This window comes from Bacillus sp. CFBP9009, from assembly GCF_036541465.1.
Taxonomy (GTDB): domain Bacteria; phylum Bacillota; class Bacilli; order Bacillales; family DSM-1321; genus Peribacillus.
Window position 1 is genome coordinate 1 of the sequence record NZ_JAZHFU010000006.1, and the last position, 57,671, is coordinate 57,671.

At 41.5% G+C, this 57,671-nt stretch carries 52 protein-coding genes, 1 other RNA gene, 3 pseudogenes and 2 riboswitches (1 of these 58 running past the window's edge); of the genes and pseudogenes, 44 read left to right on the forward strand and 12 right to left on the reverse strand.

Going from position 1 to position 57,671, the window contains the following annotated elements:
* The 5 genes and pseudogenes from V3595_RS16100 to V3595_RS16120 all read left to right on the forward strand — a co-directional run.
* Positions 1-98: hypothetical protein (locus V3595_RS16100; RefSeq protein ID WP_485908529.1), on the forward strand; the 98-nt coding region annotated here is incomplete at its 5' end.
* A gap of 158 nt (positions 99-256) precedes the next feature.
* Positions 257-472, forward strand: coding sequence for a phage integrase N-terminal SAM-like domain-containing protein (locus V3595_RS16105; RefSeq protein ID WP_485908298.1), 216 nt, complete (start codon positions 257-259; stop codon positions 470-472).
* A gap of 304 nt (positions 473-776) precedes the next feature.
* A pseudogene (locus V3595_RS16110) lies at positions 777-1,688 on the forward strand (ferritin family protein); the annotation flags it as partial.
* 27 nt (positions 1,689-1,715) lie between these two features.
* Positions 1,716-2,159: pseudogene (locus V3595_RS16115) on the forward strand (cupin domain-containing protein); the annotation flags it as partial.
* Positions 2,160-2,383: 224 nt separating this feature from the next.
* Positions 2,384-2,500: pseudogene (locus V3595_RS16120) on the forward strand (hypothetical protein); the annotation flags it as partial.
* 176 nt (positions 2,501-2,676) lie between these two features.
* Here the strand turns inward: V3595_RS16120 and V3595_RS16125 are convergent.
* Positions 2,677-3,507, reverse strand: coding sequence for a M15 family metallopeptidase (locus V3595_RS16125; protein WP_485908300.1), 831 nt, complete (start codon positions 3,505-3,507; stop codon positions 2,677-2,679).
* A gap of 55 nt (positions 3,508-3,562) precedes the next feature.
* Positions 3,563-4,105, reverse strand: a complete 543-nt coding sequence (locus V3595_RS16130) for a hypothetical protein (protein WP_485908302.1) — start codon at positions 4,103-4,105, stop codon at positions 3,563-3,565.
* A 177-nt stretch (positions 4,106-4,282) separates the two neighbouring features.
* Between V3595_RS16130 and secG the strand changes: the two genes are divergently transcribed.
* The 6 genes from secG (at position 4,283) to V3595_RS16160 (ending at position 9,988) form a co-directional block, all read left to right on the forward strand.
* Positions 4,283-4,516, forward strand: a complete 234-nt coding sequence (gene secG, locus V3595_RS16135) for a preprotein translocase subunit SecG (RefSeq protein WP_034309999.1) — start codon at positions 4,283-4,285, stop codon at positions 4,514-4,516.
* 141 nt (positions 4,517-4,657) lie between these two features.
* Entirely contained in the window at positions 4,658-5,404 is a 747-nt protein-coding gene (locus tag V3595_RS16140; RefSeq protein WP_101223705.1) for an alpha/beta hydrolase, read from the forward strand.
* A gap of 30 nt (positions 5,405-5,434) precedes the next feature.
* Entirely contained in the window at positions 5,435-7,792 is a 2,358-nt protein-coding gene (gene rnr / locus V3595_RS16145; protein WP_485908304.1) for a ribonuclease R, read from the forward strand.
* A 67-nt stretch (positions 7,793-7,859) separates the two neighbouring features.
* A complete protein-coding gene (gene smpB, locus V3595_RS16150) occupies positions 7,860-8,327 on the forward strand; it encodes an SsrA-binding protein SmpB (protein WP_485908306.1) in 468 nt (155 codons plus the stop codon).
* A gap of 123 nt (positions 8,328-8,450) precedes the next feature.
* Positions 8,451-8,812, forward strand: a transfer-messenger RNA (tmRNA) gene (ssrA, locus tag V3595_RS16155).
* Between the two features lie 207 nt (positions 8,813-9,019).
* The gene (locus V3595_RS16160) at positions 9,020-9,988 is read left to right on the forward strand and encodes a nuclease-related domain-containing protein (RefSeq protein WP_485908308.1); all 969 of its coding nucleotides are present in this window, start codon (positions 9,020-9,022) and stop codon (positions 9,986-9,988) included.
* A gap of 280 nt (positions 9,989-10,268) precedes the next feature.
* Here V3595_RS16160 and V3595_RS16165 read toward each other — a convergent pair whose 3' ends face one another.
* From V3595_RS16165 to fdhF, 3 genes are all read right to left on the reverse strand, one after another.
* Positions 10,269-10,397: a hypothetical protein gene (locus V3595_RS16165; protein ID WP_485908309.1), complete on the reverse strand. Its 129-nt coding sequence runs from the start codon at positions 10,395-10,397 to the stop codon at positions 10,269-10,271.
* A gap of 89 nt (positions 10,398-10,486) precedes the next feature.
* Positions 10,487-10,963 (reverse strand): helical membrane plugin domain-containing protein, encoded by a 477-nt coding sequence (locus V3595_RS16170; RefSeq protein WP_485908311.1) that lies wholly within the window; start codon positions 10,961-10,963, stop codon positions 10,487-10,489.
* Positions 10,964-10,981: 18 nt separating this feature from the next.
* Entirely contained in the window at positions 10,982-13,921 is a 2,940-nt protein-coding gene (fdhF, locus tag V3595_RS16175; protein WP_485908313.1) for a formate dehydrogenase subunit alpha, read from the reverse strand.
* Between the two features lie 333 nt (positions 13,922-14,254).
* Here fdhF and V3595_RS16180 point away from each other — a divergent pair, with 333 nt between their 5' ends.
* The 17 genes from V3595_RS16180 to V3595_RS16260 all read left to right on the forward strand — a co-directional run bounded on the left by V3595_RS16180 (position 14,255) and on the right by V3595_RS16260 (position 31,166).
* A complete protein-coding gene (locus tag V3595_RS16180) occupies positions 14,255-14,617 on the forward strand; it encodes a Na-translocating system protein MpsC family protein (protein ID WP_095390832.1) in 363 nt (120 codons plus the stop codon).
* Positions 14,618-14,671: 54 nt separating this feature from the next.
* Positions 14,672-15,469, forward strand: a complete 798-nt coding sequence (gene fdhD / locus V3595_RS16185) for a formate dehydrogenase accessory sulfurtransferase FdhD (RefSeq protein ID WP_485908315.1) — start codon at positions 14,672-14,674, stop codon at positions 15,467-15,469.
* Positions 15,470-15,617: 148 nt separating this feature from the next.
* Positions 15,618-16,490: a LysR family transcriptional regulator gene (locus V3595_RS16190; protein ID WP_485908317.1), complete on the forward strand. Its 873-nt coding sequence runs from the start codon at positions 15,618-15,620 to the stop codon at positions 16,488-16,490.
* A 152-nt stretch (positions 16,491-16,642) separates the two neighbouring features.
* Positions 16,643-17,569: an AEC family transporter gene (locus V3595_RS16195; RefSeq protein WP_485908530.1), complete on the forward strand. Its 927-nt coding sequence runs from the start codon at positions 16,643-16,645 to the stop codon at positions 17,567-17,569.
* 400 nt (positions 17,570-17,969) lie between these two features.
* On the forward strand, positions 17,970-18,992 hold the full coding sequence (locus V3595_RS16200) for a Bug family tripartite tricarboxylate transporter substrate binding protein (RefSeq protein WP_402904254.1): 1,023 nt from the start codon (positions 17,970-17,972) through the stop codon (positions 18,990-18,992).
* A 57-nt stretch (positions 18,993-19,049) separates the two neighbouring features.
* The gene (locus V3595_RS16205; RefSeq protein ID WP_101223697.1) at positions 19,050-19,505 is read left to right on the forward strand and encodes a tripartite tricarboxylate transporter TctB family protein; all 456 of its coding nucleotides are present in this window, start codon (positions 19,050-19,052) and stop codon (positions 19,503-19,505) included.
* An 18-nt stretch (positions 19,506-19,523) separates the two neighbouring features.
* Entirely contained in the window at positions 19,524-21,050 is a 1,527-nt protein-coding gene (locus V3595_RS16210; RefSeq protein WP_485908319.1) for a tripartite tricarboxylate transporter permease, read from the forward strand.
* Between the two features lie 79 nt (positions 21,051-21,129).
* Positions 21,130-22,722 carry an ATP-binding protein gene (locus V3595_RS16215; RefSeq protein ID WP_485908321.1) on the forward strand — a complete coding sequence of 531 codons (1,593 nt, stop codon included), beginning with the start codon at positions 21,130-21,132 and terminating at the stop codon, positions 22,720-22,722.
* Complete coding sequence (locus V3595_RS16220) at positions 22,719-23,426, forward strand: response regulator (RefSeq protein ID WP_485908322.1); 708 nt, start codon at positions 22,719-22,721, stop codon at positions 23,424-23,426. Before V3595_RS16215 ends, V3595_RS16220 begins: the two co-directional genes overlap by 4 nt.
* A gap of 290 nt (positions 23,427-23,716) precedes the next feature.
* The gene (gene desA, locus V3595_RS16225; protein ID WP_485908323.1) at positions 23,717-24,769 is read left to right on the forward strand and encodes a Delta(5) desaturase DesA; all 1,053 of its coding nucleotides are present in this window, start codon (positions 23,717-23,719) and stop codon (positions 24,767-24,769) included.
* Between the two features lie 94 nt (positions 24,770-24,863).
* Positions 24,864-25,985: a sensor histidine kinase gene (locus V3595_RS16230; protein WP_350300515.1), complete on the forward strand. Its 1,122-nt coding sequence runs from the start codon at positions 24,864-24,866 to the stop codon at positions 25,983-25,985.
* A gap of 12 nt (positions 25,986-25,997) precedes the next feature.
* Positions 25,998-26,606, forward strand: a complete 609-nt coding sequence (locus tag V3595_RS16235; RefSeq protein WP_034310044.1) for a response regulator transcription factor — start codon at positions 25,998-26,000, stop codon at positions 26,604-26,606.
* 102 nt (positions 26,607-26,708) lie between these two features.
* Positions 26,709-27,230, forward strand: a complete 522-nt coding sequence (msrA, locus tag V3595_RS16240; RefSeq protein WP_485908325.1) for a peptide-methionine (S)-S-oxide reductase MsrA — start codon at positions 26,709-26,711, stop codon at positions 27,228-27,230.
* A 523-nt stretch (positions 27,231-27,753) separates the two neighbouring features.
* Positions 27,754-28,449, forward strand: a complete 696-nt coding sequence (locus tag V3595_RS16245) for a response regulator transcription factor (protein ID WP_485908327.1) — start codon at positions 27,754-27,756, stop codon at positions 28,447-28,449.
* Entirely contained in the window at positions 28,446-29,801 is a 1,356-nt protein-coding gene (locus V3595_RS16250; protein ID WP_485908329.1) for a sensor histidine kinase, read from the forward strand. Before V3595_RS16245 ends, V3595_RS16250 begins: the two co-directional genes overlap by 4 nt.
* Positions 29,802-29,866: 65 nt before the next feature.
* Positions 29,867-30,415, forward strand: a complete 549-nt coding sequence (locus V3595_RS16255; protein WP_485908331.1) for a PepSY domain-containing protein — start codon at positions 29,867-29,869, stop codon at positions 30,413-30,415.
* Between the two features lie 268 nt (positions 30,416-30,683).
* Positions 30,684-31,166 (forward strand): tetratricopeptide repeat protein, encoded by a 483-nt coding sequence (locus tag V3595_RS16260; RefSeq protein WP_485908333.1) that lies wholly within the window; start codon positions 30,684-30,686, stop codon positions 31,164-31,166.
* 226 nt (positions 31,167-31,392) lie between these two features.
* On the opposite strand, the gene shc is transcribed toward V3595_RS16260, so the two are convergent.
* The 3 genes from shc to V3595_RS16275 all read right to left on the reverse strand — a co-directional run bounded on the left by shc (position 31,393) and on the right by V3595_RS16275 (position 35,687).
* The gene (shc, locus tag V3595_RS16265; RefSeq protein ID WP_485908335.1) at positions 31,393-33,288 is read right to left on the reverse strand and encodes a squalene--hopene cyclase; all 1,896 of its coding nucleotides are present in this window, start codon (positions 33,286-33,288) and stop codon (positions 31,393-31,395) included.
* 168 nt (positions 33,289-33,456) lie between these two features.
* Positions 33,457-35,106 carry a M14 family metallopeptidase gene (locus V3595_RS16270; RefSeq protein WP_485908336.1) on the reverse strand — a complete coding sequence of 550 codons (1,650 nt, stop codon included), beginning with the start codon at positions 35,104-35,106 and terminating at the stop codon, positions 33,457-33,459.
* Positions 35,107-35,324: 218 nt separating this feature from the next.
* Positions 35,325-35,687, reverse strand: a complete 363-nt coding sequence (locus V3595_RS16275) for a DUF1450 domain-containing protein (protein WP_485908338.1) — start codon at positions 35,685-35,687, stop codon at positions 35,325-35,327.
* 251 nt (positions 35,688-35,938) lie between these two features.
* Here V3595_RS16275 and V3595_RS16280 point away from each other — a divergent pair, with 251 nt between their 5' ends.
* The 5 genes from V3595_RS16280 (at position 35,939) to ltaS (ending at position 42,804) form a co-directional block, all read left to right on the forward strand.
* Positions 35,939-36,889 carry an ABC transporter permease gene (locus V3595_RS16280; protein WP_485908340.1) on the forward strand — a complete coding sequence of 317 codons (951 nt, stop codon included), beginning with the start codon at positions 35,939-35,941 and terminating at the stop codon, positions 36,887-36,889.
* Complete coding sequence (locus tag V3595_RS16285; RefSeq protein WP_485908341.1) at positions 36,882-37,829, forward strand: iron chelate uptake ABC transporter family permease subunit; 948 nt, start codon at positions 36,882-36,884, stop codon at positions 37,827-37,829. Before V3595_RS16280 ends, V3595_RS16285 begins: the two co-directional genes overlap by 8 nt.
* Positions 37,823-38,581 carry an iron ABC transporter ATP-binding protein gene (locus V3595_RS16290; protein WP_137016601.1) on the forward strand — a complete coding sequence of 253 codons (759 nt, stop codon included), beginning with the start codon at positions 37,823-37,825 and terminating at the stop codon, positions 38,579-38,581. Before V3595_RS16285 ends, V3595_RS16290 begins: the two co-directional genes overlap by 7 nt.
* A gap of 209 nt (positions 38,582-38,790) precedes the next feature.
* Positions 38,791-39,735 carry a siderophore ABC transporter substrate-binding protein gene (locus V3595_RS16295; protein WP_483878407.1) on the forward strand — a complete coding sequence of 315 codons (945 nt, stop codon included), beginning with the start codon at positions 38,791-38,793 and terminating at the stop codon, positions 39,733-39,735.
* Positions 39,736-40,836: 1,101 nt separating this feature from the next.
* Complete coding sequence (gene ltaS / locus V3595_RS16300) at positions 40,837-42,804, forward strand: lipoteichoic acid synthase (RefSeq protein WP_485908344.1); 1,968 nt, start codon at positions 40,837-40,839, stop codon at positions 42,802-42,804.
* A 55-nt stretch (positions 42,805-42,859) separates the two neighbouring features.
* Here the strand turns inward: ltaS and V3595_RS16305 are convergent, their stop codons facing one another.
* On the reverse strand, positions 42,860-43,480 hold the full coding sequence (locus V3595_RS16305) for an RraA family protein (protein ID WP_485908346.1): 621 nt from the start codon (positions 43,478-43,480) through the stop codon (positions 42,860-42,862).
* Between the two features lie 356 nt (positions 43,481-43,836).
* A complete protein-coding gene (locus tag V3595_RS16310; protein WP_034310080.1) occupies positions 43,837-44,016 on the reverse strand; it encodes a hypothetical protein in 180 nt (59 codons plus the stop codon).
* A gap of 118 nt (positions 44,017-44,134) precedes the next feature.
* Here V3595_RS16310 and V3595_RS16315 point away from each other — a divergent pair, with 118 nt between their 5' ends.
* From V3595_RS16315 to V3595_RS16345, 7 genes are all read left to right on the forward strand, one after another.
* The gene (locus tag V3595_RS16315; RefSeq protein ID WP_485908349.1) at positions 44,135-44,464 is read left to right on the forward strand and encodes a DUF948 domain-containing protein; all 330 of its coding nucleotides are present in this window, start codon (positions 44,135-44,137) and stop codon (positions 44,462-44,464) included.
* A 40-nt stretch (positions 44,465-44,504) separates the two neighbouring features.
* Positions 44,505-44,602: riboswitch (guanidine-I (ykkC/yxkD leader) on the forward strand.
* A gap of 48 nt (positions 44,603-44,650) precedes the next feature.
* Positions 44,651-44,971 (forward strand): quaternary ammonium compound efflux SMR transporter SugE, encoded by a 321-nt coding sequence (sugE, locus tag V3595_RS16320; protein ID WP_098371657.1) that lies wholly within the window; start codon positions 44,651-44,653, stop codon positions 44,969-44,971.
* Between the two features lie 53 nt (positions 44,972-45,024).
* Positions 45,025-45,567: a YhcN/YlaJ family sporulation lipoprotein gene (locus V3595_RS16325; RefSeq protein ID WP_485908351.1), complete on the forward strand. Its 543-nt coding sequence runs from the start codon at positions 45,025-45,027 to the stop codon at positions 45,565-45,567.
* A gap of 146 nt (positions 45,568-45,713) precedes the next feature.
* Positions 45,714-47,222, forward strand: coding sequence for a spore germination protein (locus V3595_RS16330; protein ID WP_485908353.1), 1,509 nt, complete (start codon positions 45,714-45,716; stop codon positions 47,220-47,222).
* 24 nt (positions 47,223-47,246) lie between these two features.
* Positions 47,247-48,347, forward strand: a complete 1,101-nt coding sequence (locus V3595_RS16335) for a GerAB/ArcD/ProY family transporter (RefSeq protein WP_485908355.1) — start codon at positions 47,247-47,249, stop codon at positions 48,345-48,347.
* A complete protein-coding gene (locus V3595_RS16340; protein WP_485908357.1) occupies positions 48,344-49,426 on the forward strand; it encodes a Ger(x)C family spore germination protein in 1,083 nt (360 codons plus the stop codon). Before V3595_RS16335 ends, V3595_RS16340 begins: the two co-directional genes overlap by 4 nt.
* A gap of 84 nt (positions 49,427-49,510) precedes the next feature.
* A complete protein-coding gene (locus tag V3595_RS16345; RefSeq protein WP_485908359.1) occupies positions 49,511-51,190 on the forward strand; it encodes a glycoside hydrolase family 13 protein in 1,680 nt (559 codons plus the stop codon).
* Between the two features lie 49 nt (positions 51,191-51,239).
* Here V3595_RS16345 and V3595_RS16350 read toward each other — a convergent pair whose 3' ends face one another.
* A complete protein-coding gene (locus tag V3595_RS16350) occupies positions 51,240-52,691 on the reverse strand; it encodes an amino acid permease (protein WP_485908360.1) in 1,452 nt (483 codons plus the stop codon).
* A 96-nt stretch (positions 52,692-52,787) separates the two neighbouring features.
* A riboswitch (Lysine riboswitch) is annotated at positions 52,788-52,972 on the reverse strand.
* 255 nt (positions 52,973-53,227) lie between these two features.
* The gene (locus tag V3595_RS16355) at positions 53,228-54,190 is read right to left on the reverse strand and encodes a LacI family DNA-binding transcriptional regulator (RefSeq protein ID WP_485908361.1); all 963 of its coding nucleotides are present in this window, start codon (positions 54,188-54,190) and stop codon (positions 53,228-53,230) included.
* Between the two features lie 645 nt (positions 54,191-54,835).
* Here V3595_RS16355 and V3595_RS16360 point away from each other — a divergent pair.
* The 4 genes in view from V3595_RS16360 to V3595_RS16375 are tightly spaced (at most 12 nt apart) and all read left to right on the forward strand, a layout consistent with a single transcriptional unit that may run on beyond the window.
* Positions 54,836-55,759 carry a metal ABC transporter solute-binding protein, Zn/Mn family gene (locus V3595_RS16360; protein ID WP_485908363.1) on the forward strand — a complete coding sequence of 308 codons (924 nt, stop codon included), beginning with the start codon at positions 54,836-54,838 and terminating at the stop codon, positions 55,757-55,759.
* Between the two features lie 12 nt (positions 55,760-55,771).
* On the forward strand, positions 55,772-56,527 hold the full coding sequence (locus V3595_RS16365) for a metal ABC transporter ATP-binding protein (RefSeq protein ID WP_485908364.1): 756 nt from the start codon (positions 55,772-55,774) through the stop codon (positions 56,525-56,527).
* Between the two features lie 10 nt (positions 56,528-56,537).
* Positions 56,538-57,461 carry a metal ABC transporter permease gene (locus tag V3595_RS16370; protein ID WP_485908366.1) on the forward strand — a complete coding sequence of 308 codons (924 nt, stop codon included), beginning with the start codon at positions 56,538-56,540 and terminating at the stop codon, positions 57,459-57,461.
* Positions 57,458-57,671, forward strand: the 5' end (the start) of a protein-coding gene (locus tag V3595_RS16375; protein WP_485908368.1) for a metal ABC transporter permease. 668 nt of this gene lie beyond the right edge of the window; only the first 214 of its 882 coding nucleotides appear in the window; its start codon is at positions 57,458-57,460; the stop codon falls past the right edge of the window. Before V3595_RS16370 ends, V3595_RS16375 begins: the two co-directional genes overlap by 4 nt.

Sequence of the window (57,671 nt, forward strand, 5' to 3'; positions counted from 1 at the left end):
GTATCGCTAAATACAACCAACTTCTTCGCATCGAAGACCAGCTTGGTGACTTGGCTGTATATGGCGGCTTGAAATCTTTCTATAACTTGAAGAAGTAATCTTTTGCTTCATGTTATAAGTGGTTGAATTTAGTCGTACAAGGCAAATTCAAGGGACTTGAATTAAGTCATACAAAAACATGAACTTTGTCGTACAGTTTATTTCTTTTAACCTCCTATTTATATGTGGAAATCCGCATTAAATAGGAGGTTTTTTTATGTTTATTAAAGCTTTGCTGAAGGAGTTTACATTTGACTTGCAGATTAAGAACTACTCTAAGAGGACGATTGAAACGTACAATTATAATGTCGGTCAATTGATTAATTTCTTGGAAACACATCATGATATTTCAGATGTTGAGGATGTTTCCTCCTTGCACATTAAGAAGTTTATTCAATATCAAAAAGAAATAGGGAACAAGTCCAATGATTGAACATTGGGTAGTAATTCATCGATAGATACACATGTTAATAAAACTCGTCTTTTATATTGTCTGCTACAGATTGAAACATAACGTGTCTAATGCTTCGAGTTTGTAGAGCTAACTCTTCACGAGTGTTATTAGACTAAGACAGTATAAAACAATGTAGCGGAAGTCGTGGGTGCAAACTAAATATAATACCTTTTATGACCTCCTATATAACTAACTAATCCCTCCATGTCCTTGTCCTTGCACACCCACCTATTTACAAAGCATATGATAAGTTGACTATTTAACATCTGGAGGACAATCAATAATGTATTCAAATGAAGATTTCTATAATTATCATCCATATTATAATGGATATTTTCGTCAAACGAATGACACCCAATTAGCAAGCGATATTCAGAAAGCAATTAATGCGGAGTTTAGTGCTATTGCTTGTTATGAAAAGTTAGCCAATATTGCACCTACACAGGATGAAAGGAACAAAATACTTGAGATTCAAAAAGATGAAAGACGTCATCTTGAAGAGTTCAGCGGAATTTATACAAATTTAACAGGTAGGCAGCCCACTTATAAAATCACTGAAGAATGTCCTGAAAAGTATAGAGCAGGAATCGAATTTGCCTTTAAAGATGAACAAGAAGCCGTTGATTTTTATTTAGATATAGCAGATAAGGCACAGGATACTTTTATTAAAGAAAGATTTCGACGTGCAGCAGCAGACGAACAAAATCACGCTGTATGGTTTTTGTTATTTTTTTCAATAAATCCAAAGGTAACGCACACCGATCGGCAAGTTGAAAATTACGGTGCTAAAGGGGCATTAAGTGCTTCCACATTGTCCTTACCTCAAATGCTGACTTATGCCCTTCAGGACGAATATTTGGCACAAGCAAGATATGATAATATTTTAGAAACCTTTGGATATATTCGTACATTTGCACAAATAAAAGAAGCGGAAATGAGACATATAAATGCATTATTGTCCCTTTTTGAACGTTATCAAGTGCCTTTACCTGAAAATATATCGCAGTCATTCGTTTCAACTCCAGAAAACATTAAGGCAGCATATGCTGCTGGCGTTCAAGGGGAAATAGACAATATCTCTATGTATGAAAGGTTCTTAACATTTGATATTCCTACCGATGTGAGAAATATCTTTACACAATTACGTAACGCATCACTTAATCATCTCGCAGCCTTTGAAAGAGGTCTTGAAAGAACTTTTCATGGCAGAAATAAAATTGAGGTAAAAGATTATGGACCGAAACCATTTGTAGTGAATATCAATGAGGCTACGAAGCAAAACACTACCTATCGTACCGCTTTATGGACAGGAAAACATTTGCAAGTTACATTGATGAGTCTTAATGTTGGTGAAGATATTGGTTTAGAAATTCACCCTAACGTTGACCAATTTTTACGTATTGAAGAAGGTCAAGGGATTGTTCAAATGGGCAAGAAAAAGGATAATTTAGACTTTGTAAGAAACGTTTATGATGATTCTGCCATTATGATACCTGCAGGAACATGGCACAATGTAACCAATACAGGTAATACCCCTTTAAAACTTTACTCGATATATGCTCCTCCACAACATCCATTGGGTACGGTTCATGTAACTAAAGAAGATGCAATAGCTGCGGAAGAAGGCTACGGTCATGGCAATGGAGATACAACAGTGATTGGTTAACGAGTTCTGATTTCTCCGCTTTGATATCTAAGTTATTTATTAATTCAAATGCCATTTTACCTCTTTTTGGTTATTGTAATATCAAAGTTATGATATATTTTGATTTAAGTTGTACTTAGCTTGAGTTGATAAAGATAGCTTTGTCCGAGTTAAGTAATACAACTACATATATAATAGGAAGAAAAAAATAATGAACGTTGATATAATCATGTTTTTATTGGATTTCCATGTCCCGTACAGACCGTATCGCTAAATACAACCAACTTCTTCGCATCGAAGACCAGCTTGGTGACTTGGCTGTATATGGCGGCTTGAAATCTTTCTATAACTTGAAGAAGTAATTTCTGACTAGAATCGATTACAGTAATTTCTCCTCCTATTCCATGTGGCCATCCACATGGAATAGGAGTTTTTTATGCCTATAAACTAGTCACCGATTCCGGCTTGGTTGGAGATGAAAGGATTTAATCAAACGTTTGATTAATAAAAAAAGGTGCCGCATCCGGGCACCTTTTTTTTATTTATTCGATACAGCTTCCACTGGTACGGCATTATAGTATTCTTCTAATGTAATCTTCGCTTCAAAGATTTCAGTTGCGGTATCGACACCAACATAGCGGATGTGCCATGGTTCGTATTTATAACCTGTGATGTTTTCCTTGCCTTCAGGGTAGCGGATGATAAATCCGTATTCATGTGCATGTTCAGCAAGCCAGGCCGCTTCATTCGTATCACCGAAGCAGTCTTGGGCAGCGCACGCACCATCGTGGGTCGTGACATCAATCGCCAGGCCCGTTTCATGCTCGCTTGTCCCAGGCATTGCACTGTAGGTTTTCGCTTTTTCTTCCCCGTCCTTAGCCACATAGTTATTAAAGACCGTGATTTGTGTTTGGTGTGAGCGGTAAGCGGAAACGCCGGCAAAGTGCATATTGTCTTTTTCGGCAGCTTGGAACATCAATTCAAGAGCCTTTCCCGCTTCTTCCCGCATCATTCTTTTTTCGATTTTATCTTCAAAGATGAAATCCACTTTTGGATAGATAAGGTCATCAGGTTTGTAATCTTCAGGCAGGCTGTATTGCTTATTGACAAGTACAGGTATGCTTTCCGGATTGGCTAACGTCTGAAGGCCAGCCTGTGCGGGTTTAGCCGTTTCATCAACTTCCACCTGGCGTTGGGCCGATTCTTTTGAATCATTATTCTTGTCGGTTTCAGTTTCCGTCTCCGTATCCTGGGAGCTCGGTTGTTCTTCTTTTTGCTCTTTTTCATGCTCGCTTGTCAGGTCGGATGAACAGCCAGCCATCAGAATGAAAGATGATAGAGCAGTTGCTGCAAATATAGGTTTTAACATATGAAAGGCCCCTTGCTTTTAATATAAGATTTCCAATAAAAGTAGTTTTGAAAAATTATCGTGATAAGTAATCCCTTGTTAATTCACTTTGATATTTATCAAGAAATAAGCCAATCCAGACAACCATCAATAAAAATGGATAATCGTTACGGATTGCGGTTTCCACGACGGGATCAGACCAAAAGCTCGATAGGAAACCAGATGACATCCTGATTGTCTCGAATGTGACAAGGGCGTGAAGCGATAACCAAAGAATCGTAAGAGTATTGGTCCCAAACCCAATGACCGCCGCTATGACGCTCAGCAAGGCGGCTGCTGCCCCGATCAGGAGGACATTGAAGCTTGATTGGAAAAAGTCAGTACCGCTATTGGAAAGTCCATTATAAATAATAGCAGTAAAATAAACGGTTGTCGTGATATATGCAGCAAATAATAAGTATCGATTTCCGTGATACTTTGCCAGCAGCAATAAAAGCGGTGATAGGATGATTAATAGGACACTGATAAAATTGCTTCCGCCTGTCCATAAAGAATAGCCGGCAACCGCCGAGAATAGGATGGTCAGGAGATCAAGAATCCGGAGTATGGACTTAAACATGTTGACACCTCTTTCTCTATTTATGCAAATTATCTCAAACTTTGATTCAAAAAGAAAATAAATGACTATGGGTTTTTAGGAATTCTTACCATCATAGTATAACAAAGATTGTGGATATTTATTGGGTGTGGTAAAGTTAAAGTAATTGTTTATTGGTTCTTCAGGAGGTGTAATTGCATGCATGCATTTCTCATAACGCTTTTAGTGATTGTCAGTATCGCCCTCATTGTGACGGTATTGCTTCAATCAGGTAAGAGTGCAGGTTTATCAGGTGCGATTGCCGGCGGTGCTGAGCAGCTATTCGGAAAGCAAAAGGCTCGCGGTTTGGACCTGGTTTTACATCGTGCGACAATAGTATTGGCGATTTTATTCTTTGCTTTAACTTTACTTGTTGCATATTTTGATGTGTAATGGATCAAAAATGAGTCTAGCTAAATAGCTAGACTTTTTTCTTTGCACAATAGTTACATGAATAGATATAGTGATTTTAGTACTTAATTATAGGATAGGGATGTTTTTAAATTCTATTTACTGATAAAGGAGCTTAAGATCATGAAAATAAAGCTGCAGCAGCCCTTTACTTTTGAAGGCGGAAAAAGAGCTGTCTTACTATTGCATGGATTTACGGGGAATTCAGCGGATGTACGGATGCTAGGGCGTTACTTGGAGAAACAGGGATACACCTGCCATGCCCCGCACTATAAAGGGCATGGCGTTCCCCCAGAGGAGCTGGTGAAAACGGGTCCGGAAGATTGGTGGAAAGATGTCATGATGGCCTACGATTTCCTGAAAAGCAAAGGCCATGAAGAAATTGCTGTTGCCGGACTATCATTAGGAGGCGTATTTTCTCTTAAATTAGGTTACACTGTACCTATAAAGGGTATCGTATCAATGTGTGCGCCTATGTATATCAAAAGTGAAGAAATGATGTTTAAAGGAGTATTGGAGTACGCCAGAGAATTTAAGAAGTATGAAGGAAAAACTCAAGAGCAAATAGAGCTTGAAATGGACCTCCTTGCCGATAAACCGATGAATACATTGAAAGCCCTTCAGGAATTGATAACGGATGTACGAGAGCACGTCGACCTTATATACGCACCAACATTTGTGGTGCAGGGTCGGCATGATGATGTTATCAATCCAAAAAGTGCCGATATTATTATTGATGCCATTGAATCACCGGTCAAAAAAATCAAGTGGTATGAAGAATCCGGTCATGTCATAACTCTTGATAAAGAAAAGGACCAGCTGCATGAAGATGTATTGGAATTTTTAGAAAGTCTGGATTGGGCCGAATAACAAAAATATACCCTGAATAGGAGGGTTTTCATGGAAGATAACATTCAAGAACATATTAATAAGCTTCTGACATACATGACGGATGAAGCGTATAAGCCGTTAACGGTACAAGAACTGGAAGAGGCTTTGAAAATCGAAGACTCGGCAGATTTTAAGAATTTCGTTAAGGCTTTAGTAAAGATGGAAGAAAAGGGATTGGTGGTCAGAACGAGGAGCAATCGTTATGGGCTGCCGCAAAAAATGAATTTGTTCCGCGGTAAATTAACGGGACACGCTAAGGGATTTGCCTTTGTCACACCTGAAGATAACCCAGGAATGGATGATATTTTCATTCCGCCGAATGAAACGGGCACAGCGATGCATGGAGATGTCGTCATGGTACGAGTATCTTCGGAAACATCGGGCTCAAGGCAAGAAGGCACGGTCATCAGAATTCTTGAACGCGGTATTACACAAGTGGTCGGTACATACTCCGAAAGTAAAAGTTTTGGTTTCGTCATCCCTGATGATAAAAAGATCGCAAACGATATTTTCATTCCGCAGCATGCTTCACATGGAGCGGTAGAGGGCCATAAGGTTGTCGTCAAGCTTACTTCTTATCCTGAAGGACGCATTAGTGCCGAAGGTGAAGTCATTGAGATTCTTGGACATAAAAATGATCCTGGTGTAGATATTCTTTCCGTGATCCATAAATATGGTTTGCCAATGGAGTTCCCGGATGACGTCATGGAACAAGCCAATGCCGTTTCGGATACCATTCAAGAAAGTGAAATTGGAAGCCGCAGGGATTTGCGCAATGATGTTTTGGTCACGATTGATGGAGCGGATGCAAAGGACCTGGATGATGCCGTCACTGTTTCCAAACTTGAAAATGGCAATTATAAGCTGGGTGTTCATATTGCTGATGTCAGCCATTATGTGAAGGAAGGATCACCAATCGATAAGGAAGCCTTGGAAAGAGGGACGAGCGTTTATTTGGTGGACAGGGTCATCCCGATGATCCCGCATCGTTTATCGAATGGCATTTGTTCCTTGAACCCACAAGTCGATCGCTTTACACTCTCTTGTGAAATGGAAATCACGCCAGATGGCAAAGTCGTCAACCATGAGATTTTTGAAAGTGTCATTAAGACGACGGAACGTATGACATATGGAAATGTGAACAAAATCCTTGTCGATAAAGATGAAGAACAGCTCGAACGCTATGAAGCGTTGGTGCCGATGTTCCAGGACATGGAGAAGTTAGCTGCCATCCTTCGCAAGAACCGGATGAACCGTGGTGCGATTGACTTTGATTTCAATGAAGCGAGAGTCATCGTTGATGAAGAAGGCCATCCGACTGATGTGGTTTTACGTGAAAGGTCGGTTGCCGAAAAGCTGATTGAAGAGTTCATGCTTGCGGCTAATGAAACCGTTGCTGAGCATTTCCACCGTCTTGACGTACCGTTTATTTACCGTATTCATGAAGATCCCAAGCCGGAAAAACTGCAGCGTTTCTTTGAATTCATTACGAACTTCGGATATATTGTCCGGGGATCTGCCAATGACGTTCATCCTAAGGCGTTACAGGAAATCATTGAGGCGGTTGCCGGTAAACCGGAAGAAACGGTCATATCCACCGTCATGCTTCGTTCCATGCAACAGGCGAAATATGATCCGGAGAGCTTAGGTCACTTTGGTTTATCTGCTGAGTTTTATACACATTTCACATCGCCGATTCGCCGTTACCCGGATTTGATCGTGCACAGGTTGATCAGGACCTACTTGGTGGAAGGTAAAATGGATGAAGCTACAAAGGAGAAATGGAATGCCAATTTACCTGAGATTGCCGATCATACATCGAAACGTGAACGTCGCTCAGTCGATGCTGAACGGGAAACGGATGATCTGAAGAAAGCGGAATATATGCTGGATAAAATCGGCGAAGAGTATACCGGGATCATTGGTTCGGTCACGAATTTCGGGATGTTCGTCGAGCTGCCGAACACCATTGAAGGACTTGTCCATGTCAGCTTCATGACGGATGATTATTACCGCTTCGATGAGCGTCAGCTTGCAATGATCGGGGAACGTACCGGTAATGTGTTCCGGATTGGCGATGAGATCGACGTACGTGTTTCCAACGTCAATAAAGAGGAACGCGCCATCGATTTTGAAATTATCGGCATGAAGGTAAGCCGTCCGCGTCCATCTGGCGAGAAGAAAATATTCAAAGCCAATTCAGGTGAACGTAAACGCGGCCGTGGCGGCAATGGAGGACGTAATGAAGGAAAAGGCGGCGGCCGTAATGGAGATTCGCCTTCTACTGGGAGAAAACCGAAAAAGAAGAAAAAATTCTTTGAAAATGCGCCAGCTGCCAAGCGCAAGAGAAAACCAAAAAAGAGATAAAGATTGAGGCGGGGGGATGATTCTTTCATCCTCTTGCCGCGATTGGATGTAAAAAGGGGAGAGTTAGATGCCAAAAGGCTCAGGTAAACAACTAGCACAAAATAAAAAAGCTTATCATGATTTCTTTATTGAACAAACGTTTGAAGCCGGAATCGTTTTGAAGGGGACCGAAATCAAGGCAATCCGTGCGGCCCGAGTGAATTTGAAGGATGCCTTCGCTAAAATAGAAAATGGCGAAATTTATCTTCATAATATGCACGTCAGCCCTTATGAGCAGGGAAACCAGTTTAACCATGACCCGTTGCGGACACGGAAACTTCTTTTGCATAAAAAAGAAATCAGTAAACTGATCGGTGTGACAAAGGAAACAGGTTACACCATCGTACCGTTGAAAATGTATTTGAAAAATGGCTTTGCCAAGGTTTTGATCGGACTCGGTAAAGGGAAGAAGCAATATGACAAGCGTGAAGACCTGAAGAAGAAGGAAGCGAAGCGTGATATTGAACGTGCTTTCCGTGATCGGCAGAAGATGTAGAATTGCCAAGACCTTACAATTGATTTTTTGAACCAATCTGTTATAATTAATCCTGTACCGATGACAATTGAATATCAGCCAACTTGCTGACTATTCTTCTCTCGTACGCTCCATTTCTATCATGGGGACGTTACGGATTCGACAGGGATAGTTCGAGCTTAAGTTGCGAGTCGAGGGGATCGGCCTCGTTAAAACGTCAACGCCTATAACTGGCAAACAAAACAACAACCTAGCTTTCGCTGCTTAATAACAGTCGATAGCTGTTCCTCCCTCCATGGCCCACGTGGTAGGGTAAGGGACTCACTCTAAGTGGGATACGCCGGAATCCACCGTCTGAGGATGAAGGAAGAGACCAATCAGACTAGCTGCTCTGCCGCCTGTCGATAGGCTAATGAGTTCGCGAAATGCGAATATATCGACTACACTCGTAGAAGCTTAAGTGCCGTTATGTCTGGACGTGGGTTCGACTCCCACCGTCTCCACCAATACATATATTGGTGGTTTTTTATTTGGTTTTTTTTCGTCGTTTTTGTCGAAAAATCGATAAATCGTATAATTCGCAGATAAATGAGGATTTTTCGTTGATATATCTTCATTTTCGAAGATATATTCCCAATTTCGCAGATAAATTGTACAATTTCCATCATTTGCTGTAGAATCCTTTGGGAGAAACCAAGATTGGAGCGATGAAATTGATTGTAAAAAAGCGAAAAGTTCCTCTTGCCATCCGTAAATTACGTGCATTAGCGTGCAGGCTTCCTCCGAATCACCCTAAAATCCCCTTAATCATGAACGATCTCAAAAAAAGGGAAGCGGGCTATAAAGGGGAATGTTCCATTGATTTTCCATTAGGCTTTCTTGAACCGAAAAGCTATTTCATCTTTCACGATTTAAGGCTGCAGGATCGAACACGATTTTTTCAGCTGGATACCTTATTAATCTCCAAGAAATATGCGCTTATCATTGAAGTGAAGAACATTGCAGGGGCGATCTATTTTGATCCGCATTTCAATCAGCTCATTCGAACGATAGAAGGAAAAGAAACGGCATTTCCTGATCCCATCATACAAGTCAGCCGCCAGGAATCACAATTGACCAATTGGTTCTTGAAAAACGGTTTTCCCTCACTGCCCATCCTTTCATTGATTGTCATCAGTAATCCCCAAACAATCATCCGTACAGCTCCTGAAAACCATGAACTCCACTATAAAGTAATCCATCGCGATGTACTTCCCGCTAAAATTAGTCAAATGGAGCATTCCATAACTGAATCCAGTTTTAGTGAGAAAGATTTGAAGAAAGCAATTCGCGTAATGAATAAACACCACATCGATGCGGACTTTTCCATTCTGGAACGATACAACCTTACCGAAAAGGACCTAATTAAAGGAGTGATTTGTGAGAATTGTAAGGGCAATAAGTTATTTAGAAGGCATGGCACATGGCTTTGCAATCAATGCCAACTCTCCAGTAAAACTGCACATATCCAGGCTTTACGAGATTATTTTTATCTAATAGGCACAACTATAACGAATCGGCAGTTGCGGGATTTTTTAAACATTTCCTCTTCATCCAGTGCAACGAGAATCTTGCAATCATTGAATCTGACAAGCCGTGGTGTGAATAAGGGGAGGGTGTACAGCCTGTATTTTGATGAGTGATCTTAAATCATTTCTCTATATTCACATCAACATTTTGGAAATCCTGCAGAATAATATCTATTACTGGAAAAACCCCATCAGCTTGATACGCTAATAAGATTTTTTTCCTGAGGCAATATGTAATTCTTCAATTTCCATATTTTTTATATCCGCCATTTTTTTCTTATTTCTTCCTTTGTGGGATAATTTTTTGTGCCGTAAACCGACATGAAAAATCTATCTAACTTACTGACCTCTTACTCTGTAAAGCCATGTGATAATAACTCATAATACCCAGACTTTAAATTCGGGCCATACTATCATGTAATTTAAAAAATGCATGCTTCAATAAAAACAATTCGTATTCTAATTCCTTAATTTTTTCTTCTTGATTCATTAAATCATCCACTCCAATGCTAATCTTATCCAATACGCTGCACTTTCAGCAGTTTTGCAGCTATAAGCCATATGATAGAAAAAAGACTCAAAAGAAGCTTCTCTTGAGTCTTTGATCCGATTCTATTCTTTTAATTCCTTGCCCATTCCCTTTAGGAAGTGGACGCCAAAGCCGATCGCCCGGTTTATGTCTGGGTCATTCAATGTTTTCATTAAATCCAAAACGCCGATCTTTTTATCGGCCTGAAGGAATTTGTTTCCTTCATCGATTCCTGCAAGTGCACTGTTAAGCAGTTTCGTGGATTGTGAGGCATCGGCGTTCATCAAGGCTCCTGTTGCTCCCATAAGGGTATTGATCAGGTTTGTTACAGGTTGTCTTGTGACTTGTTGAAGTGCGATTTTGGCAATTTGTTCTTTTCCTTGGAGCATGGAGGTCGCGGCTTCGAATACTCCCGAGTCATTCAGTTCATTGACGATTTTAAACATATTATTTAAGGCATCTTCATTATTGGTGATCAGCGTTTTAAGTTCTTCCAGCTTTTGTAGCTTTACTTCTTCCTCAGTAATGGGATTATGGATTTCCGTAATAGGAGCTGCCATGATCTTCACCCTCCTTTTTTATTTATCCGTTAAGTGAACATACCCTGGACGGGCCCACTTACGTTCAACCTCGACACCATTTTTAGGATGGCGTTTTTTGTTCCGTGGATTGGTACCCGGTAATGGGATATCCCCGCTTGCGCTTAATACTTCCATGCGGACCATCGTCTGTTTGTAAGCAGGCGTGCTTGTGCGTTGATCATAGATAGGACCAGTCAGGAAGTTAATGGCAGAGTCTTTATCAACGGAGTTCATCGGTAAAAATAGCTCATTATTTTTAACGCGGTCTGTGATCAGGGCTTTTAACTTAACGGCCCCGAATGGAGACACTAAGCGAACGAGTCCGCCATCACTGACTTTACGTTCTTTGGCAAGTTCTGGTGAAACCTCAACGAAAATATCAGGTACTTTCGATTGGATTCCATTGGATTTATTCGTCATATTGCCTTCATGGAAATGCTCCAGCATACGTCCATTATTGATATGAAGGTCATATTCTTTCGGGAATTTATGCGGCTCCACCCAGTCAGCCAGTGCAAAGCGCGCTTTCTTATCAGGGAAGTTGAAGCCATCCACATAAAGAAGCGGCGTGCTTGATCCATCATGGCTTCCCCACAGGAAGCTGTTCCATCCTTCCAGCACCTCGTAATTCGCTTGGCTGAATATCGGTGACAGGCTTGCCATTTCATCATAGATTTCACTAGGGTGAGTGTAGTTCCAATTTGCACCTAAGCGGTTTGCGATCTCTTGAGTGATTTCCCAGTCCGCCTTAGAATCTCCCATAGTGGGAAGGGCTTTATATAAACGCTGTACACGGCGCTCCGTATTGGTGAACGTTCCGTCTTTTTCAAGAGATGGAGCTCCGGGCAATACCACGTCGGCATATTGGGCTGTCCTTGAAAGGAAAATATCCTGGACAACAAAGAAATCCAATCCGGATAACACTTTATCAACATGGTTTGCATCCGCATCAACAAGTGCCATATCTTCACCTACAAGATACATGGCTTTCATGTCGCCTTTTTCTATCGCTTTAAGCATTTCAATATTGTTCATGCCTGGTTTACCATCGATTTTCACTCCATAAGCTTTTTCGAATTTAGCACGTGCCGCGTCATCGGTAACATGCTGATATCCCGGGAGCCATGTTGGAAGGGTGCCCATATCGCAAGCGCCCTGTACATTGTTATGGCCGCGAAGCGGATAAGCTCCCGCCCCTGGGCGACGGTAGTTACCTGTAGCTAATAGCAGGTTGGAAATTGCAGCCGAAGTATCGGAAGCACCGGTGTTTTGTGTAACTCCCATTCCCCAAAGAATGCATGTTCCATCTGCATCGCGAATGGTCTTAGCTATTTGGATCAATGTTTCTTTTGAAATACCTGTGTGTGTTTCTGCATATTCCAGGGTGTATTTCTCAAGTACTTCTTTATAATCGTCGAAGAAGTTAACATTTTCATTGATGAATTCTTGATCATGCCAGCCTTGATCGATCATATATTTTGTAACCGCCATCAACCAAACTTGGTCTGTTCCTTGTTTTGGACTGATATGGATGTCGGAACGCTCGGCCATTTCGTTTTTGCGGATGTCAGCTACGATCAGTTTTTGACCGTGAAGCTTGTGAGCCCGTTTAACGCGTGTCGCGAGTACGGGGTGGCCTTCTGCCGGGTTAGCCCCAACGATGATGACAAGACCAGCTGCGGCGATATCTTTGATCGTACCAGCATCTCCGCCCATGCCGACTGTACGGAACAGTCCGTCTGTTGCCGGCGATTGACAGTAACGAGAGCAATTGTCGACGTTATTCGTTTCGAACATTTGCCGTGCCAGTTTTTGAATTACATAGTTTTCTTCATTCGTGATCTTGGAAGAGGAAATGAAGCCTACTGAATTTCCGCCGTATTGCTGTTTGATCGAACCGAGTCTGGATGCAACCAAATCAAGTGCTTCATCCCAGCTTGATTCAACGAATCTTCCATTTTTCCGAATCAGGGGCTTTGTCAAACGTTTTTCCGAGTTTACGAAGTCCCAACCGAATTTCCCTTTGACACATGTGGATATCGCATTGACGGGTGCTTCATGAGTAGGTTGGATTTTAAGGATTTTACGGCCTTTTGTCCAGACTTCGAATGTGCATCCTACCCCACAGAACGTACAGACCGTTTTTGTCTTCTTCGTTCGTGTATCACGCATTGCCGCTTCAATTTCCGAAATGGCAAAAATCCCGCTGTATCCAGGCTCCACTTCTTTGACAAGGTCAATCATTGGTTCAAGCATATCGTTTTTCAAACCTGACATGAAACCAGCCTCACCCAGCATCGATTTTTCCATTAATGCATTACATGGACAAATGGTTACACACTGTCCGCAGCCTACACAAGATGAGTTATTGATTTCCGTTCCTTCATCCCAGATTACCCGAGGGCGTTCTGCTTCCCAGTCGATGGACAGCGTCTCGTTGACCTGAAGGTTTTGGCAGACTTCAACACATTGCCCGCATGCGATGCATTGATTGGCATCGTAGCGGTAAAATGGATGGGACATATCGACGGCACCCAATTCCACTTTCGGTGTGTAAGGATATTTTTGGTGTTCAATTTCCATTAATTCTGCTGTGTTATGCAGTTTGCAATTTCCGTTATTATTATCACATACAGTACAGTATAAAGAATGGTTTTCCAGGATCCGGTCCATGGCCTCGGTCTGGGCTTCTTTTGCCTTGCTTGAGTCCAAGGCTATATCCATGCCGCTCACTGCTTTTGTCGAACATGATCGGACGAGTTTCCCATTAACCTCGACGATGCATGTGTCGCATGTTTGGATCGGATCCACTTCAGGAACATAACAAATCTGTGGGTGAGCCATCTCATTTTGGTTGATGACCTCCAGTATTGTCGCTCCTTCATTAGCGGTATAATCCTTCCCGTTGATTTTGATGGTGATGTTTGAATCGCTCATTATATTTCCCCCTTTTATAGCCAAAAAGACGCAAAAAAACCACCATGATTACACCTCCGTCTCTGAACGGAAATGTAGGTCATGGTGGAATAGTTTAATAGCAAAGCTTGCCAATATACCAATCCATACCATAATGGATAATTTTAAAAAAGATAGGACACAACAGTACACTATTATGCTCCCAACTTTCATCATTGATATTATACCTTTAATTATTAAAAGAAACAATCCTGGAAAGAGGGTATCATTCCCAAATTCCTTTCGTTTTTCTTCGCATTGATTTATGATAAGAAAATTGAGAACTTAATTTTCTTGAATTGGAGTGACGCAACGGTGTCAAAAGTTATCCATGAATTCAATGATATGATTCGTAAGCTGCGCAAGGAACTATTCGGTAAAGGACCAGAACGCATACACACGGTTTTCGTGGAAAATATGGCCGTTTCTACGTTATATGGGAATTTGACTCCAACGGAAATGTTCATATCAAGATCGGAGGAAGGAAGGGATATGGTCCATTCTGCACGAACCAAAATGGTTCAGGATGTGTATTCGGAGAGTCCTCCTGATGGAATGGAAGAACTGGTTGGAGCTAAACTGCTCCATTTGTTTTCAGACATCAAAATCAAAGAGAACATAGCGATTTCCGTATTCGTTTTTGATAAGAATATAGCGGACAAACTCAACGGGCATTGACCATGTTCCTACATATTGGTCAATTGGCTCCTGGATATTAAAAGGAGTGGGAGCATGAAAGCGATTGAAATCAAGAGGGACATCATCCGGATAACCAAAGGTAACATCGAGCGGACGGAAGATGCGATCGTAACGGAGCATCCCGTTACTGTCAAAATAAATGGCCAGGAATTCGTCACGATGGTTTGTACACCCGAATACATCGAGGATATGGTGATTGGTTATTTGGCTTCGGAAGGCATCATCAAAAAATATGATGAGATAAAAGAAATCTGGGTCCAGGAAAAAGAAGGCTTTGTTCATGTGAAGACAGATAAAGTGAATCCTTACTTCCAGAATTTTCAGAATAAGAGGTATATTACATCATGCTGCGGAATGAGCAGACAAGGTTTCGTCTTTGTAAATGATGCATTGACTGCCAAGAAAATGGATAATGTTTCGGTGAAACTGACTCCTGATGACTGCTTCCGCTTGATGAAGGATTTACAAAATTCTGCCGTCACCTTCCAGAACACAGGCGGAGTCCACAATGCCGCTTTATGTGATGTCGATGGCCTCGTATTAAGCAGGATGGACATCGGACGGCATAACGCATTGGACAAAATATACGGCTATTGCCTGAAAAATGGTATTTCGATAGAAGGAAAAGCTATCGTGTTCAGCGGCCGGATATCATCGGAAATTCTCTTGAAGGTGGCGAAAATCGGCTGTGAACTGATACTCTCGAAATCCGCTCCAACCGAATTGGCCTTGGAGTTGGCTGAAGGATTGGGAATCACCACGGTCGGATTCATTCGTAATGATTCACTGAATATCTACACATGCCCTGAAAGAATTCAATTGAATGAATGAGCATCATTCGCTTAAAAGGTACTTATCGGAAAGTCCTTGCCAACATGGTTTGGGCTTTTTGTGTACTTGTAAAAGGATATATCCAACAGGCCTTTTGTGGTACAGTTTGGATAAAACATTCAAGGAAATGCGTATCGGGGGAAGGGTTATGAATGAAAGGGATTGGCATATTTTAAAGGTGTTGCATGAACACAAGAATATTACTAAAACGGCGCAAAGTTTATATATCTCGCAACCTTCTTTAACGAAACGGATTCAACAAATAGAGAAGGAATTCAATCTAAAGATTGTGGAGCGGGGAACAAGGGGAGTGCAGTTCACGCCTCAAGGGGAATATTTGGCCATCTGTGCAGATGAGATGCTGATCAGGCTCCGGCAGATAAAAGAGACAGCATTCAATATGGGTCAGGAAATCAGTGGAACATTACGGCTGGGTGTTTCCAACTATATTACGCTGCATAAATTGCCAGGCCTGCTGAAAATATTTCGTGAGCGATATCCTAAAGTGGATTTTCATGTGACAACTGGATGGAGTAAAGAAGTGCTGAACCTCATTTACAAGGAAGAAGTGCATGTCGGGATCGTTCGTGGGGACTATCAATGGTCAGGATCAAGGCATCATCTTTTTGAGGAAACGATTTGTATTGCTTCCAAGGAAGAAATCGAAGTCCGGAACCTGCCTTTTTTGCCGAGGATCGATTATGGGACAGATACTCTTTTGAAAACAATGATCGATAATTGGTGGAGAGACAATTTTTCTGGACCTCCTTTGGTGGGGATGGAAGTGGACAAAGGTGATACATGCAAAGAAATGGTCAGGAATGGCCTGGGATATGGCATCCTCCCCAGTGTTTTATTGGAGAAGGACCAAAATCTCCGTCAAATGGACCTTAAGGATAAGCAAGGTAATCCCCTTATCAGGAATACGTGGATGTTATATCATGAAAAGTCGCTGGAATTAAAGCTGGTCAAGGAGTTTGTCGAATTTGTCAAAGGCGTCGATTTCATGAGGGATATTTAACTGGAAGCGCAGAAACCTCTGTGCTTTTTTATCATTCCTTTTTCGAATGGATAACGATAATTTATTTGTATTTTAATTATGGTTATCCCGGCATTATGATAGATGGAGATGTAAATCATCAGGAATTGCCTAAGGAATGGAGAGGAAGTCAAGTGAGTGTCCTGTTTCTGATCGTATTGAATGTCATTGTGCCGGTCTTTTTCCTCATAGGGGCGGGGGCCATTCTGCATCGTAAATTCAAGTTGGATATGAATACGCTGTCTAAATTGAATCACTTCCTGCTTATGCCGGCCATTAGCTTTATTAATATCTATCAAAGTAAAATGGGCGGGGGGATGATCGTCCAGATATTCAGCTTCCTTGCTCTTCAAGCAGTAAGCCTCATCATCGTGAGTACAGTGATTGCTAAACTTGCCAGGTTTGATCAAAGCCTTTCGGCCACGTTTAAAAATAGTGTAGTCCTGAATAACTCAGCCAATTTCGGGTTACCCGTCAGCCAGATGGTTTTTCACGGAAATCCTCTTGGGCTGTCGATCCAAGTCATCGTGATCATTTTTCAAAACCTCTTGACCTATACCTATGGATTGATGAATTCCGTTTCCGTCCATACAAAAAGTGCAAAAGGGGCCATTCGCGAGTTCTTGAAGAATCCAGTCATTTATGCTTTATTACTCGGTTTTCTATTACAGGCAGCTTCTTTCGACATTCCTCTGTTCTTATGGACCCCGATTGATAATATCGCGAGTGCCTTCATAGCCATCGCCCTGATTACATTGGGTGCACAGAGTGCCTATTTGAAAATGACGCATTTCCCGCTTCCGCTTATCCTTAGCTTGGTTGGAAGGTTGATCCTTTCACCATCCATCGCCTTCCTGATCATCATCATGCTGGGCTTGGAAGGAACTGTCGCCCAAGGGTTGTTTATCGCAAGCTCATTTCCCACATCAAGAAACAGCGCATTATTCGCTTTGGAATATGACAACCATCCGGAGTATGCGGCACAGGCAGTCTTGATGTCGACTTTATTCAGCAGCATAACGGTAACGATGGTCGTATATCTATCAAAAATATTATTCTAGCAGGTCTAGTCAAAAGTGCAGTCTCTGACTGTAGACAAACTCGATGAAAATCGAGTTTGTTTACAGTTTAAAGTGTTTGTAAAATCGAACCGTGATTGGAACGTAGGGCACTCGCTGGTACGCCCTCGGCGTTCTTTACTCCTGCGGGGTCTCCCTTGGACACGCTTTTCCCGCAGGAGTCTCGCACCTTCCGTTCCAATCACTTTGTTTAATTTAGATAGAACCCCTTTTGTCTGCAAACTGGGACTGCTCTGAAGGAGCAGTCTTTTCCCCCTTTTACTGCGATAAAACTTTATGAACAATATGGAAGTTATGGAAGTTATGCATTTTAGTTGGGCAATCAAATAAAAGGAAGATATTTTTGTAGAATTAAGAAAACGCTTTCAAAAGGGGGATTATTATGTTTTCTCGTAAAAAGATTTCAGCGGTCATATTGGCGGGTTCGTTAGCTTTAAGTTTAGGTGCATGCAGCAGTTCGGGTACATCAGGAGAAAAGAAAGAAAGTACAGGTTATCCGAAAAAAGCCATAACGGTCGTTGCTCCATCGGGCGCAGGCGGGGGATGGGATCTAACCGCCCGTTCATTTACAAAGGTCTTGGGTGAGACAAAACTGGTGAACCAGCCATTAACCGTCGAAAACAAACCCGGTGGCGGGGGCGCTGTCTTCATGGCGGATTATGCAACACAGCAAGCGGATAACAATGACATGCTGTTCGTGAATTCACCGCCTGTCATCATCAATAACCTTAAAAAAGAAGGCAACAGTCCTTATGGATATAAAAATACGACTCCTTTGGCGCAGCTGACAAAAGATTATGGGGCGATAGTGGTAAAGGCGGATTCTGAATTCAAGGATTTAAAATCAGTGCTGGAAGCGGTGAAAAAAGATCCGCGTAAGTTGACCTTTGCAGGAGGATCGGCTCCGGGATCCATGGATCATTTGATTTCCATTCTTCCAGCCTATGAATATGGCTTGAATCCAACCGAACTTAAATACGTTTCGTACGACGGTGGCGGGGAAGCGATTACGGCATTGCTTGGGGGAAATGCGGATGTGATCGGAACGGATGCATCCAGTGTCAGGGAATTTTTAAAAGCAGGAAAGATTAGAGTGTTGGCAGTAACTTCGACGGAACGTTTAGGTGGGGATCTTAAAGACATACCGACGGCAAAGGAACAGGGTGTTGATGCTGAATTCACGATTTGGAGAGGTGTTTTTGGACCTCAGGATATGTCTGGTGAAGCGAAAACCTTTTGGGACGGAACCATTGCAAAGCTAGTTGAAACTTCTGAATGGAAAAAGGAAGTGGAAGTTCAAGGATGGGAACAAGAATATAAAAATAGTGAAGAATTCAGCAAGTTTTTAGAAGAACAGGAGAAACAGGTGCAGCAATTATTGGAAGCTTTAGGCATGGAAAAATAATCGAGGAGAAGGGGGTGCTTTCACCTTCTTCTTATTTTCTGAAATGGAGGGATTATGATGGATGTTAAATTTGATCGCTTTGCATCTGTAGCCTTTCTGGCTGTCGGAGTGCTGTTTATGATAGGAAGCAGGAAGCTGGCCAGTTCTTCTTATGGAAGTTCCGTAGGACCGGACATTTTCCCTTTTGTATTGGGGCTCGTTCTTGCTGTTTTAAGTATTCGCCTGTTTTATGAGGCATTTCGGAGCAATGTGCAGGAATCGGGTAAGGGAAAGCTGGAGTATAAACCTTTTATCATCATTCTGCTCTCCACCTTGATTTATATTTTGACATTGGAAACGATAGGATATGTCATTACGACCTTTCTGTTTTTGTTTGTTTGCTTTCAAACGATGGAACGAAATAAGTGGGTGACATCGCTCATCATTTCCGCAGGATTTTCCGGGATCATCTATTATTTATTCGTGAATGTTTTAAAGGGAACACTGCCGGGTTGGCCAATCTGGTTTTCATAAAGGGGAGGGGGATGTGAAGTGGGCACTTTTGATTATTTAATGCATGGTTTTGAAACGGCACTTACTTGGTATAATATACTTTTTGCATTTGTCGGAGTATTGATCGGTACGGCTGTCGGCGTATTGCCGGGGATCGGGCCGATGAGCGGTGTGGCTCTTTTAATTCCGGTAACCGCTTCGATAACAGGGGGACTTCCCCCAGAGCAAGCGGCAACAAGCGCCATCATTTTACTTGCAGGTGTTTATTATGGAGCGATGTATGGAGGATCGACAACTTCAATCCTATTGAATACACCTGGTGAATCTTCTTCTGTCGTCACCACACTGGATGGCTACCAAATGGCCAAGAAGGGAAGAGCCGGTAGTGCTTTATCGATTTCCGCAATCGGTTCCTTCGTCGGAGGGATTGTCACACTTGTCGCCATGATTGCCTTGGCTCAGCCATTATCGACGATTGCCATTAAATTCGGTCCGGCTGAGTATTTTTCGCTCATGCTTCTAGGGTTGGCGGCAGTCAGCGGCCTCGCGGGAAAATCCGTAACCAAGGCACTGATCATGACGGTTTGCGGTTTGTTGATCGGGACGATAGGCATCGATAATGTATCCGGGATCGCCCGTTTTACATTCGACATTCCTTGGCTGTATCAAGGGGTCGAATTCCTGACGATCGCAGTGGGTCTATTCGCTCTTGGAGAAGTATTCAAGACAATCTTGGAAAAAGACGAGGATGATGGGGAAATTGCAAAAATCAATAATTTGATTCCTTCCAAAGAAGAATTCAAGGAATCTGCGGGGCCGATTGCGAGGGGGTCGTTCTTAGGTTTCTTTGTAGGAATCCTGCCAGGTGCAGGGGCTACTCTTGCTTCATTCTTCTCATATCTTATGGAAAAACGGATTTCAAAAAACCCCGGGAGATTTGGTACAGGGGCAATCGCTGGAGTGGCTGGTCCTGAAACGGCCAATAATGCGGCTTCTGGCGGAGCGATGATTCCATTATTGACGCTGGGAATTCCGGGTTCCGGTACAACGGCGATTTTAATGGGTGCGCTCATGATGTACAATGTTCAGCCAGGTCCATTATTATTCGAGGACCATCCCCAGGTGGCCTGGGGACTTATCGCCAGTATGTTCATCGGGAATCTGATGCTCCTCATCCTTAATCTCCCGCTCGTTAAGGTTTTTGCGAAAATCATAGAAACGCCAAAGAAGTATTTGATTCCGATCATTATCGCGATCTCCATTTTTGGCGTTTATGCGGTACAAGTATCAACTTATGATTTATTGCTATTACTAGGATGCGGAATCTTGGGATATTTCTTAAGTAAAAATGATTATCCAATCGCCCCGTTGGTATTAGGACTGGTTTTAGGACCGATGATAGAAAATAATATGCGCAGGGCACTGACGATATCCGATGGTGATTACAGTTTGTTTTTCACTCGGCCGCTTTCGCTGACATTCCTGATCGTAACGGCATTATGGCTGCTCATTCCGGTTTTACTCAAGAAGAGAGGGAAGGATGTTGTCATCAATATTGAAGGTTAATTAATATTTTCTGAATGTTGTGAAAAAACCCCTTTTTTAAAGGGGTTTTTTTTTATATGATGTAAGTAGAGGTGATTGAATGCGTTTACACACCAAGTTGATGCTGGGCATCTGTACGTTAATCATCTTAATGGGTGGAATCTTTGAAGTTATTTTCATAAATATCCTTGAAAATAACCTGAAGCAGGAAACAGGGGAAAAAGCATTGTCGGTTGCCCAGACCATTTCTTTGCTGCCTGAAATTAAACAAGCTTTTAGAACGGATAATCCTTCTGTAATCATCCAGCCCATCGCGGAAAAAATTCGCAGGCAGATCGATGCGGAATTCATAGTAATAGGAGATGAGAATGAAACAAGGCTGTCCCATCCAGATCCAAACTTGATCGGGAAGAAAATGGTAGGAGGAGATAACGCCGAGGTGTGGGATGGGAAATCCATCATCACGGAGTCCACTGGGACATTGGGACCTTCCATTAGGGGGAAATCCCCGATAATCGCCAATGAAAAGGTCATTGGTGTCGTCTCCGTTGGCTACCTTCAGGACGATATTGAAAAAGAATTGTCCAGTATACAAAGAAAGATCGTCTGGATCATCTCTTTTATATTAGTCGGCGGTTTGTTGGTAGCCTTTTTCATTTCATTCAATATAAAAAAGGCGATATTGGGCCTGGAGCCGAAAGAGATCGCCTGGATGTTTCAAGAGAAGCATGCCATTTTGGAATCTATTCATGAAGGCATCATTGCCATTGATGTTCATGGAAAAATCACGGTCGTCAATGAAACGGCGCATAAAATCCTTCATATCCCTAAAGACGTCATGCTTCGCGGGCAAAAAATCGAAAAAGTCATAACGCATACACATTTGCTTGATGTAGTCAGCACGGCACGGGCCGAGTATGATCAGGAATTCATGATTGACGGTGAAGTTTTTTTGGCAAGCCGGATTCCCATTTTGAATGGACAGGGTGAAATCATCGGTGCAGTTGCAAGTTTGAGAAATAAATCGGAACTATCCAATCTTCTTCAGGAACTGTCACATGTAAAGGCGTATGCAGAAGGGCTGAGGGCCCAGACACATGAATATTCGAACCGGCTCTATACACTGCTAGGCTTGATTCAACTCGGTTCATATAAAGAAGCAATGGATTTCATATCGAAGGAAGTCGATGTCACCCAAGGCTTCATTCACTTTCTAATGAAGGAAGTACCTGATCCGATCATTGCTGGGTTCATCTTAGGGAAGGTAAGTTTAGCCAGTGAGCTGAAAATTGATTTTACCATTGATAGAGAAAGCAGTTTTAAAGATATTCCATCTGAAATAGATCGAGATTTATTGGTGACGATCATCGGCAATCTCATCAATAATGCCTTTGAAGCTGTACGGGAAAACGAAAGGGAAGAAAAAAGGGTATCGTTGTTCGTCACGGACTTGGGTAAAGAGTTGATCATAGAAGTTGAAGATAATGGAAAAGGAATGAACTCAGATGTTACCGAACTGATTTTCCAGGACGGTTTTACGACGAAAAGCCATCAAACCAATTCAGGTATAGGTTTGAGCCTTGTTCAGGAAGCGATTGATGGATTAGGGGGATATATCACTTTTTCGACGAAAGAAGGGGAATATACGATTTTTACTGTTGCACTGCCAAAAAACAGAGGGGTGATTAAATGATGGCCAATCGCGATATAGAAGTTTTGATCGTAGAAGATGACCTGCGGATTGCCGAGATACAAAAGCTATTCATCGAAAAGCTTGAGGGGTTTCAAACGATCGGAATCGCGTCAAGCTATGACGAGGCTAAAAGCTTCATCGAAATCATGCAGCCGGATCTATTGCTGCTCGATATGTATTTTCCGGATATGAATGGGCTCGATATCCTGAAAGAAATCAAGCAGCAAAGCAAACAAATGGATGTCATCATGATTACGGCGGCTAAAGAAATCGAAAAAGTACAGGAAGCCATCAAAATCGGCATATTTGATTATATTATCAAGCCTGTCGCATTTGAACGTTTCAAGCAGTCCTTACACCGATATCAAGAGTATCACATCAAACTGTCTGAATTGGAAAAGGGCAATTTTCCCGTAACGCAGCAACAGGTGGATAAGCTTTTGCGAAAGGAAATGAAAGAAAAAGAGAGGGAACAGACTTCACTGCCAAAAGGGATCGATCGGATGACTTTGGAGAAGGTGATGGTTGTGTTGGGGAAATCCTCCCCGGGGTTAACTGCCGAAATAGTGGCAAAGGAAATCGGTGTGAGCAGGACAACAGCAAGGCGTTATCTGGAGCACTTGATGTCAGAGGAAAAAATTGATGCCGATTTAACATATGGCACGGTAGGACGTCCTGAACGGGTTTATGCCATCAAGATATAAAGGGGTTCGCCAAGCGGCGGATCTTTTTTTATTTGCTCGAATAAATGTAAGGCTTTTTCTTGGAATCAGATTGATGGGAATTCCTCGTTTTTTTAAGTGTAAAAATGATGAATGAGGAAAAAATACGTGTGAAAAGTTTTGAAGCAGACAAGTATATGACAAGTGTCATGGCAGGGATTTGACGTTTATGACTATAGAAAATCGGTTATTATTCCTATACTTAAAGAAGAGATGCAAGCATAACCGATCCATTTAAACACTCCATTCCTATAATTTTTGAGGAGGAAATCATGAGTAATCATAATCAAAAACAATTGAGAAAAGATGTTGCCCCTTTTGAAAAATCCAATACTAAATCAAGCGTGAAACAGCTCATAAATACATTTCCGCCATTTTTCTTGTTATGGTTTTTAGCTTATCAGAGCTTAACCATCTCATACTGGCTGACCCTTGCATTTGCCGTAATGGCTTCAGGGTTTGTAATCAGGATTTTCATCATCTTCCATGATTGCTGTCATCAGTCGTTTTTCAAAAGCAGGAAAGCGAATGACATCCTGGGTACGATCAGTGGAATCGTCACATTATTTCCGTATGAGCAATGGAAGCATAGTCATTCCATACATCATGCAACGAGCAGTAATTTAAACAAACGCGGTACAGGAGATATTTGGGTCATGACCGTTGATGAATATGTGGACGCTTCATTCTGGGGACGTCTAGCATACCGTTTATATAGAAATCCGATCGTCATGTTTGGATTGGGTCCATTCTATCTATTCCTTGTATCGAACCGTCTTAATAAAAAAGGCGCTAAAAAGAAAGAACGCAGAAATACGCATTTGACTAATGCCGCAATCGTAGCGATTTATGGTCTTTTATGCCTAGCTATCGGATGGCAGGCATTCCTGATGATTCAGGTACCGATTCTTTTTATATCGGGATCATTGGGCATCTGGCTGTTTTATGTACAGCATCAGTTCGAAGATTCATATTTCGAAGAGGAATCTGAATGGGATTACGTGAAGGCTGCCATCGATGGAAGTTCTTATTATAAACTTCCAAAGGTTTTGCAATGGGTAACTGGTAATATCGGTTTTCACCACGTGCATCACCTTAGTCCAAGAGTGCCAAACTATAATCTGGAAAAAGTCCATGAATCCACCCTGCCTTTGCAGCAGGCAACGACAATCACCCTTAGTTCAAGTTTAAAATCACTTCGCTTCCGCCTTTATGATGGCGAAAACAAGACGTTTGTCAGTTTTAAAGAGATTAAGGAACGTCTAAATGAAACAAAATCAAAAATGGAAATTAATAATGAACGTCCAAGTCTTCAAGAAAAATAAATTGTTCACCAAAAAACCATTCGATTCCCATTGGATGGTTTTTTGATGAAACTCCTTAGTATATACTAGGATAAAAAGAAATAGAGGCGGCGCAATGCAAAGTTGGTATCATATCTTTCCGAAAAACACAGGGCTGAGCCCTTATGTCTGGATCATTTTTTGTATCCTTCCTTTTTATTTCATCTTCAAATCCTCTTCGATGTTGGAGATAGTCTTTGGAATCGTCATGATCATATTGTTTTTCATATCATATGGTCTCTCATTCGTTTCGAAGGGATGGCCCGTATACGTATGGACCGCGATACAAATAATCATTTCCATATCGATGACCATATTTTTCAGCTACATTTACTTTTCACTTTTTTTAGCATTCTTTATTGGGAATGTTCAAAATAAGGTTGGCTTTTTCGTATTATATTCGATCCAGCTATTGGCTACCATCGTGTCTGTCAATATTGGCTTCATCATGAAAGACCCTACCTTCTTTTCGCAATTTCCCTTTATGCTCATTTGTGTGGTAGGCGTGATCCTGCTCCCTTTCAACACGTATAATCGGAATAAACGGGGCATGCTGGAAGAACAATTGGAGGACGCTCATAAAAGAATATCAGAGCTTGGCAAAATGGAAGAACGTCAGCGGATTGCCCGTGACTTACATGATACACTTGGACAAAAGCTGTCTTTGATTGGCTTGAAAAGTGACCTTGCAGGGAAATTGATCGATTTGAATCCGGAGACGGCCAAGAAGGAAATCAAGGATATCCGTCAAACGGCGAGGACGGCACTCAAGGAAGTACGTGAAATGGTGTCGGAAATGCGTGGGTCCAAGCTAAGCGATGAAATTATCCGGGTCAAGCAAATATTGAAAGCCGCAGAGATAGAATTCAAGTTGGAAGGGACCACAGAATTGCAAGATACCCCATTGCTTGTTGAAACGGTTTTGAGCATGTGCTTGAAGGAAGCTGTGACCAATATCGTCAAACATAGCGGTGCCGACTGCTGTAATATCGTCATCGAAGAATTACAAACAGGAGTGACGATCACAGTACAGGATAATGGAGTGGGGCTTTCACATAGATCAGAGTATATTAAAGGCAATGGACTTCAAGGAATGAAAGAAAGGCTAGAATTTGTTAATGGCAGCTTGGATATTAAATCAACAGAGGGAACGACACTTTATATAAGGGTTCCGAATGCTATAAAAAATAATGGATAGGTGGGATTAACCTTGATTCGAATCGTAATTGCCGAAGATCAGCGGATGCTGCTTGGCGCGCTAGGTTCCATCCTTGATTTGGAAAGTGATATGGAAGTTGTAGGAAAAGCGAGCAATGGGGAAGAAGCAATGAATCTCGTCAATCAATTAAAGCCAGATATCTGCATAACCGATATTGAAATGCCAGTTAAAACCGGGCTCGATGTAGCGGAGGAGATCAAGGATCAAGGCCACCAATGCAAAGTCATCATTTTGACCACCTTTGCACGTCCTGGGTATTTTGAAAGAGCCAGAAAGGCCGAGGTAGGCGGATATCTTCTGAAGGATAGCCCAAGTGAGGAACTGGCGAACTCGATCCGTGTCATCATGGATGGGCGGCGCATTTATGCTCCTGAGCTGGTGGATATGGCTTTTGAAGAAGAAAACCCTTTGACTGAACGAGAGAGCCAAGTGCTCAAATTGATCGCAGATGGTAAGACCACAAAGGAAATCGCAAGCCAGCTTTATCTGACCAATGGAACGGTCCGTAATTATATATCGGTTATCCTCGATAAATTGGATGTGAGCAACCGCGTTGAAGCGATTGTAAGATTCAAGGAAAAGGGCTGGTCAAAAGATTGATCAAAGGTAATTCCCTGGCGGCTTTGCAAATCAAAAAAGCACTGTGTCAGAATTGATATATGGTATATTAATTTTTATTACATACAGGAGAGGATGACCATTATGCAAAAGGCTACATTTGCTGGAGGCTGTTTCTGGTGCATGGTGACACCATTTGAAGAACAACCGGGGATTGGGGGAATCGTATCCGGTTATACGGGAGGACATGTTGAAAACCCGACTTACGAGGAAGTGAAGACGGGAACTACGGGACATTATGAAGTCGTGGAAATCACTTTCGATCCTCAGTTATTTCCTTATGAAAGATTGCTGGAGCTATATTGGCAGCAAATTGATCCAACCGACGATGGCGGTCAATTCCATGACAGAGGAAGCCAATATCGGACGGCCATCTTCTATCATGATGAAGCTCAAGAAAAACTGGCTCTTGAAGCGAAAGAAAAGGTAGCGGCCAGCGGGAAGTTCCAGAAACCAATCGTAACGGAAATCCTTCCGGCCCAAACCTTTTACCCTGCCGAAGAATACCATCAAGGCTATCATAAAAAAAACAAAGATGATTATAAAGCGGACCGTGCGAAATCGGGACGCGATGAATTCATTGACCAGCATTGGAACGGTGAATGAAGACAAGATAACGAAATATAGTAAATGGCGAAATTATGAAAAAATATTGGATTTTTAAAGTTTTAATAATTGTATTATTTATAATTGCGTTATCAATTTTTTATCTTAAAGCTTTTTCGAAAACAGGGTTCGTATTTTTAGTAGTAGCAGGTATTATCATAGCTGTTTTAAATTTTCTAAATGACAAAGCTTATAAAACAAGAGGTAACAACTAATTCACTTTTTTTATAACCTTTTTAGATACATCAGTAATGAAAAATTTGGATTTAGTTGGTATTTTCGGCTTATTCATCCTAGACTATGGAAATATTCCATAGTCTTTTTATTATGGTTAACCGTTATTTAGATATGGGGAATCTCTGTATGTGTCTGGCATGGACCATACACATCCGGTTCTTTTTGTTGTCCTTTTAAAGGCACAAAAATTAAATTCATTATTTCATCGGATTTTTATGCGGAGGGGTCAATTTCTCATGATATTTTCATATTTCTTCAGTACACTAAGGGGTAGGTGGTGATGATCATGAATAAGAGAATTTTAATAATAGAAGATGAAGAAAAAATAGCGAGGGTCCTCCAGCTAGAACTTAATCATGAGGGTTATCAAACAGAATCGGCTTTTTCCGGAAAAACAGGTCTGGAAAGGGCAGAAGCCGAAGAGTGGGATTTAATCTTATTGGATGTGATGCTGCCCGAGTTGAATGGCATAGAAGTACTTAGGCGTTACCGGAAAAAGAATGGATCGACACCGGTAATCCTTCTAACCGCAAGGGATGCTGTGCCAGACAAGGTGAATGGCCTGGACCATGGTGCGAATGATTATGTAACGAAACCGTTTGAAATTGAAGAGCTGCTGGCACGGATCCGTGCTTGTTTTCGTACCAATGTACGGGAGAGCCAATCCGAAGGTGAAGTGGATGAACTTAAAATCCATGATCTGAAGTTGAACCTTGGTACAAGGGACATTCACAGGCAAGGCAATAGGATTGAGCTGACTTCCCGCGAGTTCGATTTGCTGGTTTATCTTTTGCAAAATAAAAATCAAGTACTTTCGAGGGAGCAAATCCTGACACATGTATGGGGATTTGACTTTGCAGGGGATACGAATGTGGTTGATGTGTATATCCGTTATTTGCGCAAAAAAATAGATTATCCCTTTGACCTGCAGCTTATACATACATACCGCGGTGTAGGTTACAGCTTGAAGGAGCCAGTATGAAGATTCGGACGAAAATCCAATCGTATTCCAGTCTTTTTTTAAGCGTCATGCTTATATTGTTGAGTATCATCGTTTTAATCGCCTTTCTTTGGATATCGGTAGAAAGGGAACGGGATTTGCTTGAAGATCAAGCTTCATTAATTGAAGAAAATATGCTGACGAAAGATTTGATTTCCAGTGATTCCGATTTAATGGAGCCGTATATCCCTGATGATGGAATGGTGCGGATATTCGACACTGATGGAAGGTTGGTAAAATCATTTACGGATGAAGAGGACCTTAAGGGGCTTGCGGTTAAAGCCATTAACGAGAAAGGATATGATTTTACCAAAGCTGACGGGGAATATGTATTGACCTACCGTTATCCTTATCCTGATGAAGGGAAGAAGCTAGGGGTGATCGAGGTCACACAGCCGCAGGATACCCTTCTTGATAATTTATCGACGCTTGCCCTCGTTTTGGGCGGTGCATCCCTTTTTGTCATTATTTTATCCATTTTTGCCGGTAAGTGGCTGGCCAACCTGATCCTCAAACCGATATCGATCATGAGCGGAACGATGAAGGATATTGAGAAAAGCGGAGAATACAAACGGATACCGCTATCGGATCAATCAAAGGACGAGCTGCAGGTGATGGGAGCGGCATTCAACAGGATGATAGAAAGGCTGGAGCGGAATTATAACCAACAGCAGCAATTCCTTTCAGATGCTTCACATGAATTGAAAACACCGATTACGGTCATAGAAAGCTACTCCTCTCTATTGAAACGCTGGGGAATGAAGGATGAGGCGATTCAGGAAGAGGCGGTGGAGGCAATCCACCATGAAGCCGTCCGGATGAAAAAGCTGACGGAGCATCTTCTGCAGTCTGCCTCCCAAACGGAACTTTCAGCTGATGTGGAAGGAAAAATAGAACTTATTTCGTTTTGTGAAGGGATTGCCCAAACATTCAGAAGGACGGGAAATCGTGAAATAACGATAGAATCAGAGTTTAAGGAAATATATGCAATGACCGTTTCCAGTAAGCTTGAACAGGTGATGATCATCCTATTGGACAATGCAATGAAATACAGTGAATCAAGTATACAGATCATGATAAAACAACAGGATAATGAAATTCTCATCGGTGTGAAAGATCACGGCGGAGGGATATCACCAGAACATCTCCCTCATGTCTTTGAACGTTTTTATCGCGTGGATTCATCGAGGGCAAGGAAAACGGGAGGCAATGGACTCGGGCTTTCCATCGCCCGAACGCTTGTCGAGTCATTCGACGGTAAATTGGAGATTCAAAGTGAGGTGGGAGAGGGAACGTTGGTGACTCTTACTCTTTCTCATCAAATTCTAATCTAACGCTCATGTTCGTTTCATGAAGGGTGCTTATTATTAAGGTAACAACTTAAAGGAGGAATTCATTCATGAAAAAACAGTGGAGTACGATTAAAGAAGGTATCATTCAAAGGAAAAAGGTAATCATGACGGTATCCATAGCTTCCGTATTGCTTTTCGGCGGTGCTGCTGGAACGGCGGTATATGCAGTCAATAAGGGGAACCTATCCGAGGATGAGGCTGTCAAAGTGATTTCAGAAAAACTAGGCGGGGAAGTTACTCAATTTGAAAAGGATTGGGACCAGCCGATGACCTATGAGATGACCGTTAAAACAAAAGAAGGCTATCAAGACGTTGATGTTGATGCTGAAAAGGGAGAGATTCTTTCTCAGGAGATGGAAGACGATTACGATGAGGATATGAGCACACAACAAGCCGTGGAAACTGCAAAAGTCAGCAGAGATCAAGCTGAAAAGATTGCCTTGAAAGCGGTGGAAGGTCAAGTAACGGATATGGAGCTGGATTCAGAGAATGGCACCCTTGTGTACGAGCTGGAAATAAAACAAGGACAAAAGGAATATGATGTTGTGGTGGATGCAACCACGGGTAAAGTATTGAAGAACCAGTTGGATGATTAATCAGCAATATGTGATATATGAATGAACTTGAACTGAAATGTATGAGAGGGATTTGCCAAGTGGCAGATCCTTTTTTTAGGTGCGATTATGAATTTCAAGCGAAATTAGGGAGAAGGAAGAAGAAACTTCCTTTCGATGAAGAGGCGTATGGGTGGAACAACCAACATGTAGCTGATGATACTCTGAAAAAATCTGCGGTTATAAAGGAATTAAAAAGAGGAATCGCGAATAGGGGCAATAAGGAATCTTATACAATGGAGGAATGGCAATGGGAAATTTGGAAGAGGCACTGTCACTAAGGGGAAAGAAAGAATTCGAAAAATCCAATCGATTATTGATGGATCTGGCAAAGCAAAATCCCGGGGATGCAGTCATACAGTATCAGTGTGCCTGGAGTTTGGATATTCTCGGACTTGAGGTAGAGGCGGTGCCCTATTATGAAGCGGCACTCAAATTAGGTTTGCCAAAGGAGGATGCAAAAGGGGCCTACCTAGGGTTGGGGAGCACATATCGCACCATAGGGGAATATGAAAAATCAAGACAGACATTGGAATCCGGGCTGGCGAAGTTTCCTGAGGATAAGGCTTTATTGGTATTCAGGGCCATGGCATTTTATAATTTGGGCCACCATGATCTTGCAATGGAATCTCTTTTGAAGATAATTGCCGAAATCTCGAGTGATCAAGAAATACAATCTTATGCTAAGGCCATAAAATTTTATAGTGATAAGCTGGATAAAGTTTTCACATAATAGTGATCATCCCCAAACTATCCACAAAACCTGTATAAAACAAGTCATCCTTACATAGCTGAAATGAATTAATCAACAATATGACGGGGAATTTCTTGCATTTGGCACTTTTACGGATAAATGAATGTGGATAACCTCGGATTGTGGATAACTTTCCGGTGTTATTCACTACTTTTCCACAGGTAATCCACATATTCACCTTTAATATGATAATAAACACTGGTGATTAAGTCTTCAGGAATTTTTTATTGTAATGACTTAAGGCTAAAAGGGGATAAATATAGCGATAGCTATGATAATGGATATACAAAAAATCTGCCATTCCCTGGCCTGCAGGATAATCATTGGTCCAGCTTTCTTGTTGACCTGCACGGATGAGATAGGCAATGCCTTTTTCGATCTCGGCTGTCGGCTTTTCTGACGCCGATATCAATGCATCCACAGCCCAGGCTGTATGTGTCAGTGTGCTTGTTCCGAGGGGGATATATCGTTGCTTGATATCACTGTAACAAGATTCACCCCAGCCGCCATCTTCATTTTGAATTTTCTTCAACCAAGTTAAGGCTTTTTGGATGGATGGATGTCCAGTGGCTTGCCCTGCTGCCTTCATGCCGGTCAGTGCAGACCATGTGCCATATAGATAGCAGATGCCCCAGCGCCCATACCAGGAGCCATCACGCTTCTGGTCTTCCAATAGCCAATCCACCGCTCTTTTACTGACTTCCTCCGGCTTCTTCATATTTGTATAGTTCCCCAGGAATTCCAGCGTTCTTCCTGTCAGATCAGCGGTAGAAGGGTCAGTCAGGAGATATTTCGAACCCTCTATAGGAAGAAGCTGCAGCCATTTATGGTCGTTATTCCGTTCGAAGGCTGGAAATCCGCCATCATCATTTTGCATGGATATCGTGAAGGAGACACCGCGCTGCCAGCTGTCCCGATTATCCGGTTTTGCTTGCAGTTGCTTAGCCAGCGCCCGCAGTGAGGCGGTCGTATCATCGACATCCGGATTCATGGTATTTAAATCCGAGAACCCCCAGCCGCCTGGAATCGCGTTAGGATTATGGATCAGCCAATCTCCATACATATAATGCTGGCGTGACAGTAAGTACTGATTGGCGGCCTTGACCGCTTTGTCTTTGGAAGGTATGCCCGCTTCTTGAAGGGCGTAGCTTATTAAGGAGGTATTCCAAACATGGGGCGTCGTGAACTGGATATGTGTGTGTCCCTCAATAGAGCAGGCCATCCCCTTCAGACCGGCCATGGCCTTTAGAATCACTGGATCTCTTTTCGAATACCCAATTGAAAGGAGGGCAAAGATCATGAAAAAGGTAGAACCGAAATAATTGTACAGTGTCCCGTCTGGTTCCAGCCTGTCGAGCATAAACCTTTTCGTTGAATCCAAGGCTAAGGAATGCAAATAATCCGGATAACCAATCAAGGTTTTGACGCCTGTTTGAAGTTTGGAGAAAAAGGAACGATATTCTTCGGTACGATACTCTTCCCACATACGCTCTTCGGATCGGTCCTCCGTTGTTTGAAATAAATCTTTTAGACTTGGCGTGTCAGGGGTCTTGATTTGAAACCTTTTATGGCCAAGCAATAGCAATGGAATCATGTTGACCCGCCCATATACAGAAAGATCATAAATGCTGACGAAAAAGGTCGGAGGCAGTAAAACCACTTCGAGAGGAATGGGGAATAGGCGCGGCCATTGATATTGTCCGGTGACGGTAAGCATCATTTTCGTTAACATTTTGGCCTGTTTGATGCCGCCCTTGGAAAGAATGAATTGTTTGGCTTTCCTCATATGGGGATGATTTTTATTGCGGAGTCCGCTAAAAAGAAGGCCATAGTAAGCCTCGATCGTAACCGTAACATTGCCGTCCTTCTCGTCTTGGAAAAGTTTCCATGAACCGTTTTCCGTTTGCTTGCTTTCGATTCTTTTTACTAAAGCCTCTATAAGAGGAGTGTCTTCCATATCTAAAATTTTCAATAATATGATCATATAGGCATCTGCCGTTATCCCGGTGTCAAAGGGATAATTCCACGAACCATCAGGGGATTGGTCTTGTTTCAAGCGATGAACAAGGCGATTGATTTCCAATTGTACATGTTGGTTCAATGACTTTCCTCCTCTAAAAACACATTTTCCGTTTATATGTATATTCAAAACTTGTCGTTGCATTCAAGAAATCATGTCAGCGCATCGTTCCAACCGAATAAAGGAGGGGGGGAAACTAAAAACGCTTTGGCAATGAAAGCTGCCAAAGCGTCATTTGGATACTATGCATCATTTAACGGGTAAGGAAGATGGCTGCATATAGCGGTAAATCGGCAGTTCTTTTCCTTTGGCAGCCGGGATGAAATTGAATGTCACATAGCTGTCCATGCCTTCAGGTTCGAGGGCAAGGGAGATGAAGTTAGCATCAGGCTGGGCCATGTCGAAAACATAGCTTCCTTTTGGGAAAACCCGAGTTTTTGAAGTAACGGTGGTCGTGACTTCCCTTGTGGAATGTCCGCTTTCCAGTTCAGCGGAAACTTTTAAATCATTGACCCTATAACTTTCAACTGCTACTTTCATAGGTCTTTTTAATTTTTTCACTTCCACTCCCAATAGCTGAAGTTTCTTGGCGATATTTTTATATTCAGGTGGAAGGATATAGGCTGTCGGACGATCTCTGACAAGGGTAGGGTAGGCATCGGTAGAATCCAGCCAATCGATGGAGGCATCGACCATTTTCGCTTTCGCTAAATCGACTACAGTCAGTTTTTGATCCTTAACCAATTTATTTTTGCTGGTGATGACAATTTCATCGTTATCATTTGCTTTTCGCCCTTTTCGCACGACTTCAGCTTCTGCCAGTTTAACGACTTTTTTAACTTTACTGGCCTGTTCGGCTGTCGTTTTGATGAATGCTGCCTGTGCAGTGGCTTGTGCAAAAACACGTCGTTTAAAATCCGTACGGCCGATATTGATCCCCCTTGTTTCAATTAAATAGGTCATTGTATTTTTCAAACCGAGGGCGTTTCGGCCAATCCGGGCTTCTGTGCTTCCTTCTGTGGCGGTAAGGACTCCATCATCAGAAGTGGCCAGTGTATAGTAATCGTGATAGGAAAGCTTTTCTTTTTCCAATGTTTTAAAAACATTAGGCAAAAGCAGTTCATCGGAAGCTTTTCGAAGCTGTTCGGGAATATTTAAATTCTTGGCTGAGGAGATGAGTAAATCATAGGAAGCAATCGATCCATTTGCTCCCACTTTTTTCAGGGGGGCGGGATTCACTGTATATTCATGTACATCCAGAATGACTTCTGGTTCATAATCATCGATTGACTGATGAATCGTCTGCACTTCAGGATACTCCACTTTTAAGTAGTCCCTATTCGCATCCATGTCATTTGCGGTATATCGTTTGAAATAATAAGAGCCATCAGGATTCACTCGTGGAACGATGGCAACATTCACTTTTTCGAGGACATCACCAAGTTTGCCTTCAGCCAGCCATTGTGCAAGGACTAATGTAGATTCACTTGAAGCGGGTTCATTGCCATGGATTTGACCTTGAATCCAAATCAATGGTTTATGGGAATTCTTAATCGGCCTTTTTGAATCCTTGCTGAAAAGAAGCATCGGGATGTCGCGTCCTTCTGTGGATTTACCTATCGTCTTGACCTGGATGTTTTTGTTTTTATGGGAGAGGGACTTGATGGAATCCAACATTTCTTCCTGGCTCGTAAAGGCGACCTTGTTTTGTTTAAAGGCAGGGGTCTTGAAAGAAACATTAGGGTCAGGGAAAAGGTGGGAGAGGTTATCTGGTTGAATGTAGCTTGGACCATTTCCATAATAAGGGGTGAATTCTTCCGCCTCGGCGATAGGGCCAGGCAATCCAGTGACAAGACCTAGTGTTACGACTGAAACGATGGTAGGAATGATTTTTTTCATGGACGTCCTCCTGTCTATCTTTTTCCATAAATTATCATATTTCAAGCTATTTATACAGTGAAAACGTAGGAAATAGTGAAAAACAGGAAGTAACGACTAGATTAATAATTCAATGTTAAATTCGCAATTCCTTTTAATAGATGTTCATCACCTGTATTCTGTATAATTACAGGTAAGTAGTCAAAATGACACGGAACAAGCAATTTGTTTGGCCCGTATCATTTCAATTCATCATGTAACCGATTTAAAAGATCCTGTGAATCTTCGCCACTCATAATCTGGCCGTTCACCTTTGCATAGGGGGTTTTCTGACAAAGCTTACACTCACTCAAACATTCATATTCCTTATATTGAATCCTTGGATTCGCTAAGAACTTGCCATAATCGGCAACTGTTTGTTCATTAAGGAAGCGGTCAAGATTATTTTGACAAAATTCAATCTGGTTTTTCGCCTTTTTTGAGAACACTTTGAATAGCAAGTTTTTCATCATATCGCTTCTTTCATTGGATGAGTAAATATTTGTTATTTTGATTTTATCATTTCCTGTAACGAAATGCATGATTGGTTCATCCAAATTCATTACAATCTGACTATTCGGAGAATATCAAAGTAATTCCCTTGTATATATTGACACATGTCTAAGAAATGATAGAATAAGAATGACTGATAATGATAATGAATCTCATTATCACGAATGGAAGAACCTTTTAACTATTGCAACTTCATGATTTCCATTTCAATAGGTGACTTTACGATAGTCTTTATTCAAATATGTTTAATTAAAAATATTATCGCTGTATTAAAGTGAGATAGGAAGAGTAGGAAATGTAGATGAAGATAAGATATTTAGTCATGGCGTTAATTGTTTTATCATTTACGTCATTATTCATTGGTGTAAAAGATATTACCCCCCTGGATTTATTGAATCTAAGTGATGATAAAGTGCAAATCATGCTGCAAAGCCGTTTCCCCAGAATGGTGACCATAGTCATTGCCGGTATTGTGATGAGTATAAGCGGTCTGATCATGCAGCAATTGAGCCGCAATAAATTTGTATCCCCGACGACTGCCGGTACCATGGACTCTGCAAGGCTGGGACTTCTTCTTGCCATTATCATTTTTCCATCGGCAGCACTTATTGAGAAAATGGCATTCGCTTTCATATTCGCTTTGGCAGGTACATTCTTGTTCATGAAAATTCTTGATCAAGTGAAATATAAGGATACGATTTTCATTCCATTGGTGGGTTTGATGTTTGGTAATATCGTCGGATCCATCTCGACTTTCTTTGCCTATAAATATGATTTGATTCAAAGCCTCAACACATGGATGAATGGGGATTTCTCGATGATCATGTCGGGAAGGTACGAACTTATATATGTAAGTATCCCTCTCGTCATTCTCGCATACTTCTTTGCCAATAAATTCACTGTGGCAGGGATGGGTGAGGAGTTTGCTATCAATCTAGGACTCAATTATAAGCTTATAGTCAATTTTGGGTTGATCATCGTGGCATTATCCTCCACTGTCGTTTTGTTAACGGTGGGAACGATTCCTTTCATAGGGTTGATCGTACCAAATATTGTATCCCTTTACCTTGGTGACAATTTGAAAAAGAGTCTTTCTCATACAGCATTGCTAGGGGCAGTATTCCTATTGATCTGCGATATTCTGGGCAGGATCCTCATATTTCCATTTGAAATCCCGATCGGACTCGTGGTTGGTGTCATAGGAAGCGCCGTATTTATCTATCTGATAATGAGGAGAAAGGCATATGAATAATAAAAGTAGGATCATTATATTGGCTGTTCTTGCAGCAGTTTTAACGGCAGGTTATATCTTTTGGGACCTTGGCCCGAATTGGGATTATGCACTGCCGAGAAGGGTTATAAAAATTATCGCCATCATCGTGGTTGGCTGTGCAATAGCTTTTTCAACAGTGATTTTTCAGACAGTCACGAATAATAAAATCCTGACACCAAGCATTTTAGGGTTGGACTCAATGTATATGCTGATCCAAACGGGAGTCATTTTCATATTCGGATCAACGCATATCATGATCATGAATAAAAATCTCAATTTCCTGATTACACTTGCGGCCATGCTTATTTTTGCAAGCCTTCTGTTCAAATTCATGTTCAAGAAAAACCGTAATATTTACTTCCTATTGCTGATCGGTATCATCTTCGGAACCTTATTCGGCAGCATGTCTTCATTCATGCAGGTATTGATTGATCCGAATGAATTTCAAATCATTCAAAATAAAATGTTCGCCAGCTTCAATAATGTCAACACGGACCTGTTAACGTTAGCTATTATCCTAATGATAGTTGCAATGATATATTTCATGAGATTTTTGAAGTATTTAGATGTCATGTCCCTGGGGAGGGACCAAGCCATAAACTTGGGTGTGGATTATGATTTTGTCACGAAGCGGGTTTTAATCGTCGTTACGGTTTTAATCTCCATTTCGACTGCCCTGATCGGTCCGATCACGTTCCTCGGATTGCTTGTTGCAAATGTGGCTTATCAATTCATTAAGTCCTATCAGCATAAATTTATCATCCCGGGTGCGATGCTGATCAGTGTGGTTGCCCTGGTCGGCGGCCAATTCATTGTGGAGAGGATCTTTACGTTCTCAACCACCTTAAGTGTCATCATCAACTTTGTCGGCGGCGTCTATTTCATCTATCTTCTATTAAAGGAGAATAAATCATGGTAGAAGTGAAAAATTTATTCAAAAAATATAATAGTAAAACGGTTGTCGAGGATGTTTCCATTGAAATAATGAAAGGGAAAATCACATCCTTCATCGGTCCTAATGGAGCGGGGAAAAGTACCGTCCTTTCGATGATCAGCCGTCTCATTACCCGGGATTCAGGAGAGGTCCTGATCGAGGGAAAGGATATGGGGAAATTCAATAGCAATGAACTTGCGAAGAAGATTGCCATCTTAAAGCAGGCTAATCACATCAATATCCGTTTAACGATTCGTGAACTCGTCGCCTTTGGCCGTTTTCCTTATTCACAAGGCAAACTGACTAAAGAGGATTGGAAATACGTCGATGAAGCGATTGAATATATGGAACTTGCCGACATGCAAGATAAGTTTCTTGACCAGCTTAGCGGCGGGCAGCAACAGAGGGCATTCATTGCCATGGTTATTGCTCAGAACACGGAGTATGTACTTCTTGATGAACCCCTGAACAATCTTGACATGAAGCATTCCGTCCAAATCATGAAGGTATTGAGGAGATTGGCCGATGAATTAGGCAAAACGGTCATTATCGTCATTCATGACATTAATTTTGCATCCTGCTATTCCGACTATATTGTCGCATTGAAGGATGGAAAGGTTGTTCATAATGGACCTACCGAACAAGTCATCAATTCCAATGTTTTAAAGGAAATCTATGATATGGATATTGAAATCCAAAGCATCAATGACAATAAGATCTGTGTGTACTTCACGTAAGACAATTCCATTTGGTTTTAAATTACTTCAGTATTCATAGCCGTCCCAGAAATCACCACATACGCTTCTTAGGCTGGTAAGAGTTGGCGGGCGCCCAAAGATTATAGCCGCCTCCTGTCATATGGCAGGGAAGTGATGAAGGTGAATTCTGTGAAGGTGAGGATTCAATATGTAATTTTAAATAAAAAAATTTTGAGGTGACCATAATGATTAAGAAATTATCTTTACTTCTTTTGGTTGCAATGCTGGCTGTAGTGGCTGTAGCTTGTGGATCAGATAAGGAAAAAGAAGAATCAAGCGCGAAAAAAGAAAGTGCTAAAAGCGAAGAAATTACAGTTAAGCACCAACTAGGCGAAACGAAAGTAAAAACAAACCCTGAAAAAGTCGTTGTATTCGATATGGGTGCTCTTGATACTCTTGATAAATTGGGTGTGGAAGTGGCAGCTGTTCCTCATGATGGCCTTCCAAAATACCTTTCTAAATATAAAGGTACAACTGAAAATGCCGGCGGATTAAAAGAACCTGACTTCGAAAAAATCAACGAAATCGCTCCTGACTTAATCCTTATTTCTGGCCGTCAATCTGAAGCATATAAAGAACTAAGCAAAATTGCCCCTACTGTTTTTGTGGGTGTAGATACAACAAAGTATATGGAATCATTTGAAGAGAACGTAACACTTTTAGGTAAAATCTTCGATAAAGAAGACGAAGCAGCTAAAGAATTGGCAAGTGTTGAAGAAAACATCAATGCTTTGAAAGAAAAAGCTCCAACTGACAAAACTGGTTTAATCGTTCTTGCCAGCGGTGGAAAAGTAAGTGCTTACGGACCGGATTCAAGATTTGGAATCATCCATGATGTATTCGGAGTACCTGCAGTAGATGATAAATTGGAAGTATCGACACATGGTCAAAGTATTTCTTTCGAATATATTGCTGAAAAGAACCCTGACTACCTATTCGTTGTAGACAGAGATGCGGTTGCCGGTGATGGAGCTGCAGCAAAAGATACTGTTGAAAATGACATTGTGAAAAATACAAAAGCATTTAAAGAAGGTAACATCATTTATCTAGACCCTAACTACTGGTACTTATCAGGCGGCGGTTTAGAATCTGTTGACGCTATGGTTAAAGAAGTTTCAGAAGGCATTAAGTAATTTAAATATTGTTAAATGAAATCCTGTCCTCGATCGAGGGCAGGATTTTTTTATTTTTTATAATAAAGCTGGATGAAACCAATATACTAACAAAGGGGACAAAGGAATTCACATATAAAGGTGACAAAATACAGGTAAGCTTATAAGGTCCCCCACGACCAAATTAAGGGGAAATGGGAAAAGGACAAGGTATATTCACTCCAGTTGCTTTTTATGGCTCATATGGGCTGCAATCGAAGGAATGTAACCCTTCAGCCGATATGAAAAAATTCAGTTTCTTCCTATTATAATGTCAAATCCATGGATACTTGAAGCTTTCCGGTTCCAAGAAGAGTTTTTTAAATTGTAATTTAAGTTAATTTTGGTAAATCAAATCTTTTATGGATGATAAAAATTATCCTGAAAGTAAAATATAAAAATAATATGATCAGGATTTTCAGGAAAAGTTTTTTGAAAAAAGCTAATAAAGAAGCCGGAGGGGAATGATGTCGATATTACACGAAATCTATTTGTTATTTTATGGGATTTCGAAGCGGCAGGATGCAATTATGAATGAGTCAAACTTTTGCAGGCTTGGATTTTGAATAGGGTAACAAAAGTGCGGAGGAGAGGTGCATCCATGTAATCGGCAATCCATTTTCAACTGTCGAATTATCGGGAAAGGAGTCCTGGGAATTTCAGGTAGCCTTCAATAATTGAAGATTTATATCTTTACATATTTTGTAATGTACTGGTTTTTTTATAAAGAGTCGTTTATAATGGAAAAGGTTCAAGGACGTGAAACTAAAACAGTGACTGTCATCCGCAGTCACCCCAAAAAGTTACGGTAATATTTATTGGATTAAGACATGGAGTTCCTATATATTTGTTATAGGTGCGCTGGACATTCGAGACGGGCGAAGCTCTGTTATTTTTTCAAAGGCTTGTTCATAAGCTAAAGAAGTGTTCTGGATATAAGAGTTATGGATGTGACAAAAGGTGGTTTTCACAATCTTGACTATCCAAGTGAAAGAATGCTATTATAAGGTTTCCGTTTTTCCGTCTTTTGTAAGTTTGTAAGAATTTATATAAATAAACCACTAGATTAATAGAGGTGAAAGCATGAATAATTTTCTCAAAAAAAGCCGGCATTTATTTGCAGATAACATACTAGGCTTTTTCTTTATTGCAGTAGTTATGTTTCAGATTAAAACTTATATTGGATATCGAGTTGAATTTAACTTAGGTATTGAAAATGGCCTGCAACAGTTTTTGCTGTTCATAAACCCGATTAGTTCAGCCATTTTATTCTTTGGCTTGGCACTATTGGCTAGAGGCAAAAAAACGTTTAAATGGATCATCAGGTTGAACCTTTTGATGTCACTATGGTTATTCTTCAATATTGTATACTACCGGTCATTTACCGATTTCATTACATTGCCAACCTTGACGCAAGTGCAAAACGCCGGGGATTTGGGGCCGAGTATTTTAGAATTATTTAAAGGCCATGATGTATTTTATTTCCTTGATACGGTTCTTTTGATCCTGTTGTACAGATTCAAAGACTTTAAAGTGGAAGACTTCAAAGTCAAACGCCGTACAGTTGGAATGGTTTACCTAGCGGGACTTGCAATTTTTGCGATCAATTTGGGACTTGCTGAAAAGGATCGTCCGCAATTATTATCAAGAACATTCGACCGGAACTATATCGTCAAATATTTGGGCATGTTCAACTATACGGTTTATGATGCCGTTCAGAATACTAAAACATACGCTCAGCGTGCGACTGCAAATAGCACGGATATCGCAGAAGTGGTCAACTATACGAAGGCAACAAGCGCTGAACCGAACCCTGAGTATTTTGGGGCAGCTAAAGGTAAGAATGTCATATACCTGCATTTGGAATCCATGCAGAATTTCCTGATCGATTATGAGTTGAATGGAGAAGAAGTTACTCCATTTTTAAACTCACTTGCAGCAGATAAGTCAGATTTCATGCACTTTGATAATTTCTTCCATCAAGTAGGCCAAGGTAAAACGGCGGATGCTGAATTCATGCTCGAAAATTCCCTGTTCGGTTTACCACAGGGTGCAGCATTCACAAACCGATCCCAAAATACGTATCAAGCAGCACCAGCGATTTTAGGACAACAAGGATACACATCTGCTGTGTTCCATGGTAACTACAAATCTTTCTGGAACCGGGATAATATGTATAAGTCTCTTGGTTTTAATCAGTTCTTCGATGCAAACCATTATAATATGGAAAATAAAGAGGAAGTTCTAAGTTATGGATTAATGGATAAGCCTTTCTTTAAAGAATCGATTCCTATGTTAGAAACGCTTAAACAGCCTTTCTATACAAAATTCATAACGGTATCTCATCATTTCCCATATGCCATGGACCAGGAAAAAGCAACAATCGGTAAGCATACGACAGGCGATGCTTCCGTTGATAGTTACTTCCAAACTGCACGCTATGCCGATGAGGCGCTTAAAGAGTTTTTCGATTATCTGAAGGAATCCGGTCTTTATGATAACTCGGTAATCGTTATGTATGGTGATCACTATGGTATTTCCGAAAACCATAAAGAAGCCATGTCAAAAGTGCTTGGCAAGGATGTTGACGCATTTGAGAATGCCCAATTGCAACGTGTACCATTATTGATTCATGTTCCAGGTGTCGAAGGCGGGGAAATGCACCAATACGGAGGACAAATTGACCTTCTCCCGACTTTATTGCATCTGTTAGGAATTGAATCTAAAGATTATGTACAATTCGGTTCCGATTTATTGTCAAAAGATCATAATGAAGTAGTACCTTTCAGGAATGGTGATTTTGTAACACCGGAGGTCACTTCCATTAAAGGGAAATACTACGATACTAAAACAGGAGAATTGGTCGAGGAAAATGATGACATCCTCAATTATAAAACGAGAGCTGAAACGATGCTCAATTTATCAGACCAAGTAGTGAACGGCGACTTACTCCGTTTCTATACTCCAAATGGTTTTAAACCGATAGACCCTGCTGATTATGATTACACATATGATGAAGAGGCTTCAAAGGAAGATAAGACCGATAAATAAGGCTAATGAAAAAACAGGCAGGAAGCCATCGCTTCCTGCCTGTTTTTTATATGCGTCATCCTTTATTGGTCATCATGGCAATATACTTTCTAATTTGATCAGGCTTCCCTGCATATTTTTCAGCACGCTGTTCATCTTTCATGATTTTATCCTTCGCTTTGTACAGGATTTCTTCACCCTTGGCTTGTGGCACGACCACGACTCCATCCATGTCACCTATGATGATGTCACCTGGAAATACGGTGACACCTCCACAGGAAATGGGGATATTGGTTTGGCCTACACCTTCCTTGCCGCTTGAGGCAACCGTCGCCCCTTTGCTGAAAACAGGGAAATTCAATTCTTTAATTGCTTCAAGATCGCGAATGACTCCATCGATAACGAGACCGCCAACTTCCATGGTCTGCATCATGCCGACGACAAAGTCTCCTGCTATCGCCCGGTATGTATCACCCTTGCTGTCAACGACAATTATATCCCCAGGCTTGGCTTCGCCGATTGCTTTTAACACGGCTGAATTATCACCGACGGGCATCTGTACGGTCAAAGCTCGTCCGGCCAGACGAAACTCTTCCTTTAAGGGTTTAATCGCCGATTCCAGGTTGCTCAACCCTTCCATTGCATCAGAAATCGCCGTGGTGGGCAAATTCCTGAACTGTTGAATAAGAGTATCCATGACTATGATTCCTCCTTAAGATTTAATGAATATAGCCTAATTATACACAAATTTTGTAATTTTCTAATAATTTCCGTTTGATAAAATGGTAAATGTAGTGTAATCAATATATGAAGGGGGAGGGAAGTTCTTCTGTCACAAGGGGTTCAAGCCAAATTCCTGTTTAATCAATCGATTGATTAAACTTTTTAGATCATCGTTATGAAGGAGTTGAAATCAATTAGCAGTAAGGGTGAAATCCAACGTGACGGCCTGTTGCCTGCTTGGTTCCGTATGTACTTCTGAATGTTGCTTCCTGATGTGGGTGTCAGCGAAGAAACCATAACTCAACCAGTGTGGAAGGCTACTTACGATCTTCAAAGCAGGAGCAGAATCAAGACGGATGTTGCCAGTGTAAGCCAAAGGGGGCTGAAAACTTCTGGATGAATGATTAAAAAAATGATTCCTGCAATAGTGGCAGCCTGCTGTATGGTCATATGTCTGATGAAGTGGATTCCAGCTTTAAAACAGGCTTTAAGCAGAGGCATTTGATTCATTTTCATTCCTCCTTTTTCTTTCAATAATATGACCAGGCATAAAAGAAAATACATAGGGATTCGTTTTCTGCTCAATTATTACGGGTATAGTAAAGGTAAAATAAAAGGAGGAATCTAGGTGGTCATTGTATATATTAGTCTTGCCCTCTTTATCGGATCGATTATCTATTTAGCGTTTTTTGCTTTTAAAACATTTAAGGATTCCAAACCGACAATTGAAAATGTGACTGAAACCGTTACACGCATCCAGGCCAAAACGGACCAGATTAAATCGGAGACGGACCAACTCGCCATGACACAGCAAGAAATCACTGAAGATGTTCAATATAAAAAAGAGTCCGTACAATATACGGTTGATGCGGCTAAAGAAATACCTGAACCCTTTAAAAATATTTGGTTTTCAATTAAAGGTGACAAGTGGAAGCTTAGAAACAGAGGCGATGCATGAGTGTTTGACCGATATGAAATGTACATGATATAGTATGGAAATAATAAGTTTCTAGGGTTCCTTGGTTGAATTTTACCGGAATGGTCCAAGAGAAACGCGCAGAGTCTGCGTACACGGAGGGAAAAAAGCCCGGGAGGTTATGATTTATGACCTTTCGGGCTTTTTCTGTAATTGGAGGGAAGATAGATGGCATGGATTCAATTGGTTATTGCAGGATTATTTGAAGTGGTATGGGCGACGAGTTTAAAGTATACCGAGGGTTTTACGAAATTATTACCTTCTATCATAACGATTGCTGGCATGGTTATTAGTTTTTATTTTTTATCATCGGCGATAAAAACCCTGCCTATGGGAACAGCGTATGCAATTTGGACCGGAATAGGGGCTCTTGGAGCTGTTCTGGTAGGCATCATCGTATTTAACGAGCCTAAGGATGCGATGCGTTTGGTATTCGTCGGTTTAATTTTGGTGGGAATTATCGGCTTGAAGGTTACTTCTTCTGAATAAACTATCCACTCCTCGCAAATAGTAATGTTAAATGATTTTGAGGAGTGATGAATATGAATTATAAAGCGATAGTATCAAGTGCGATGATGGCTTTAGTGATTACAGGTTGTGCAACTAATGATAACGAAGGTGCCAGTGAAAATCTTGGCCTGAATCGTAATCATCAGGATAATTTAGATAATCCGATGAATGTAAGCGACACAAGGCAAAATGTTAATGATGAAAATAATGCTAATAACAACAATAATGATAATGGTATAAACGATATGAGGATCTCCGAGGATATCTCAAATCGAGTCGAAGCCATGAAGGAAGTAAGTAACGCAAGTGTCATCGTGACTGAAAATAATGCTTATGTAGGGGCGGTATTAAAAGATGGCGGGGATAAGGATATCTCGAATGACCTTAAAGAAAGGGTTGCTGATACAGTAAGGGGAGCCGATCCATCGGTAGACCAAGTTTATGTGTCGGCAAATCCGGACTTTGTTCAAAGAATGGAAGGGTATGCGAATGATATCGAGAATGGAAAACCCGTTGCAGGATTCGCTGAAGAGTTCCGTGAACTTGTAACACGGATTTTTCCAAGTCCAAGGTAATTTGTTATTATTGAATTAAAGACTTATCCGGTGGATTCCGGATAGGTCTTTTCCTATTTTAAGGATATCGGTGGATCATGACTAACTTTAAATAGGGTGGTTACAATAATCGAATGAACTAAAAACTTTGTAATGGGGGTGGGATGGTGAGGTTATTTAAGGGAAGGAGGGAAATGGATTCAGCCTCCTTTCAGGTTACTTCCAAGGATTTTCAGGAACTCTTTAAAAAGTTTAAAGCATCTAATGATTTTCTTACCTTCCAATTCCCGAATGATGATGGCTATAAAATCTCCTACTTCAATTCACTGGTTAGTGCACAACAGCTCCATGAACAAGTATTGGCAGTCATGTCGAATCAACCAAAGAAGGTCCTTAAGCAACTAAAAGGCGATATTCCGATGGAAGATATGAAATTGACGGCTGATCTAAAAGACATTCAAAGGTTGGTTTTGGCAGGATCGGTCATGATTCAATACAAGAAAGATGATGAAATGTGTTTGCTGATTCCATGTGTTCATAGTGTGAAAAGGCAAATTTCCACACCCGAGTCGGAGTATACGGTCGTTGGGTCCAAGGAGGCCTTTGTAGAATCGCTTGATTTGAATTTGAATCTGATCCGTAACCGGTTGCCCACTCCTGAATTGCAATCCAAGGAATTTCGGGTCGGGAGCATCTCGCAAACGAGGTTAGCGGTACTCTACATAGATGGAGTAGTAAATCAACAGATCATTAAGACAGTCATGCAGAGAATAGAAGATATAGAATATGATACGATCGTCGATATTTCGTTTGTGAGCCAAATGATAACGGATAATCGGAATTCGATGTTTCCGCAACTGATTGATACGGAGCGGCCTGATCATCTGGCCAGTGTATTATCGGAAGGGAAAATAGGGATCATGCTGGATGGCTCTCCTCATGCATTAGTTGGTCCCAATACCATCATTTCGTTCTTTTCGTCATTTGAAGATTATTTTCAAATATGGAATCTCGGTACATCATTCCGTTTGATTCGGCTTTTCGCAGTACTGTTTTCCGTTTTGTCTTCACCTCTGTATGTTGCTGTTTTAACCTATCATTATCAAGTGATTCCAACGGATTTGCTGCCGATCTTAATATCATCGAGGGGCGTGATCCCTTTTCCGCCGATCTTGGAAGCGATCGTGCTGGAAGGGACGATCGAATTGCTGAGGGAAGCGGCGGTCAGGCTGCCTGCTAAGGTTGGCTCTACCATCGGCATTGTTGGCGGTATAGTCATCGGTACAGCCGCTGTGGAAGCGGGATTTGTCAGTAATGTCTTGTTGATGCTTGTCGCTTTGGCTGCCTTGGCTTCTTTTACGGTGCCGATTTACCAAATCAGCAATACGATTCGCCTTATCCGCTTCCCATTTCTAATTGCAGCCCAGTTATACGGACTGTTTGGAATAGCTTTATGCAGTGCATTCATTTTAAGTCATTTATTGAAATTGACTTCGCTTGGCAGTCCTTATTTAGATCCTCTTTACCCGTTAAGAATTCATGACTTTAAAGATAGTCTGATTCGCCTCCCTTTTTCAAAGCAGAAAAAACGCCCGCAGTTTCTGCGGACGGAAAATCCACTAAGGATAAGGAAGGAGGCGGAAGCGCGAAACTCACATAACGATATTGATGAATAAGGAAGTAGAAAGCGGTGAAAAGGTATGGAACTAAAACCAAATGAAACTAAACAAATATCTCCATTTTTTGTTTTTTTCCTCATGCCCGGCATGCAGATTGGAGTAGGGATATTGGGGTTTGAACGGATCATAGCGAAAGAGGCTGGCCAAGACGTATGGATATCGGTCCTCATATCAGGGTTGATTATAAATATTCTGCTTTGGATGTGTTTCAAGCTTTTAGGCAGGGGTCCCCAAACAATTGACTTAGTCGCCATCCACAAGGATTTGTTTGGCAAATGGGTCGGAAATGCTTTCAATATTTTATTCATCCTCTACTTTATAATGATCTCCATCATTCTTATCAGGACTTATTTAGAAGTCATACAGGTTTGGATGTTCCCTGGTGTCAATGTCCTGATGCTAATAACCATCATTCTTATTCTCGTGTATAGTTTTGTGGAGGGAGGTTTCAGGGTCATTACCGGTTTTTGCATAATCGGGCTTATTATCGGATCGCCATTATTCCTTTTGAATTATTTCCCATTGAAGTATGCCCACTTTGAAAATTTGGGTCCTTTTCTTGATCATTCCTTTTTGGAAATCATGAAGGCCTGTAAGAAAATGACCCTGAATTACCTTGGTTTTGAATTACTCCTCATTTATTATCCTTTCATTAAAAATCGTGAAAAATCTCAAAAGTGGGCCCACTTAGGGGCGTTGCTTACTATGTCGATTTATTTAGTATCGATTATTGTTTCATTAGCCTACTATCATCAAGATCAGCTGAAAGATGTAATTTGGGCAACTTTGACGTTATGGAAAATCGTAGACCTTCCATTCATTGAAAGGTTCGAATACATAGGGATTTCCGTTTGGCTGTTCATGGTGCTGCCGAATGTTTGCATAGGGGTTTGGGCAGCGAGCAGGACAGCAAAAAGAGTATTTGGATTAAGACAGAAAAAGATGTTGGTTCTCATTCTGATTATCATCTTAGTTTCCTGCGTTTTTTTGGATAACCGCTATAGAATCGATAAGTTTAACACGATCAGTTCGCAAATTGGTTTTTATATCGTTTATTTGTATCTTCCTTTCTTATTCATATGGCAGTCGATCGTCTATAAAGTTAGGGGTCATAAATCATGAAAATCAAACTTCTATTGATAACATTAGCAGGCTTTTTGGTGACGGCATGCGGCGTGGAAAAGCAAATATTAGAAGATATTTTAATTGCTGAAGTCGTAGGTTATGATGATGCCGAAGACAAAAAAATCAAAGGTACGGTCGTTGTCAGCGTTCCTCAGCCTGGGGAGAAAGCAGATCTGGGTAAAGAAGTATATGAAGCGAACTCCCATGATATAAAGGCGGCCCGCCAGCAAGAAAATGCAAAAACACCATACCCGATTGTCGGCGGGAGACTGACAGTCATTCTATATGGTGAAGAATTGGCAGGTAAGGGGTTGAATGATTATGTCGATACATATAGGCGTGACCCAATGGTGGGAAGGGATTTGTATTTAGCGGTCGTTCATGGCAAAGCGGAGGATGTAGTTAAAATGGAGCCAAAGTTGATTAAAACTCCAGGGGTTCAAGTGAAAGAGCTGATCGAACAGAATATAAGGACTAATTTGCCTAATGTAGATCTTCACAGGTATTTATATGCGTGTCATGGTAAAGGAATCGATCCGGTCTTGCCCTTATTGGAAACAGAAGGAGACCAAATACGGGTAAGAGGGATCGCCTTGTTTAAAAAGGATCGTTATATTGGTAAATATATCTCTTATGAAGACGGCTTTTTATATAAAGTCCTTAGTGAAAACTTTAAGCTGGGGAGTTATGAAATTAAATGGAAGGAAAATGACTTTACAGATATCAATAACGTGGAGTCACGTGTCCATTATCATATTTCGAATGCCAATCAAGACCCCAAGGTAAGGATTGGAGTGAAATTAAAAGCGAGTCTGCTAGAGGTCCAAGGCTATGACCTGGGCAAAGCGGTCGACCTGAAAAAAATAGAGGCCAGGGCCGAGCATGTCATTGGTAAAAAATTAAATGAGATGGTAACCATGTTTCAGGAGAACGATATAGACCCGATTGCACTTGGTGATCACGCTAAAAGTAAAACAAGAAATTTCAATCAAAAACATTGGGAGGAGGCATATCCCGATATTCCAATCGAGGTCGACTTGGATATTGAAATGATTCAAACGGGAATAGCTGAATAAAAGTAGAATATTCTGGAGTTTCCCCCTTTATAATAGGGTATTGGTGTAATAATTGTGTCAATGCGGCTAAAAAGGGGGAAAAGCATGGACAAAGCATGGTGGAAAGAGGCAGTTGTGTATCAAGTGTATCCAAGGAGTTTTATGGATAGTGATGGCGATGGGATAGGGGATATAAACGGGATCTTGATGAAGCTCGATTATTTACAAGAGCTGGGTGTGAACGTGATATGGCTATCCCCCGTTTATCAATCTCCCAATGATGACAATGGGTACGATATCAGTGATTATAAATCAATCATGACTGAATTCGGGACCATGGCTGATTTCGATAGGTTATTGAAGGCAGTTCATGAACGTGGAATGAAGATCATGATGGACCTGGTGGTCAACCATTCTTCAGATGAACATCCATGGTTCAAGGAATCGCGATCGTCAAAAGATAATCCGAAACGTGATTATTATATTTGGAAACCTGGAAGGAACGGGAAAGAGCCAAATAATTGGGAGTCCATTTTTAAAGGTTCAGCATGGGAATATGATGAAGGAACTGATGAATATTATTTACATTTATTTAGCAGGAAACAACCGGATTTAAACTGGGAGAACCCTAAGCTCCGTGAAGAAATCTACAGCATCATGACATGGTGGCTGGATAAGGGTGTCGATGGCTTCCGGATGGATGTCATCAACTTCCTTTCAAAAGATCAAAGCTATACAGATGGAGCCGTTCATCATGAGAAGCAGTTTGGTGACGGAAGCCCGTTTTTCCTGAATGGCCCGCGCATACATGAGTTTTTACAGGAAATCAATCAACGGGCACTTTCTGGATATGACGTGATTACGGTTGGGGAGATGCCAGGCGTCACACCGGAGGACGCGCAATTATTCACAGGTAAAGATCGTGGTGAGCTACATATGGTCTTTCAATTCGAACATATGGATTTGGGGAGCGGGCCAGAAGGAAAGTGGAGTAATGATAAGTGGAAGCTTACCGATTTAAAGCGAATTCTTACCAAGTGGCAGACTGGTTTGGAGGGGGATGGCTGGAACAGTTTATACTGGAACAACCATGATCAGCCCCGGGTTGTCTCAAGGTTTGGTCATGATGGAAAGTATCGTATTGAAAGCGCTAAGATGCTTGCCGCTTGTCTTCATATGCTTCAGGGTACACCTTATATGTATCAAGGGGAAGAGCTGGGCATGACCAATGTTGCATTTGAAAGCATCGATGAATACCGGGATATCGAAACATTGAATTCATATGACGAACTAGTCAATTCTCATGGCTGGTCAAAAGAGCGGATGATGTCAGCCATCCATGCCCGCAGCCGGGATAATGCGAGAACACCGATTCAGTGGAATGACTCCCGGAACGCAGGATTCACGCAAGGGACTCCTTGGATTAAGGTTAATCCCAATTTTCCCGAGATTAATGCAGAAAATGCCTACAATGATCACAATTCCATTTTTCATTTTTATAAAAAGCTTATCCAATTACGCAAGGCACATGAAATCGTCGTTTATGGCCGTTTTGAACTGCTGTTGCCGGATGATGAACGAATATTTGCCTACACGAGATCATTGGAAGAAGAAAAGCTGTTGGTGCTATGCAATTTTAAAGAAGAGCAGGCTCCCTATACTTTGCCTGAAGAGCTGCATGCATATTCTGCCACAAAGCTGATCGGCAATTATGATCAGGAGGAAGAAGGAATCTCCAGCAAACCCCTGCAACCATATGAATGCCGTGTTTATCTTTTGAAATGAAAAAAGGACCTGTTCTTCTCCGTTTAGGGAAGAACAGGTCCTTTGCGTATTATTTTGATTTAAGGTCACATTCCTCTAGGGGAATGATTTTCGTTTTATGCTTAATTTTATAGCCGAACCATAGGACGAAAAATAGAATCAAGCCAATGTAGGAAACGAACATTGAATTCCAGTCGATCCCATCGCTGCTGAAAGCTTGATAGCCTTGTCCGATGATAATGATAATACAAAGGACAAGTGCGAATATAGGCCCGAATGGGAAGCCTTTTGCCCGGAATGGTAAAGCATTCATGTCAAGGCCTTGAGCTGCGTAGGCTTTGCGGAACCGATAATGGGCAATCGCAATCCCTACCCAGGTGACGAATCCCGCCATGCCTGAAGCGTTCAATAACCAGATATAAACGACGCCATCACCGAAAAATGAAGCTAAGAATGCAACGCAGCCAACTAATGAAGTCACGATAAGTGCATTCACAGGTACTCCTCTTTTATCTAACTTGCCTAGGAATTTCGGTGCTTTCCCATCACGTGCCAAGTCCCATAGCATACGGGTTGAAGCATACATGCCAGAGTTACCGGCAGAGAGTACGGATGATAAAATGATCGCGTTCATGATGGATGCAGCAAATGCAAGGCCGGCCCGTTCAAATACAAGCGTGAATGGACTTACGGCAACATCTTCACTCAATAAACGTGAATCGGTAAACGGAATGATCATGCCAATTACAAAAATGGCTAAGATATAGAATAAGATGATACGCCAGAAAACGGATCTGATCGCTTTTGGGATATTTTTTTCTGGATCCTCACTTTCACCAGCAGTCACTCCAAGCAATTCCGTACCTTGGAATGAAAAGCCGGCAGCCATGAATACGCCTAGAATCGTGAAGAACCCTCCGTTAAAGGGACCTTCGCCCATTGTGAAATTGGAAAAACCAATTGGGTCTTTCCCACCCATGATTCCGAGAATGATCAGAACACCCGTGATCAAGAAAATGACGACTGTCACGACCTTGATCATGGCAAACCAGAATTCTGTTTCCCCGAAACCTTTAACTGACATGTAATTGATAAGAAACATAATGATTAACGCAATGGCACTCCAGATAATTGAAGGGCTATCCGGGAACCAGAACTTCATAATTAAGACAACGGCTGCCAATTCGGCGGCAATGGTGATTGCCCAGTTATACCAGTAGTTCCAACCAATCGCAAAACCGAAAGACGGATCGACGAATTTGGATGCATAGACACGGAACGAACCGGCCACTGGCATGAACGCTGCCATTTCTGCAAGACTTGTCATTAAGTAATAAACCATGATGCCGATGATTGCGTATGCCACCAAGGCACCGCCGGGTCCGGCTGAATGAATGGCCCCGCCACTAGCTAAAAATAAACCTGTTCCTATCGTTCCACCTAATGAAATCATCATTAAATGTCGCGCTTTCAGGCTCCTTTTCAGTTCAGTAGGGCTTGATGTTGATTGTGAATTTGACAATTGATGTTACACTCCTTTTTATTGGAAGGGAACGAAAAATAAAAAAACAGCAGTCGAAAAAGATCGACGGCTGTTTATAATAAACCCGTTTATCCTTCCGAAGATAGCTCCCCACGCTTTGTGAAAAAACGTGACAGTGGTGTTCCTGTTCGGTTACACCGCCAGCAAGAATATACATGGAATATACCCTAACTTCGGCAACTTATCCTTTCAAACGGAGTCTTTAATTTTCCAGAATCTCGTCCGTTTTACTTTTATAAGCTGCAGCCTCTAACTCATCGGTAAATGAGGAAGTATTCAATTTTCTAATATCGTTGCGCCAGTTTGTAAGTGACGTCGGACGATTGTACTCATGAAATTCATGCAATCGTTAATAGATTGCTAGTAATTGAGTAAACTTTACTATATCAAAATTATAAAATAACTTCTGGGATATCGCAATGATTATTTTATGTGGTTATTTTTTCCTAGTAAATCAAAGATGGCAATAAGGAAGAATTCAAATGACGGTATACCAAAATAAAGCATTCTGATAACTAAACGGTACTCCTTTTTATAAGGGCATAATCCAGTTTTACATGTTTGACCACTTCAGGATTCTCAAATAGATCCACTGCCATTTTACCAATCCATTCCAGGGGTAAGGATATGGTCGTGATGTCGAGCATTTCACTCAGGCTATCATTATTGAAGCCGAGAATGGCCACATCTTCCGGTACCCTTATACCCGATTTCTTAGCGGTAAGAATGAAGCCTGCCGCCGTGTCATCATTCGTGATGATGAGAGCTTCAGGTTTGTCCATCATTGAATTCCAATCCTGAAACAATTGTTCACCGTCTTTGATGTGATAACTGCCTTCAAACAGCCATTCCTTATTGTTTAACAGTTTATGTTTTCTCATGATATCGTTAAAGGCCTTTGTTCGATGGGAACTATTTCTGCTCTTTTTACGGCCGAGGCTGTATCCAATTTTCTTATATCCTTTAGCAATCACGTACTCAAGGGCACAGGAGAAAGCTGCATAATGATCAATGCTGATGGATGAGAATTCAGCCTGGGCAGTATCTTCACATAAAATAATCGGTCCGTATTTTTGATAATCCAAGAGGATTTTCATTTCTGAAATCCTTGAACAAACGATGATGCCATCGAGCTGCTTCATTTGCAGCATATTAAAAGCCTGGATTTCTTTCTCTCTGTCATAATTTGTTTGAAAGATGACGATATGACAGCCGATTGCATTTGCCTGTTTAGTGATTCCGTTAACGATTGCCCCGTAATATGGGTGATTGTTGAAGGGGATGATGATGCCGATAAGATTAGTCTTGCCTTTTGAAAGATGAATGGCGTTGATGTTTCTCGTATAATTCAAACGATCGATGGCTTCCAGGACGCTCTTTCTTTTATCGGGGCTTACATATGGATGATCATTCAATACACGAGACACTGTTGAGACAGATACACCAGCACATTGAGCTATTTCTTTAATATTTGTCATGGTATCACCGTTTTTTCTTTTTTTATATTGTACAGTATGAAACCCATTTCAGGGCAAGAGATCAGAGTGAGCCTGCTGAAGATTTCTTCAAATAAGGTCTTGTTCTGGTATTGGTTTCATCCTTTAAGATTGGTTTAAGTCTTAGAGGAGGAGGAGATCATGATGTTCCAAACCTTAATCACCCTGTTTGTGCTTTGCGGAATTGAATTGGGATTTGCGTACTTGGCAATTTCCTTGAAACAGGAAAAATGAGTGGCAATGCACTTTGAATGCGTGAAATCCGCGTTTACTCGTGAACCGCACATTTACTCGTAAATTTCACGTCGTCCCGAAATAGCCTCCATGGTTTATATTCACCATAAAAACTCCACAATATAAATATAACTTCATCGTTACGTTTCATGTACGGAATGACTGTCAGGGAGCTCTCTAGAGGAGATTCCTGACAGTTTTTGCTGTGTGTAAAAGTCATTCGCCTTTTTGAAATGTTTAAAAATAGTTGCACTTTTTTTGTATATTTGTGTATAGTATAAAATAAGTTGTGTAGAGGAAACTTTTTAGCATTTGCGACAATGTAAAAAAATTTACACTTAGTTTTGCACACGGCAAACTATTTTAGAAAGATGAAAAAGGGAGGGAATATGGATGGGTTTTCTAAAATCTATTGGAGGCGTGCTTGCTGCATTGCTGATTTTAACGGGGTGCGGTAATGATATGGCCGAAAGGGATAATGGCAATGGCAAGCTGAATGTCGTTACAACAACGGGAATGATTGGGGATTTGGTTGAGAATATCGGCGGTAAACATGTCGAGGTCACCAGTTTAATGGGACCGGGAGTGGACCCCCATCTATATAAAGCGACACAGGGTGATGTGAAGACACTGGATTCGGCTGATATGATTTTTTATAACGGATTGCATCTTGAAGGGAAAATGACGGATATATTTGAAATGATGAGCAAGGATAAACCGACGATTGCCGTAACGGAAGACTTCAAGGAGAACCAACTTCGCAAAGTGAGTGAAACGGAGCATGATCCCCACGTATGGTTTGATGTAAAGCTTTGGATCGTCGCGGCGGAGGCAGTGAAGAAAGAGTTAATCGCCAATGATCCGGACCATGAAGCGGAGTTTAGAAAAAATTATGAAGAGTACGTTCTGCAATTGGAGGAACTTGATAAATATGTTCAAAATGAAATTAATAAAATACCAGAAGATCAACGGGTGCTCGTTACAGCACATGATGCTTTTGGATACTACGGGCAGTCATATGGCCTGGATGTAAGAGGGCTCCAAGGGATCAATACATTATCGGAATATGGATCAAAAGATGTGACGGATATGCGGAATTATCTTGTGGAGAACAAAATAAAAGCGATTTTCATTGAGTCAAGCGTACCAAAGAAGGCTATCGAGGCAGTCATTCAAGGAGCAGGTAAGCAGGGCCACAAAGTGGAAATCGGCGGTGAATTGTTCTCGGATGCCATGGGTGAAAAAGGGACGGAAGAAGGAACATATATCGGAATGGTCCGTCATAATACCGACACCATCGTCCGTGCTTTGAAATAAGGGGGAGAAACTATGAATCAAGCAGCTTTGAAGGTCGAGAATTTAACGATTGCATATCATAAGAAACCGGTTGTCGAAGATGTCTCATTTGAGGTGCCGGAAGGGAATTTAATCGGTATCATAGGCCCCAATGGAGCAGGGAAGTCCACTTTGATAAAGGGAATTCTCGAATTGATCCCAAAAATATCGGGGCAAATCACAATAAAGGGTTCTACTTATAAATCGATGAGGAAGAGTATCGGCTATGTACCACAGCGGGAGTCAGTGGATTGGGATTTTCCGACCAACGCACTCGATGTCGTGATGATGGGCAGATATGGTCATCTCGGATGGCTGAGGCGACCAGGGAAGTCCGAAAGGCAGAAGGGGATGGAGTGCCTGGAAAAGGTGGGGATGGCTGAATACGCTAACCGCCAGATCAGCCAGCTATCAGGCGGACAGCAGCAACGGATATTCCTGGCCCGTGCATTGGCACAGGAAGCGGATATTTATTTTATGGATGAACCGTTCGTAGGGGTGGATGCCGCAACAGAGAAAGCGATCATACAATTGCTGATGGAATTGAAGGAAAAAGGCAAAACCGTTCTGGTTGTGCACCATGACCTATCCACCGTGAAGGAATATTTCGACTGGACGATGTTATTGAATAAAAAGGTGATGAAAATAGGCCCGACAGAAGAAGTGTTCATTCCCGAATACTTACAGGCAACATATGGAGGCCGCCTAGCGATACTATCAGACACAAAGTCCGGCCTTTTATTAAAATGAGGTGTACACGATGAACATAATGGATATTATTACTGATCCAAATACAAGGTGGATATTGCTTGGCACGATGTTCCTCGGATTAAGCAGCGGGGTCATCGGCAGCTTTGCCTACCTCAGAAAGCAGTCTTTGCTTGGCGACACGCTCGCACATGCAGCGTTACCCGGTATCTGTGTCGCCTTTATGTTAACTGGAGTGAAATCAACTTCCTACTTTCTAATAGGTGCTGCACTAGCTGGTTTAGTGGCTGTCTTCTTGATCAGTGTGCTTACGAGATACAGTAAGATCAAGCAGGATGCGGCCTTGGGAATCGTCTTATCTTCTTTCTTTGGCTTCGGAATTGTCATGCTTACGCAGATCCAGCAGAGCGAGTATGGAAACCAGAGTGGATTGGATACCTTTCTATTCGGGCAGACGGCGTCAATGGTCATGTCAGATGTATATATGATGATGACTGTTTCCTTTATTCTCATTTTCACTTGTACCGTATTTTTTAAAGAATTCAAATTACTGTCCTTTGATCCTGGGTTTGCTAAGGGGATGGGATTGCCGGTTGTTTTTCTGGATTATTTCATCATGATGCTGATCGTGGCAGCTGTAGTGATCGGTATCCAGGCTGTAGGCGTCGTATTGATGGCATCTTTACTGATCACGCCTGCGGTATCTGCGAGGTATTGGACGGAGCGGCTGCATATCATGGTCATCCTGTCTGGTATATTCGGAATGTTGAGCGGTGTGTCTGGAACGTTGATCAGTACATCAGTCAATGATTTGCCAACAGGACCGTTAATTGTCTTATCCGCGACGGTATGGTTTTTCTTTTCGATGCTTTTTGCACCTAAACGCGGAGTGCTTTCATCTGTATGGAGAAGGGTATCGACGAAAAAGAAATATTCTCTCGAACAGGATAGAAGGAAAAGGAGCCACTCATCATGAATGATTTTTGGATTATCTTAGTCGGAGCATTAGTGGCGGGTGCTTGCAGTGTATTAGGGTGTTTTTTGATAGTCAGGAAAATGACGTTGATTGGGGATGCCATCAGTCATTCCGTTTTGCCGGGAATCGTATTGGCATTTTTAATAACCGGAACCCGTGATTCGGTTCCAATGCTGATAGGGGCTGCTGCGCTCGGCTTGCTTACCGTAT

Coding starts and splice junctions, on each gene's coding strand:
- ltaS (WP_485908344.1), top strand. CDS start 40,837: ATGAATAATTTTCTCAAAAAAAGCCGGCATTTATTTGCAGATAACATA.
- V3595_RS16280 (WP_485908340.1), top strand. CDS start 35,939: ATGAAGATAAGATATTTAGTCATGGCGTTAATTGTTTTATCATTTACG.
- V3595_RS16310 (WP_034310080.1), bottom strand. CDS start 44,016: ATGAATCAAATGCCTCTGCTTAAAGCCTGTTTTAAAGCTGGAATCCAC.
- V3595_RS16260 (WP_485908333.1), top strand. CDS start 30,684: ATGGGAAATTTGGAAGAGGCACTGTCACTAAGGGGAAAGAAAGAATTC.
- V3595_RS16325 (WP_485908351.1), top strand. CDS start 45,025: ATGAATTATAAAGCGATAGTATCAAGTGCGATGATGGCTTTAGTGATT.
- V3595_RS16170 (WP_485908311.1), bottom strand. CDS start 10,963: ATGGCAGCTCCTATTACGGAAATCCATAATCCCATTACTGAGGAAGAA.
- V3595_RS16360 (WP_485908363.1), top strand. CDS start 54,836: ATGGGTTTTCTAAAATCTATTGGAGGCGTGCTTGCTGCATTGCTGATT.
- V3595_RS16125 (WP_485908300.1), bottom strand. CDS start 3,507: ATGTTAAAACCTATATTTGCAGCAACTGCTCTATCATCTTTCATTCTG.
- secG (WP_034309999.1), top strand. CDS start 4,283: ATGCATGCATTTCTCATAACGCTTTTAGTGATTGTCAGTATCGCCCTC.
- fdhD (WP_485908315.1), top strand. CDS start 14,672: ATGAAAGCGATTGAAATCAAGAGGGACATCATCCGGATAACCAAAGGT.
- V3595_RS16205 (WP_101223697.1), top strand. CDS start 19,050: ATGGATGTTAAATTTGATCGCTTTGCATCTGTAGCCTTTCTGGCTGTC.
- V3595_RS16140 (WP_101223705.1), top strand. CDS start 4,658: ATGAAAATAAAGCTGCAGCAGCCCTTTACTTTTGAAGGCGGAAAAAGA.
- V3595_RS16345 (WP_485908359.1), top strand. CDS start 49,511: ATGGACAAAGCATGGTGGAAAGAGGCAGTTGTGTATCAAGTGTATCCA.
- smpB (WP_485908306.1), top strand. CDS start 7,860: ATGCCAAAAGGCTCAGGTAAACAACTAGCACAAAATAAAAAAGCTTAT.
- sugE (WP_098371657.1), top strand. CDS start 44,651: ATGGCATGGATTCAATTGGTTATTGCAGGATTATTTGAAGTGGTATGG.
- V3595_RS16220 (WP_485908322.1), top strand. CDS start 22,719: ATGATGGCCAATCGCGATATAGAAGTTTTGATCGTAGAAGATGACCTG.
- V3595_RS16340 (WP_485908357.1), top strand. CDS start 48,344: ATGAAAATCAAACTTCTATTGATAACATTAGCAGGCTTTTTGGTGACG.
- V3595_RS16230 (WP_350300515.1), top strand. CDS start 24,864: ATGCAAAGTTGGTATCATATCTTTCCGAAAAACACAGGGCTGAGCCCT.
- msrA (WP_485908325.1), top strand. CDS start 26,709: ATGCAAAAGGCTACATTTGCTGGAGGCTGTTTCTGGTGCATGGTGACA.
- V3595_RS16245 (WP_485908327.1), top strand. CDS start 27,754: ATGAATAAGAGAATTTTAATAATAGAAGATGAAGAAAAAATAGCGAGG.
- V3595_RS16130 (WP_485908302.1), bottom strand. CDS start 4,105: ATGTTTAAGTCCATACTCCGGATTCTTGATCTCCTGACCATCCTATTC.
- V3595_RS16290 (WP_137016601.1), top strand. CDS start 37,823: ATGGTAGAAGTGAAAAATTTATTCAAAAAATATAATAGTAAAACGGTT.
- V3595_RS16285 (WP_485908341.1), top strand. CDS start 36,882: ATGAATAATAAAAGTAGGATCATTATATTGGCTGTTCTTGCAGCAGTT.
- V3595_RS16215 (WP_485908321.1), top strand. CDS start 21,130: ATGCGTTTACACACCAAGTTGATGCTGGGCATCTGTACGTTAATCATC.
- V3595_RS16200 (WP_402904254.1), top strand. CDS start 17,970: ATGTTTTCTCGTAAAAAGATTTCAGCGGTCATATTGGCGGGTTCGTTA.
- V3595_RS16105 (WP_485908298.1), top strand. CDS start 257: ATGTTTATTAAAGCTTTGCTGAAGGAGTTTACATTTGACTTGCAGATT.
- V3595_RS16365 (WP_485908364.1), top strand. CDS start 55,772: ATGAATCAAGCAGCTTTGAAGGTCGAGAATTTAACGATTGCATATCAT.
- V3595_RS16270 (WP_485908336.1), bottom strand. CDS start 35,106: ATGAAAAAAATCATTCCTACCATCGTTTCAGTCGTAACACTAGGTCTT.
- V3595_RS16305 (WP_485908346.1), bottom strand. CDS start 43,480: ATGGATACTCTTATTCAACAGTTCAGGAATTTGCCCACCACGGCGATT.
- V3595_RS16355 (WP_485908361.1), bottom strand. CDS start 54,190: ATGACAAATATTAAAGAAATAGCTCAATGTGCTGGTGTATCTGTCTCA.
- V3595_RS16370 (WP_485908366.1), top strand. CDS start 56,538: ATGAACATAATGGATATTATTACTGATCCAAATACAAGGTGGATATTG.
- V3595_RS16250 (WP_485908329.1), top strand. CDS start 28,446: ATGAAGATTCGGACGAAAATCCAATCGTATTCCAGTCTTTTTTTAAGC.
- V3595_RS16190 (WP_485908317.1), top strand. CDS start 15,618: ATGAATGAAAGGGATTGGCATATTTTAAAGGTGTTGCATGAACACAAG.
- desA (WP_485908323.1), top strand. CDS start 23,717: ATGAGTAATCATAATCAAAAACAATTGAGAAAAGATGTTGCCCCTTTT.
- V3595_RS16335 (WP_485908355.1), top strand. CDS start 47,247: ATGGAACTAAAACCAAATGAAACTAAACAAATATCTCCATTTTTTGTT.
- V3595_RS16255 (WP_485908331.1), top strand. CDS start 29,867: ATGAAAAAACAGTGGAGTACGATTAAAGAAGGTATCATTCAAAGGAAA.
- rnr (WP_485908304.1), top strand. CDS start 5,435: ATGGAAGATAACATTCAAGAACATATTAATAAGCTTCTGACATACATG.
- fdhF (WP_485908313.1), bottom strand. CDS start 13,921: ATGAGCGATTCAAACATCACCATCAAAATCAACGGGAAGGATTATACC.
- V3595_RS16275 (WP_485908338.1), bottom strand. CDS start 35,687: ATGAATTTGGATGAACCAATCATGCATTTCGTTACAGGAAATGATAAA.